The 57,671-nt window shown below is 62.5% G+C and carries 54 protein-coding genes (2 of these 54 cut by a window edge); 35 read left to right on the top strand and 19 right to left on the bottom strand.

Features of this window, described 5'->3' with window-relative positions:
* Together hpf and secA are read left to right on the top strand one after the other, a co-directional pair.
* Positions 1 to 280, top strand: the final stretch of a protein-coding gene (gene hpf / locus MTX36_RS09050) for a ribosome hibernation-promoting factor, HPF/YfiA family (protein ID WP_243619382.1). The gene continues 401 nt to the left of window position 1, outside the view; the window shows 280 of its 681 coding nt (coding positions 402-681); the start codon falls outside the window, past its left edge; the stop codon is at positions 278 to 280.
* Positions 281 to 411: 131 nt separating this feature from the next.
* Positions 412 to 3,252, top strand: coding sequence for a preprotein translocase subunit SecA (gene secA, locus MTX36_RS09045; protein WP_243619381.1), 2,841 nt, complete (start codon positions 412 to 414; stop codon positions 3,250 to 3,252).
* Positions 3,253 to 3,299: 47 nt separating this feature from the next.
* Here the strand turns inward: secA and MTX36_RS09040 are convergent, their stop codons facing one another.
* Positions 3,300 to 3,839, bottom strand: a complete 540-nt coding sequence (locus MTX36_RS09040) for an Rv3235 family protein (protein ID WP_243619380.1) — start codon at positions 3,837 to 3,839, stop codon at positions 3,300 to 3,302.
* A 109-nt stretch (positions 3,840 to 3,948) separates the two neighbouring features.
* Here MTX36_RS09040 and MTX36_RS09035 point away from each other — a divergent pair, with 109 nt between their 5' ends.
* The 6 genes from MTX36_RS09035 to MTX36_RS09010 all read left to right on the top strand — a co-directional run bounded on the left by MTX36_RS09035 (position 3,949) and on the right by MTX36_RS09010 (position 10,170).
* Positions 3,949 to 4,359 (top strand): HAD-IA family hydrolase, encoded by a 411-nt coding sequence (locus tag MTX36_RS09035; protein WP_243619379.1) that lies wholly within the window; start codon positions 3,949 to 3,951, stop codon positions 4,357 to 4,359.
* On the top strand, positions 4,353 to 5,762 hold the full coding sequence (locus MTX36_RS09030) for a wax ester/triacylglycerol synthase family O-acyltransferase (RefSeq protein WP_243619378.1): 1,410 nt from the start codon (positions 4,353 to 4,355) through the stop codon (positions 5,760 to 5,762). The genes MTX36_RS09035 and MTX36_RS09030 overlap by 7 nt, the downstream gene beginning before the upstream one ends.
* Before the next feature lie 40 nt (positions 5,763 to 5,802).
* Entirely contained in the window at positions 5,803 to 6,297 is a 495-nt protein-coding gene (locus tag MTX36_RS09025) for a hypothetical protein (protein WP_243619377.1), read from the top strand.
* A 102-nt stretch (positions 6,298 to 6,399) separates the two neighbouring features.
* Positions 6,400 to 7,518 (top strand): ferredoxin reductase, encoded by a 1,119-nt coding sequence (locus MTX36_RS09020; RefSeq protein WP_243619376.1) that lies wholly within the window; start codon positions 6,400 to 6,402, stop codon positions 7,516 to 7,518.
* Positions 7,519 to 7,542: 24 nt separating this feature from the next.
* Entirely contained in the window at positions 7,543 to 8,805 is a 1,263-nt protein-coding gene (locus MTX36_RS09015) for an acyl-CoA desaturase (RefSeq protein WP_243619375.1), read from the top strand.
* 123 nt (positions 8,806 to 8,928) lie between these two features.
* Complete coding sequence (locus MTX36_RS09010; RefSeq protein WP_243619374.1) at positions 8,929 to 10,170, top strand: fatty acid desaturase; 1,242 nt, start codon at positions 8,929 to 8,931, stop codon at positions 10,168 to 10,170.
* Positions 10,171 to 10,229: 59 nt separating this feature from the next.
* Here MTX36_RS09010 and rsgA read toward each other — a convergent pair whose 3' ends face one another.
* Positions 10,230 to 11,219 carry a ribosome small subunit-dependent GTPase A gene (rsgA, locus tag MTX36_RS09005; RefSeq protein WP_243619466.1) on the bottom strand — a complete coding sequence of 330 codons (990 nt, stop codon included), beginning with the start codon at positions 11,217 to 11,219 and terminating at the stop codon, positions 10,230 to 10,232.
* Entirely contained in the window at positions 11,216 to 12,523 is a 1,308-nt protein-coding gene (aroA, locus tag MTX36_RS09000; protein ID WP_243619373.1) for a 3-phosphoshikimate 1-carboxyvinyltransferase, read from the bottom strand. Before aroA ends, rsgA begins: the two co-directional genes overlap by 4 nt.
* A gap of 49 nt (positions 12,524 to 12,572) precedes the next feature.
* Here aroA and MTX36_RS08995 point away from each other — a divergent pair, with 49 nt between their 5' ends.
* On the top strand, positions 12,573 to 13,325 hold the full coding sequence (locus MTX36_RS08995; RefSeq protein WP_243619372.1) for an SOS response-associated peptidase: 753 nt from the start codon (positions 12,573 to 12,575) through the stop codon (positions 13,323 to 13,325).
* Positions 13,326 to 13,346: 21 nt separating this feature from the next.
* Here the strand turns inward: MTX36_RS08995 and MTX36_RS08990 are convergent, their stop codons facing one another.
* Both MTX36_RS08990 and ybaK read right to left on the bottom strand, forming a co-directional pair.
* The gene (locus MTX36_RS08990; protein WP_243619371.1) at positions 13,347 to 14,060 is read right to left on the bottom strand and encodes an SIMPL domain-containing protein; all 714 of its coding nucleotides are present in this window, start codon (positions 14,058 to 14,060) and stop codon (positions 13,347 to 13,349) included.
* A 59-nt stretch (positions 14,061 to 14,119) separates the two neighbouring features.
* Complete coding sequence (gene ybaK / locus MTX36_RS08985; RefSeq protein WP_243619370.1) at positions 14,120 to 14,614, bottom strand: Cys-tRNA(Pro) deacylase; 495 nt, start codon at positions 14,612 to 14,614, stop codon at positions 14,120 to 14,122.
* A 187-nt stretch (positions 14,615 to 14,801) separates the two neighbouring features.
* Between ybaK and MTX36_RS08980 the strand changes: the two genes are divergently transcribed.
* Together MTX36_RS08980 and rsrA are read left to right on the top strand one after the other, a co-directional pair.
* On the top strand, positions 14,802 to 15,500 hold the full coding sequence (locus tag MTX36_RS08980) for a sigma-70 family RNA polymerase sigma factor (protein WP_243619369.1): 699 nt from the start codon (positions 14,802 to 14,804) through the stop codon (positions 15,498 to 15,500).
* The gene (gene rsrA / locus MTX36_RS08975; protein ID WP_094272120.1) at positions 15,497 to 15,778 is read left to right on the top strand and encodes a mycothiol system anti-sigma-R factor; all 282 of its coding nucleotides are present in this window, start codon (positions 15,497 to 15,499) and stop codon (positions 15,776 to 15,778) included. The genes MTX36_RS08980 and rsrA overlap by 4 nt, the downstream gene beginning before the upstream one ends.
* A gap of 90 nt (positions 15,779 to 15,868) precedes the next feature.
* On the opposite strand, the gene MTX36_RS30535 is transcribed toward rsrA, so the two are convergent.
* A complete protein-coding gene (locus MTX36_RS30535) occupies positions 15,869 to 15,943 on the bottom strand; it encodes a 50S ribosomal protein bL37 (protein ID WP_374230456.1) in 75 nt (24 codons plus the stop codon).
* A gap of 127 nt (positions 15,944 to 16,070) precedes the next feature.
* Here MTX36_RS30535 and MTX36_RS08970 point away from each other — a divergent pair, with 127 nt between their 5' ends.
* Both MTX36_RS08970 and MTX36_RS08965 read left to right on the top strand, forming a co-directional pair.
* A complete protein-coding gene (locus MTX36_RS08970) occupies positions 16,071 to 16,286 on the top strand; it encodes a biotin/lipoyl-binding carrier protein (RefSeq protein WP_007731208.1) in 216 nt (71 codons plus the stop codon).
* 8 nt (positions 16,287 to 16,294) lie between these two features.
* The gene (locus MTX36_RS08965; RefSeq protein ID WP_243619368.1) at positions 16,295 to 17,797 is read left to right on the top strand and encodes a sensor histidine kinase; all 1,503 of its coding nucleotides are present in this window, start codon (positions 16,295 to 16,297) and stop codon (positions 17,795 to 17,797) included.
* Between the two features lie 116 nt (positions 17,798 to 17,913).
* On the opposite strand, the gene MTX36_RS08960 is transcribed toward MTX36_RS08965, so the two are convergent.
* Together MTX36_RS08960 and MTX36_RS08955 are read right to left on the bottom strand one after the other, a co-directional pair.
* Entirely contained in the window at positions 17,914 to 18,168 is a 255-nt protein-coding gene (locus MTX36_RS08960) for a WhiB family transcriptional regulator (protein ID WP_003940950.1), read from the bottom strand.
* Between the two features lie 253 nt (positions 18,169 to 18,421).
* Complete coding sequence (locus MTX36_RS08955; protein ID WP_243619367.1) at positions 18,422 to 19,378, bottom strand: diacylglycerol kinase family protein; 957 nt, start codon at positions 19,376 to 19,378, stop codon at positions 18,422 to 18,424.
* Between the two features lie 41 nt (positions 19,379 to 19,419).
* On the opposite strand from MTX36_RS08955, the gene MTX36_RS08950 reads away from it, so the two are divergent.
* A complete protein-coding gene (locus MTX36_RS08950) occupies positions 19,420 to 19,893 on the top strand; it encodes a hypothetical protein (protein ID WP_243619366.1) in 474 nt (157 codons plus the stop codon).
* A gap of 25 nt (positions 19,894 to 19,918) precedes the next feature.
* On the opposite strand, the gene MTX36_RS08945 is transcribed toward MTX36_RS08950, so the two are convergent.
* A complete protein-coding gene (locus MTX36_RS08945) occupies positions 19,919 to 20,398 on the bottom strand; it encodes a GNAT family N-acetyltransferase (protein ID WP_243619365.1) in 480 nt (159 codons plus the stop codon).
* A gap of 28 nt (positions 20,399 to 20,426) precedes the next feature.
* On the bottom strand, positions 20,427 to 21,023 hold the full coding sequence (locus tag MTX36_RS08940; RefSeq protein ID WP_374230453.1) for an acid phosphatase: 597 nt from the start codon (positions 21,021 to 21,023) through the stop codon (positions 20,427 to 20,429).
* 71 nt (positions 21,024 to 21,094) lie between these two features.
* Here MTX36_RS08940 and MTX36_RS08935 point away from each other — a divergent pair, with 71 nt between their 5' ends.
* Complete coding sequence (locus tag MTX36_RS08935; RefSeq protein WP_243619364.1) at positions 21,095 to 21,892, top strand: ParA family protein; 798 nt, start codon at positions 21,095 to 21,097, stop codon at positions 21,890 to 21,892.
* 3 nt (positions 21,893 to 21,895) lie between these two features.
* Here MTX36_RS08935 and MTX36_RS08930 read toward each other — a convergent pair whose 3' ends face one another.
* Positions 21,896 to 23,098, bottom strand: a complete 1,203-nt coding sequence (locus MTX36_RS08930; RefSeq protein ID WP_243619363.1) for a hypothetical protein — start codon at positions 23,096 to 23,098, stop codon at positions 21,896 to 21,898.
* A 9-nt stretch (positions 23,099 to 23,107) separates the two neighbouring features.
* On the bottom strand, positions 23,108 to 24,697 hold the full coding sequence (locus MTX36_RS08925; protein WP_243619464.1) for a DEAD/DEAH box helicase: 1,590 nt from the start codon (positions 24,695 to 24,697) through the stop codon (positions 23,108 to 23,110).
* 451 nt (positions 24,698 to 25,148) lie between these two features.
* On the opposite strand from MTX36_RS08925, the gene MTX36_RS08920 reads away from it, so the two are divergent.
* Complete coding sequence (locus tag MTX36_RS08920) at positions 25,149 to 25,844, top strand: ferritin-like fold-containing protein (protein ID WP_243619362.1); 696 nt, start codon at positions 25,149 to 25,151, stop codon at positions 25,842 to 25,844.
* Positions 25,845 to 25,961: 117 nt separating this feature from the next.
* On the top strand, positions 25,962 to 26,192 hold the full coding sequence (locus tag MTX36_RS08915) for a DUF3107 domain-containing protein (RefSeq protein ID WP_094272130.1): 231 nt from the start codon (positions 25,962 to 25,964) through the stop codon (positions 26,190 to 26,192).
* A 69-nt stretch (positions 26,193 to 26,261) separates the two neighbouring features.
* On the opposite strand, the gene MTX36_RS08910 is transcribed toward MTX36_RS08915, so the two are convergent.
* On the bottom strand, positions 26,262 to 26,924 hold the full coding sequence (locus MTX36_RS08910; protein WP_094272131.1) for a TetR/AcrR family transcriptional regulator: 663 nt from the start codon (positions 26,922 to 26,924) through the stop codon (positions 26,262 to 26,264).
* Between the two features lie 284 nt (positions 26,925 to 27,208).
* Here MTX36_RS08910 and MTX36_RS08905 point away from each other — a divergent pair, with 284 nt between their 5' ends.
* From MTX36_RS08905 to MTX36_RS08890, 4 genes are read left to right on the top strand one after another with little or no spacing between them, the layout of a single operon-like run.
* The gene (locus tag MTX36_RS08905) at positions 27,209 to 28,249 is read left to right on the top strand and encodes a DUF3152 domain-containing protein (RefSeq protein ID WP_243619463.1); all 1,041 of its coding nucleotides are present in this window, start codon (positions 27,209 to 27,211) and stop codon (positions 28,247 to 28,249) included.
* A 19-nt stretch (positions 28,250 to 28,268) separates the two neighbouring features.
* A complete protein-coding gene (gene moeZ, locus MTX36_RS08900) occupies positions 28,269 to 29,456 on the top strand; it encodes an adenylyltransferase/sulfurtransferase MoeZ (RefSeq protein ID WP_243619361.1) in 1,188 nt (395 codons plus the stop codon).
* 47 nt (positions 29,457 to 29,503) lie between these two features.
* Entirely contained in the window at positions 29,504 to 30,355 is an 852-nt protein-coding gene (locus MTX36_RS08895; RefSeq protein ID WP_217902124.1) for a TIGR02569 family protein, read from the top strand.
* Positions 30,356 to 30,409: 54 nt separating this feature from the next.
* Entirely contained in the window at positions 30,410 to 30,748 is a 339-nt protein-coding gene (locus tag MTX36_RS08890; RefSeq protein WP_243619360.1) for a YciI family protein, read from the top strand.
* Positions 30,749 to 30,750: 2 nt separating this feature from the next.
* Here MTX36_RS08890 and MTX36_RS08885 read toward each other — a convergent pair whose 3' ends face one another.
* Positions 30,751 to 31,440 (bottom strand): FadR/GntR family transcriptional regulator, encoded by a 690-nt coding sequence (locus MTX36_RS08885; RefSeq protein ID WP_243619359.1) that lies wholly within the window; start codon positions 31,438 to 31,440, stop codon positions 30,751 to 30,753.
* 95 nt (positions 31,441 to 31,535) lie between these two features.
* Here MTX36_RS08885 and MTX36_RS08880 point away from each other — a divergent pair, with 95 nt between their 5' ends.
* The 9 genes from MTX36_RS08880 (at position 31,536) to MTX36_RS08840 (ending at position 43,309) form a co-directional block, all read left to right on the top strand.
* Positions 31,536 to 32,768 (top strand): CynX/NimT family MFS transporter, encoded by a 1,233-nt coding sequence (locus tag MTX36_RS08880; RefSeq protein WP_243619358.1) that lies wholly within the window; start codon positions 31,536 to 31,538, stop codon positions 32,766 to 32,768.
* 131 nt (positions 32,769 to 32,899) lie between these two features.
* Positions 32,900 to 34,300: a NarK/NasA family nitrate transporter gene (locus tag MTX36_RS08875; protein WP_243619462.1), complete on the top strand. Its 1,401-nt coding sequence runs from the start codon at positions 32,900 to 32,902 to the stop codon at positions 34,298 to 34,300.
* Positions 34,297 to 36,435 (top strand): molybdopterin oxidoreductase family protein, encoded by a 2,139-nt coding sequence (locus MTX36_RS08870; RefSeq protein ID WP_243619357.1) that lies wholly within the window; start codon positions 34,297 to 34,299, stop codon positions 36,433 to 36,435. Before MTX36_RS08875 ends, MTX36_RS08870 begins: the two co-directional genes overlap by 4 nt.
* A complete protein-coding gene (locus MTX36_RS08865) occupies positions 36,432 to 37,898 on the top strand; it encodes an FAD-dependent oxidoreductase (protein ID WP_243619356.1) in 1,467 nt (488 codons plus the stop codon). Before MTX36_RS08870 ends, MTX36_RS08865 begins: the two co-directional genes overlap by 4 nt.
* Positions 37,895 to 40,396, top strand: a complete 2,502-nt coding sequence (gene nirB / locus MTX36_RS08860) for a nitrite reductase large subunit NirB (RefSeq protein ID WP_243619355.1) — start codon at positions 37,895 to 37,897, stop codon at positions 40,394 to 40,396. The genes MTX36_RS08865 and nirB overlap by 4 nt, the downstream gene beginning before the upstream one ends.
* Positions 40,397 to 40,461: 65 nt before the next feature.
* Positions 40,462 to 40,839, top strand: coding sequence for a nitrite reductase small subunit NirD (gene nirD / locus MTX36_RS08855; RefSeq protein ID WP_243619354.1), 378 nt, complete (start codon positions 40,462 to 40,464; stop codon positions 40,837 to 40,839).
* Positions 40,836 to 41,972, top strand: a complete 1,137-nt coding sequence (locus MTX36_RS08850; RefSeq protein ID WP_243619353.1) for a uroporphyrinogen-III synthase — start codon at positions 40,836 to 40,838, stop codon at positions 41,970 to 41,972. Before nirD ends, MTX36_RS08850 begins: the two co-directional genes overlap by 4 nt.
* Positions 41,941 to 42,717, top strand: a complete 777-nt coding sequence (locus MTX36_RS08845; protein WP_279394361.1) for a sirohydrochlorin chelatase — start codon at positions 41,941 to 41,943, stop codon at positions 42,715 to 42,717. The genes MTX36_RS08850 and MTX36_RS08845 overlap by 32 nt, the downstream gene beginning before the upstream one ends.
* A complete protein-coding gene (locus tag MTX36_RS08840; RefSeq protein WP_243619352.1) occupies positions 42,677 to 43,309 on the top strand; it encodes a maleylpyruvate isomerase family mycothiol-dependent enzyme in 633 nt (210 codons plus the stop codon). Before MTX36_RS08845 ends, MTX36_RS08840 begins: the two co-directional genes overlap by 41 nt.
* Before the next feature lie 13 nt (positions 43,310 to 43,322).
* Here the strand turns inward: MTX36_RS08840 and MTX36_RS08835 are convergent, their stop codons facing one another.
* Genes MTX36_RS08835 through MTX36_RS08825 form a run of 3 tightly spaced genes read right to left on the bottom strand, consistent with a single transcriptional unit; the run spans position 43,323 to position 46,167 of the window.
* Complete coding sequence (locus MTX36_RS08835; RefSeq protein WP_243619351.1) at positions 43,323 to 45,056, bottom strand: NTP transferase domain-containing protein; 1,734 nt, start codon at positions 45,054 to 45,056, stop codon at positions 43,323 to 43,325.
* A gap of 14 nt (positions 45,057 to 45,070) precedes the next feature.
* Entirely contained in the window at positions 45,071 to 45,370 is a 300-nt protein-coding gene (locus MTX36_RS08830) for an MGMT family protein (RefSeq protein WP_243619350.1), read from the bottom strand.
* An 11-nt stretch (positions 45,371 to 45,381) separates the two neighbouring features.
* Positions 45,382 to 46,167 carry an alpha/beta fold hydrolase gene (locus MTX36_RS08825; protein ID WP_243619460.1) on the bottom strand — a complete coding sequence of 262 codons (786 nt, stop codon included), beginning with the start codon at positions 46,165 to 46,167 and terminating at the stop codon, positions 45,382 to 45,384.
* 55 nt (positions 46,168 to 46,222) lie between these two features.
* On the opposite strand from MTX36_RS08825, the gene MTX36_RS08820 reads away from it, so the two are divergent.
* Both MTX36_RS08820 and MTX36_RS08815 read left to right on the top strand, forming a co-directional pair.
* Positions 46,223 to 49,564 (top strand): ATP-dependent DNA helicase, encoded by a 3,342-nt coding sequence (locus MTX36_RS08820; RefSeq protein WP_243619349.1) that lies wholly within the window; start codon positions 46,223 to 46,225, stop codon positions 49,562 to 49,564.
* The gene (locus MTX36_RS08815) at positions 49,565 to 52,945 is read left to right on the top strand and encodes an ATP-dependent DNA helicase (RefSeq protein ID WP_243619348.1); all 3,381 of its coding nucleotides are present in this window, start codon (positions 49,565 to 49,567) and stop codon (positions 52,943 to 52,945) included. It begins immediately after the preceding gene.
* On the opposite strand, the gene MTX36_RS08810 is transcribed toward MTX36_RS08815, so the two are convergent.
* Positions 52,942 to 53,343, bottom strand: coding sequence for a hypothetical protein (locus MTX36_RS08810; protein ID WP_243619347.1), 402 nt, complete (start codon positions 53,341 to 53,343; stop codon positions 52,942 to 52,944). The genes MTX36_RS08815 and MTX36_RS08810 overlap by 4 nt on opposite strands.
* A 94-nt stretch (positions 53,344 to 53,437) precedes the next feature.
* Between MTX36_RS08810 and MTX36_RS08805 the strand changes: the two genes are divergently transcribed.
* Positions 53,438 to 54,505, top strand: a complete 1,068-nt coding sequence (locus MTX36_RS08805; protein WP_243619346.1) for a TrkA family potassium uptake protein — start codon at positions 53,438 to 53,440, stop codon at positions 54,503 to 54,505.
* 27 nt (positions 54,506 to 54,532) lie between these two features.
* Complete coding sequence (gene nudC / locus MTX36_RS08800) at positions 54,533 to 55,429, top strand: NAD(+) diphosphatase (protein WP_243619345.1); 897 nt, start codon at positions 54,533 to 54,535, stop codon at positions 55,427 to 55,429.
* A 3-nt stretch (positions 55,430 to 55,432) separates the two neighbouring features.
* Here nudC and MTX36_RS08795 read toward each other — a convergent pair whose 3' ends face one another.
* Positions 55,433 to 55,690, bottom strand: coding sequence for a mycoredoxin (locus MTX36_RS08795; protein ID WP_243619344.1), 258 nt, complete (start codon positions 55,688 to 55,690; stop codon positions 55,433 to 55,435).
* Between the two features lie 103 nt (positions 55,691 to 55,793).
* Between MTX36_RS08795 and MTX36_RS08790 the strand changes: the two genes are divergently transcribed.
* Positions 55,794 to 57,671, top strand: partial view of an ATP-dependent DNA helicase UvrD2 gene (locus tag MTX36_RS08790; RefSeq protein WP_243619459.1) — the 5' portion only. It continues 240 nt past the right edge of the window; the window shows 1,878 of its 2,118 coding nt (coding positions 1-1,878); the start codon lies at positions 55,794 to 55,796; its stop codon lies beyond the right edge, outside the window.

Here is a 57,671-nt window from a genome sequence, read left to right as displayed (position 1 = left end):
TTCGGTTTCCGAAGCGACAGCGCCGCTCGCACTCGAAAACGCGCCGACGATGGAGACGGATATCTCGCTCAACGGCCAGGAACTCGAGGCCTACGACGGTCCCGGCCAGGTAGTGCGAGTGAAGGAACACCCGGCTGAACCGATGCTGATCGACGATGCGTTGTACGAAATGGAATTGGTCGGACACGACTTCTTCCTCTTCCACGACAAGGAGTCGGATAAACCGTCCGTCGTCTACCGTCGGCATGCGTTCGACTACGGGTTGATACGCCTGACATGACCGATCTATAGGTGGGTTGCCTCGCAACTCGGCCTTAGCGCCTACCATGGAATCCGGCCGGGGTTTTCGGACTTCGGCCGGATTTCACTGTGTCGCCCATTTGTTGCCGAAGATTGAGGACGAACAAGACTGTGCCGTCGCTGTCGCTATCGAAGCTGCTCCGTGTTGGTGAAGGTCGCATGGTCAAGCGACTCAAGCACATTGCTGACCATGTCGAATCGCTGTCGCCCGAGGTAGAGGGCCTGACAGATGATCAACTCAAGGCCAAGACCGTCGAATTCCGCGAGCGCTATGCCGCTGGCGAGACCCTCGACGAGTTGCTCCCCGAGGCATTCGCCGTGGCGCGTGAAGCGTCGTGGCGCGTGATCGATCAGAAGCACTTCCATGTGCAGATCATGGGTGGTGCGGCCCTGCACTTCGGCAACGTCGCGGAAATGAAGACCGGTGAGGGCAAGACCCTGACCTGTGTGCTGCCCGCGTACCTCAATGCGATCGCCGGTGACGGCGTCCACGTCGTCACGGTCAACGATTACCTGGCCAAGCGTGACTCCGAGTGGATGGGCCGTGTCCACCGCTCACTCGGACTCGAGACCAGTGTGATCCTGTCCGGTATGACGCCGGCGGAGCGTCGGGTCGCGTACGCCTGCGACATCACCTACGGCACCAACAACGAGTTCGGTTTCGACTACCTCCGCGACAACATGACGCACTCGCTGGACGATCTGGTCCAGCGTGGCCACGCGTTTGCCATCGTCGATGAGGTCGACTCGATTCTCATCGACGAGGCCCGTACCCCGCTGATCATCTCCGGCCCCGCTGACGGTTCGAGCAAGTGGTACAGCGAGTTCGCGCGTATCGCGCCGCTGTTGAAGAAGGACGTCCACTACGAGGTGGACATCCGCAAGCGCACGATCGGTGTGCACGAAGCCGGCGTCGAACTGGTCGAGGATCAGCTCGGCATCGACAATCTGTACGAGGCTGCCAACTCGCCGCTGGTGAGTTACCTCAACAACGCCATCAAGGCAAAAGAGCTCTACAGCAAGGACAAGGACTACATCGTCCGCGACGGTGAGGTCATCATCGTCGACGAGTTCACCGGTCGCGTGTTGGTCGGTCGTCGATACAACGAGGGTATGCACCAGGCCATCGAGGCCAAGGAAAAGGTCGAGATCAAGGCCGAGAACCAGACTCTCGCCACGATCACCCTGCAGAACTACTTCCGTCTCTACGAAAAATTGTCCGGCATGACCGGTACCGCCGAGACCGAGGCAGCTGAGCTGCATCAGACGTACACCCTCGGCGTTATCCCCATTCCGACCAACCGTCCGATGATTCGTGTCGACAACGGCGACCTCATCTACAAGACCGAGGAAGCCAAGTTCGACGCAGTCGTCGACGACGTCGTGGAACGGCACGAGAACGGTCAGCCGGTTCTGATCGGTACCACCAGCGTCGAGCGCTCGGAGTACCTGTCCAAGCAGTTCACCAAGCGCGGTGTGGCGCACAACGTTCTCAACGCCAAGTTCCACGAGAAGGAAGCGACCATCATCGCCGAAGCCGGTCGATCCGGCGCGGTGACGGTTGCCACCAACATGGCTGGTCGCGGTACGGACGTTGTGCTGGGCGGTAACCCGGACATCATCGCCGACATCGCGCTCCGCAGTCAGGGCCTCGACCCGGTAACCACACCGGAGGAATACGAGGCGGCGTGGGACGAGATCTTGATCAAGGTCAAGACCGACGTCAAGGAAGACGCGGAGAAGGTGCGCGCTGCCGGCGGTCTCTACGTTCTGGGCACCGAGCGTCATGAATCGCGTCGTATCGACAACCAGCTTCGCGGTCGTTCCGGTCGCCAGGGTGACCCGGGCGAATCGCGGTTCTACCTCTCCCTCGGTGACGAACTCATGCGCCGCTTCAACGGTTCTGCGCTCGAGTCGATCATGACGCGTCTCAACCTGCCCGACGACGTTCCGATCGAAGCCAAGATGGTCTCCAAGGCGATCAAGAGCGCGCAGACGCAGGTCGAGCAGCAGAACTTCGAGATCCGCAAGAATGTCCTCAAGTACGACGAGGTCATGAACCAGCAGCGCACCGTCATCTACAAGGAACGTCGCCAGATCCTCGAAGGTGAGGACATGGAGGGCCAGGTCGAGCAGATGATCACCGACGTGATCACTGCGTACGTCGACGGTGCCACGGCAGAGGGTTACGTCGAGGACTGGGATCTCGAGCAGTTGTGGACCGCCCTCAAGACGCTGTACCCGGTCGGGATCGACCACAAGAAGCTGGCCGGAGAGGACGGCGCCGGGATCAACAGTGATCTCAGCCGTGACGACCTGCGAACCGCCTTGCTCGACGACGCTCACGCGGCGTACAAGAAGCGTGAAGCCGAAATCGACGCGATCGCCGGCGAGAACGGTATGCGCGAGCTCGAGCGTCGGGTCTTCCTGTCCGTATTGGACCGTAAGTGGCGTGAGCATCTCTACGAGATGGATTACCTGAAGGAAGGCATCGGCCTGCGTGCGATGGCGCAGCGTGACCCGTTGGTCGAGTACCAGCGTGAGGGTTACGACATGTTCATCGGCATGCTCGACGGCTTGAAGGAAGAGTCCGTGGGATTCCTCTTCAACCTGCAGGTCGAAGCTGCTCCGGCGCAGCCGTCCACCGGTATTTCGGTCACGGCCGGCAGTGCTGCAGCGGCATCGACGACTGCACCGAAGCCCTTGCCGACGCAGGAGAATGCGGCGGGTTCCAATGGCACGGCAGCGCCGTCGGCGTTGCGCGCAAAGGGACTCGACGACACGGGTCCGTCGCGGCTGACGTACTCGGGTCCCGACGAGGACGGTAAGGCGAAGGCCACGCGGGACGCGGCCGATGATTCCGGTGATTCAGTTTCGCGCCGTGAGCGTCGCGAGGCCGCACGCACAGAGTCGAAGAGCACCAAGGCACCGAAGTCCAAGCGGAAGCGCTGATTTCCGGAGACTGATTGCTGGAAACTGATTTTCAGAAGGCTGGATAGTCACACCACGTGTAGCGCGGTGACTATCCAGCCTTCTGCGTTTGTGTTCTCGATTCTGGCTGCGATGGCAAAGGTTCGGTTGCCGCGTTGATAGGTGGCGCATACTTCTGCTGCGCTCGGTGATGCTGCGTGCACGTGTGTCCGGTGGGTTCGGGCAACGCCGAGGTCGCGGGTCGGATTATCTGAAATGGCGAGGCGCCGTACGAGTTCCAGGACGGTGGGAGATAGTAGTGCTTTGAGGTGCCCGGGGTTTCGTCGTTGATCGAGCACTTCGAGTACGAGGCGCAGCGACGTGTTCCAGAAGATGTCGGCGCCGGGTGCAACGGGATCCGCAGTGATTGCGTCGGCACGTGCGGGTCGAGACGGTGAAGTGCTGGAAGTGCCGGAAGTGCCGTTGTGCGGCGTCTTGCGTGGGCTGCCCAGTAACCGTTCGGTTCGTACCGACGGACGCCTGATCGTGACGGAATCGGCGGCTGGTTCGCTGCGCGGTGCAGGCCGAAGGAATCCGTGCGGGCTGTAGTTCGTCTCGTTGCTGTTCACCTGTTTGTCCCCCCAGACATGGATCGCTCCCCCGAGCGATGGTGAGAAGTATGACACTAATCGGCCGGTGTTGTCGCAGGGATCACCCTGGCCACCTAATGTGAATCGCGTGCGGGGACTTCTGTTGGACGTGGGTGGAGTGCTGTTCGGTCCGGGGTCGGATTTGGACGGCTTGAGTGCGCTGGTGCGCCGTGCCCGGAGCGCGGGTATCGCGACGGGAATTGTGAGCAACGATCCCGGGGGATCGGGTGCTGCGTGGTTGCGGGATCTCGGCGACGGAGTGCTCGTCGACGATGTCGTGTTGTCCGGCGATGTAGAGATGGCCAAGCCCGATGCCGCGATCTATCGTCTGGCCGCACAGCGGTTGGGTCTTCCGCCCGAAGTGTGTGTGTTCGTCGACGACCTGGCCGTGAACGTCCGGGGCGCTGTGGCCGTCGGAATGGTCGGGGTACACCACGTCGATCCCGAGACGACGATCGAAGAATTGTCGATATTGCTCGGGTTGGAGCAGCCATGGTGAACCGTTTGACGACGCAGGATGCGGCGTTCTACTTTCTCGAAGCCGGGAGCACACCCATGCACGTGGGTTCTCTGGGCGTCTTCCGTCAGTCGGGGACCGGGATCGATCATTCCGAGTTGTTGCGACTGGTTGAGGAGCGACTGAGCCTGGTGCCGCGGTACCGGCAGAAGGTACATGAGGTAGTGCTGGGATTGGCGCGCCCCGTGTGGGTCGACGATCGCGATTTCGATATCACCTATCACGTACGCCGGTCAGCGCTACCCAAGCCCGGCAGTGCAGAACAGTTGAACGATCTGATTGCCCGGCTGATTTCCAGGCCGCTGGACAACACTCGGCCGCTGTGGGAGATGTACCTGGTAGAGGGCTTGTCCGACGATAGATTTGCGATTTTCACGAAGTCGCATTCCGCCCTGGTCGACGGAGAATCCGCGCTCGAGATCAGCCAGGTTCTCTTCGATCAACAAGAGGTCCGGCTGCCCGGCGCCGAGGAATTATGGATGCCTGCTCTGCCTCCGAGTGATGTGAAGTTGCTTGTCGGTGCGCTCGCTGATCTGGTGACCAGTCCGGGCGAAGGGGTGGCCCGGGCGCGGGCGGCGTTGGGTGACATGACGACGTCGATGACGGAGGCGGTCAGTGCCTTGGGGAAGGTCGCGGCAGTGGTGCGTACGGCTGCCCAGGTGGCCCCCAGCAGTCCACTGAATGCACCGATTTCTCGCAACCGTCGACTGGCTGTGGCCAAGACGTCGCTCGACGACTATCGCCGGATCCGGGCGAAGTACGGGTGCGAGATCAACGACGTGATCCTGACGGTTATCGCTGGCGCGCTTCGGAATTGGCTGCTCTCTCGCGGCGAGCCGGTTACCGAGGCAAGCATCGTTCGCGCAATGGTGCCGATGTCGGTGTACACCGACGGACCGAACAATCCCGACGCGCCGGATCCGCAGGCGCCGGGTCATGTGTCGTCGTTCTTGGTCGACTTGCCGGTCGGTGAACCCAATGCGGTGGTCCGGTTGTCGCACGTTGCTCATGCGACCGAGGCGTTTGCTCGTCAGGGTCGGGGGGTGACGGCCCAGACTTTGGTCCGGATGTCCGGGTTTGCGCCGGCAACTCTGCACGCGATGAGTTCGCGCGCGGCCGGCAATCTGTCGCAGCGAATGTTCAACCTCATGATCACGAATGCGCCGGGTCCGCAGTTTCCTCTTTACCTCGGTGGAGCGCGGATGGAGGACATGTATCCGGTGTCGCCGTTGCTGAAAAATCAGACACTCAGCATTGCCCTGACGTCCTATGACGGCAACGTCTACTACGGTTTGAATGCCGACCGTGACGCGATGTCGGACGTCGACGTGGTGCGTTCGTTGATCTTCGAGTCTCTCGAGGAGTTGACTGACGCCAGTCGGTGAGTGGTATTTCTCGGCGTCGTCTTTCGATGAAGGTGGTCTCATGAGGGTGTACGTACCGGCAACCGTGGAAATCTTGCAGCGGTTGGTGGCCGATCAGGAGTTCGACCCGATGAGTCGAACTGCGTTTGCTGTCACTCCGGCGCTGCGTGAGGCCTATGCGGCGGGTGACGACGACGAGTTGGCCGAGGTTGCGATGGGTGAGGCGGCGCGAGCGTCGTTGCGTTTGATCGCCGGCACCGAGGGGGACGTGACGTTCCGCCGAGCGGTGGTTGCGGCTGACGTCGATGATGTGAAGTTGCGTCCGGATCTCGACGACGCGGTGGTGCGGTTGGCTGGTCCGGTCACGATGGCGCAGGTGGCATCGGTTCACGTGGACCTCGCCCAGGCCGAACCGGACATCGAGCGCGCTGCCGGGATCGTCGATGCGGCGGATCTCGGCGACGCCGATGCCGAGTTCACTCTCGGCGACGCGGAGGACCACGAATTAGCGTGGTATGCGGTGCAGGAACTGCCGTTCTTGCTCGACCTGCTCTGAAATTTACTACTTTGGAGTAACCTACGGTACCGTAACTTGGTAACCTACGGTACCGTAGGCAGTGATTTCGGTGGGATCTCTAAGTGAGAGGTGGCAGGTCTGATGGGTCTGAAGGACTGGATCGAGGCACCGGCAGCGTCGGTAGTTCCGGCAGCGCGGTCGAAGCTCAATCTGCTGCGTGGTGCAGCGGCGCGGTTGACGACGCCTCTCCTGCCTGATGATTACCTTCACCTGGCAAATCCGCTGTGGTCGGCCCGAGAATTGCGCGGCCGCATCGTCGAGGTGCGCCCGGAAACCCAGGATTCGGCAACCATCGTGATCAAGCCGGGTTGGGGATTCGACTTCAATTACCAGCCGGGCCAGTACATCGGTATCGGCTTGCATGTCGACGGCCGCTGGCACTGGCGTTCGTACTCTCTGACGTCCCCGCCCAACTGGGAAAACAAGAAGATCTCCATCGCGGTCAAGGCGATGCCCGAGGGATTCCTGTCGAGTCACCTCGTCGGCGGCGCTGTCCCGTCGGGCACGATCGTCCGTCTCGCAACGCCGTCGGGCAACTTCGCGTTGCCGGACCCGCCGCCGGAGAAGATTCTGTTCATCACCGCCGGCAGTGGAATTACGCCGGTCATGGGCATGCTTCGCACTATGAATCGTCGTGGGCAGTTGCCTGACGTCATGCACATTCACTCCGCTCCGACAGAGTCCGATGTCATGTTCGCGGATGAACTGACGGCGCTCCATGCCGAGCACGAGGATTTTGTCAGCCACGTTCAGCTCACTCGCCGCGACGGAAAGTTCAAGCTGAGTTCGCTCGATCAAGTGTGCCCGGACTGGCGTGAACGCCACACGTGGGCGTGCGGTCCGTTGCCGTTGCTCGACGAGATCGATGATGTCTGGAAAGCGGCGGGAATCGAAGAACGCCTGCATATGGAGCGATTTGCAGTCTCACGCATCGACGCGGAAGCCGACGGTGGAACGGTCACGTTCGAGAAGTCGGGCAAGACGATCACAGTCGACGGTGCGACGACCCTGCTGGAGGCCGGTGAGAAGTCCGGTGCGTTGATGCCTTTCGGTTGCAGAATGGGCATCTGCCAAACGTGCGTCGTACCGCTCGTTTCGGGCCATGCGATCGATCTGCGTTCGGGAAAACAGCACGTCGAAGGTGAACGAATCCAAACGTGCATCTCAGCCGCCGCGGGCGACTGTACGCTTGACGCATAGCTTCTAGGCACCCGGAGGACAACGGTGGCAATCACCGACATCAAAGAGTTTTCGCACCTCACTGCAGCTGACGTCGAAGCGCTCGGGCGTGAACTTGACCAGATTCGACTCGATATCGAAGATTCCCGAGGAATTCGGGACGCTCGCTATATTCGTCGGGTCATCCGGGTCCAGCGAGCGTTGGAGCTCGGTGGCCGGATGGCGCTCTTCGGGAGCCGGTACCGACCGGCGTGGTTGGCCGGCACAGCCTTGCTGAGCTTGTCAAAGATCATCGAAAACATGGAACTCGGGCATAACGTGATGCACGGGCAGTGGGACTGGATGAACGATCCGGAGATCCACTCGTGCTCGTGGGAGTGGGATCAGACGGGGCCGTCGGAGCACTGGAAGCGTGCCCACAACTATCAGCACCACACGTACACCAACGTTGTCGGTATGGACGACGATCTGGGTTTCGGAATCTTGCGTATGACGCGCGACGAGCCGTGGAAGCCGATCAACCTTCTGCAACCTATTGCCAACGTGGTTCTGGCGGCGACGTTCGAATGGGGCATCGCCCTTCATGACCTCACGGCGGCGTCCAAGTTGGAAGGCTCCGCGAAGGGGCAGTTGAACTCGCAGGCGAACAAAGACTTCGCGCGCAAGATCTTCCACCAGGTCGGCAAGGACTTCATACTGTTTCCGGCGCTGACGGGGCCGGCATGGAAGTCGACTCTTACGGCTAACGCGACTGCCAACCTGGTCCGCAATCTGTGGGCGTATGTCGTGATCTTCTGCGGCCATTTCCCCGACGGTGCAGAAAAGTTCACGGTTGCCGAGTTCGAACAGGAAACCCGTCACGAGTGGTACCTGCGTCAGATGCTCGGCAGTGCGAACTTCAACTCCGGCAAGCTCATGGGATTGATGAGTGGCAATCTGAGTTACCAGATCGAGCACCACGTCTTCCCTGATTTGCCGAGCAATCGCTATCCGGAGATTGCCGTGAAGATGCGGGCACTGTGCGAGAAGTTCGATCTCCCGTACACAACCGGTTCGTTGTTCAAGCAGTACGTGTTGGCTTTGCGCACCATTCACAAGCTGGCGCTGCCGGACAAGTGGTTGATCGCGACGTCGGATCATGCACCCGAGACGTCGTCGGAGCTCCGCTTTCGGGAGTCGGGTTTCAAGGATGCGGCAATGGCAATGGTCGAAGATCTACGCACGGATCCGGTGACGGGAAAGCGTGTCGGACTGCTGACCGCTCTGAAGTCGCAGGCGCGTTCTCGCATGCCCAAGCGCAAAAAGTGATATAGATTACATCGGGAAAAACCTAACCTACGGTGCCGTAAGTTACGCTACAGTAGGTCGTGTCGATTTCGATCGATATGAACTTGCTCGTTGTAGCCGAACTTACTGCCAGGAGGCCTTCCGATGGCGATTGCCGATGTCAAGGAATATGCGCATCTCACCGAAGCTGATGTCGAAGCGCTCGGTCGTGAACTCGATGCGATCCGCCGCGACATAGAAGATTCGCGCGGCGAGAAGGATGCGCGGTACGTGCGCAACGTGATTCGGTTGCAGCGTTCCCTCGAGATCAGCGGTCGCGCGATCCTCTTCGCCAGTCGCAAGCGACCGGCCTGGTTGCTGGGTGCCGGCGTTCTCGGCGTCGCCAAGATCATCGAGAACATGGAACTCGGCCACAACGTGATGCACGGTCAGTGGGACTGGATGAATGATCCGGAGATCCACTCCAGCTCGTGGGAATGGGACGTCAACGGCCCGTCCGCGCACTGGAAGCAGACGCACAACTTCCTGCACCACAAGTACACCAACGTGTTGGGCATGGACGACGACGTCGGATACGGACTGCTCCGCGTCACGCGTGATCAGCGGTGGAAGCCTTTCAATGCCGGCAACATCGCCTACAACACGCTCCTGGCACTTTTCTTCGAGTGGGGTATCGCGGCTCAGCACCTCGAGCTCGGCAAGGCGGCCAAGGGTCGCACCGACATGGAGGACACGCGTCGTAAGTTGCGTGAGGTGGGCGAGAAGATCGGCAAGCAGCTGGTCAAGGACTACGTCGTCTACCCGGCGCTGACCGGCCCGGCGTGGAAGAGCACTCTCAGTGCCAACTTCACCGCCAACATCATTCGTAACCTGTGGACCAACGCGATCATCTTCTGCGGACACTTCCCGGACGGTGCCGAAAAGTTCACCAAGGCAGACATCGACGGCGAGTCGAAGGCGCAGTGGTACCTGCGTCAGATGCTCGGCAGCGCAAACATCGAGGGCGGCAAGGTCATGGACTTCATGTCCGGCAACCTCAGCTACCAGATCGAGCATCACCTGTTCCCGGACCTGCCGAGTAATCGCTACAAGGACATCGCGGTCAAGGTTCGTGAGCTCACCGACAAGTACGACCTGCCGTACACCACCGGTCCGTTCCTGGTGCAGTACGGCAAGTCATGGCGCACCATCGCCAAGCTCTCGCTGCCCAACAAGTACCTCAAGGACACCGTCGACAATGCGCCGGAAACGGCGTCGGAGTTGATGTTCGAGGGCAACGCCACGTTGACGGTCGATCCGGTCACCGGCCGCGCCAGTGGCCTCAAGAGTGCCATCGCCCGCAAGCGTAAGGGCGGAAAGCTGCGGAGCCTGCTCGGCCTGCGCTGATCCGCTTCAGAGTCCGAAGAAAACAGCCCGACACCGCACAAGGCGGTGTCGGGCTGTTTTCAGTATTGGTCGTTGGACTTGATCGCCTCGAGGAGTTGGCGTACGGCGATAACTCGCCGGGCGGATTTTCCTTCGAGTAGATCGAGCTTGCACTCGGGGTCGGCCGGGGGGCCGAGGTGCGTGCAGCCACGGGGGCAGTCTTCGATCTGCGCGGCAAGGTCGGAGAACGCTGCCACCACATTCTCGGGGGAGATGTGGGCGAGACCGAACGAGCGGATGCCCGGTGTGTCGATCACCCAACCGCCACCGGCCAGGGGGAGTGCCACCGACTGAGTCGACGTGTGACGGCCCTTGCCGACGCCGGAGACGATGCCGACTGCGCGATTCGCGTCGGGGACAAGACGATTCACGAGCGTCGATTTGCCGACGCCTGAGTGGCCGATCAGTGCCGTCAGCTTGTTGTTCAAGATTGTGGTGAGCTCGTCGAGCGGATCGTCGCGGCCGGCAACAACAACCTGGATGTCGAGATCGGCAAACGTACTGGCAAATTCTTCCGGTGGTTCGAGGTCGCTCTTGGTCAGACACACGATGGGCGTCAGGCCGCCGACGTACGCCGCGACCAGTGCGCGCTCGACGAAGCCGGTGCGCGGCGGCGGATCAGCCAGGGCCACCACGATCAGCAACTGCTGGGCGTTGGCGACCACGATGCGTTCGAAGGGGTCGGTGTCGTCGGCGGTGCGTCGGAGCACAGTGGAGCGCTCGGAGACCCGGATGATTCGAGCGAGAGTGTCGGTTTTGCCGGACAGATCGCCGACGATGTCAACCTGATCGCCGACGACGATCGGTGTGCGGCCCAGTTCGCGGGCGCGCATCGTCACGATCAGTCGGTTGGGATCGCCTCCCAGGACGCAACCCCAGCGTCCGCGGTCCTTGGAGACCACCATCCCCGATTCGGCGGACAGGTGCTCAGGGCGAGTCTTGGTACGGGGGCGTGATCCGCGGCCGGGGCGGACCCGGACGTCGGACTCGTCGTACTGCCGCTTACTCAGAAGCTTGCCTTACGTGCGGAATGATCGAGCATGTCGGTCCACATGCCCTCGAAGCCCGGCAGCGTTTTTGCTGTTGTCGCGACGTCATCCACTTCGACGCCCTCGACCACCAGGCCGATGATGGCGCCGGCCGTCGCCATGCGGTGGTCTGCATACGAGAGCCATTGTCCACCATGAAGTTTCGCGGGAACGATGGTCAGTCCGTCTTCGGTTTCGGTGACGGAACCGCCCAACTTGTTGATCTCGTCGGCGAGCGCAGCCAGGCGATCCGTCTCGTGGCCACGCAGGTGAGCGATGCCGCGGAGGTGGGAAGTTCCTTCGGCCAGGGCCGCGAGCGCCGCGACGGTCGGGGTGAGTTCTCCGACGTCGTGCAGATCGATGTCGATGCCGCGCAACGTTTCCGGTCCTTGCACGGTCAGGATACCGTCGGCAAGAGTGACTTCGGCTCCCATCGAGACGAGGATCTCGCGGATCGCGTCGCCGGGCTGAGTGGTCGACGACGGCCACAGCGGCACGCTGACGGTTCCGCCGGTGACGGCTGCGGCCGCCAGGAATGGTGTGGCATTGGACAAGTCGGGTTCGATGGCCCAGTCGACTGCGCGCACGGGTCCGGGCTCGACACGCCAGGTGTCGGCGTCGCCGCCGGTAGCCGGGGTCGTGACAGACACACCCGCTTCGCGGAGCATCGAGGTGGTCATGTCGATGTGCGGCATGGACGGGACAGGCTTGCCGCTGTGCTGAACGGTGACACCTTCCTCGAATGCGGCAGCCGAGAGCAGTAGTCCGGAGACGAACTGTGAGGAACCGGAAGCGTCGATCGTGACGGTTCCGCCGCGCAGAGAACCGGTGCCTGTCACGGTGAAGGGGAGGGCGTCGCCCTCGATCTGTGCGCCCAGCCCGCGAAGTGCCTCGAGGATGGTGTCGAGCGGCCGCGTGCGGGCCTGCTCGTCGCCGTCGAAGCGAACGACGCCGTCGGCCATTGCGGCCAGGGGCGGGAGGAAACGCATGACGGTACCGGCAAGCCCACAGTCGACGTCTCCGCCGCGGAGGGGTCCGGGAGTGATGCGCAGAGTGCTGGGGTTGCCGGCTTCTTCGATGCCGATACCGAGATCACGCAGCGCTGCGATCATGAGGTCTGCATCGCGGCTGCGGAGAGCACCGGTGAGCGTGGACGGACCGTCCGCCAGAGCTGCCAGAATCAGGGCTCGATTGGTGATGGACTTCGATCCCGGCAGCGTTACCACTGCGTCGATCGGTGTTTGGGCTAGAGGGGCGCTCCACAGACTCAGACTCACAGGGTCCATCTTCTCTTATCAGTGGGGGAATGGTCGAAACCGTGCCACTCTGGGTGTCATGTGCGGAAGGTATGCGACCACAGCGGACCCGGCGAGCTTGGCGATCGAACTCGATGCGCTCGACGAGACGGACCATTTGTCGGAGGCGTCGGCGGACTTCAATGTCGCCCCCACAACCAAGGTACTGACCGTCGTCGAGCGTCATGACCGGGATAATCCCGACAGTGATGCGGTCAAGCGGATCCGGCAGATGCGGTGGGGATTGGTGCCGTCCTGGACCAAGGAACTCGGCAAGGGGCCGGTGCTGTTCAACGCTCGGGCGGATTCACTGGCCGAGAAGCCGGCTTTTCGGACGGCATTCACATACAAACGATGCCTCGTTCCGATGGACGGTTGGTACGAGTGGCAGACCGAACCGCAGGGCGGCAAGAAGGTCTCGAAGATTCCGTACTACATGCATCCGGGTGACGGATCGAGGCTGTTCATGGCCGGTGTGTGGTCGGCGTGGCGGAATCCGGCCGCCGAGAATGCGGATCCGGTCCTGAGCTGCTCGATTGTCACCGTCGATTCGCTCGGCCACCTCGAACAGGTCCACGACCGGATGCCGCTGGCACTGCCGCGTGATCGCTGGGAAGCGTGGCTCGACCCGGATCACGGCGCAGACCCGGCGCTACTCGAACCGATTCCCGATCTGTTTTCCGGAATCGAGATCGATCGAGTCCGGCCCCTGGTCAACAGCGTCAAGAACAACGGACGCGCGTTGATCGAGCCGGACGTCGACCGTGCCGGAGAGCAAATCAGCCTGCTTTAGCTCAGTGACCACGTCACAGTTCTATCGGAGTGACCACGTCACAGTGACCTCGAAGGACACCTGCTGGGTGCCCGGAGCGATAGCCATGTCCGACATCGAGGCGTTCGGGGAACGCATGATGTCCTGGTTGCCCGTGGTGTTGTGAGCTTCCGTGATTGTGATGACGTTCGACAACGACGTCCCGGAGAGATCCGCGTACTGCTCGGCTCGGGTCTTCGCGTCCTCGAAAGCGCGGGTGCGAGCATCGGCGAGGAGCTTGGAATCGTCGTCGATGTCGAAAGCCACGGTGTTCAGACGTGCTGCATTTCCGCCGGCCGCGATACCCGCATCGAGAACCCCCGACGCCTTATCCAGATCACGGACGATGATGCGCACCGAGTTTGTGGCGCGGTATCCCGTCACGTTGCCGCCGCCGTACGGGTTGCCGTCGTACTGCGGTTGAACCGACAGGTCGCTCGTCTGGACGTCGTCGGCAGCTACTCCCGCAGCGACCATGGCGTCGATCATCGCGCGCGCTTTCTCGTTCGATTGTGACACTGCGCCGGTGACGTCGGGCGCAACAACTTCGACGCCGATGCCGGCGGTCAGGATGTCGGGTGCTCCGCGTACTTCGCCGGTTCCGACGACAGTCACTTCTTTGGTCGCGGACTCGGAACTTCCGCACGCGGTGAGTGAAACGGTCAGTGCAGCAGTCGCTGTCAGGAGGGCAAACGCTGTTCGTCGTGTTGTCCGCATGATTTCAGACCGTACCGCCCGTTTAGTGGGGATGGGGCAAAACGAGTGGATCCGGAGTGTCAGCCGGCCGTGATCTCGGCGAACACTGCTTCGCTGAGATTGCCGAGATCGTGTGGAGCAAGCTCGATTTCGAGTCCGCGTCGTCCGGCGCTGCACAGGACGCGATCCCAGTTCAGGGCGGACGAGTCGATGACGGTCGGCAGTTTCTTGCGTTGGCCCACGGGGGAGATGCCGCCGAAGACGTAGCCACTCGAGCGTTCGGCGTCGGCGCGTCCTGCCATGACGGCTTTGCTCGCGCCGAGTGCGCCGGCAGCGGCTTTCAGGGACAGCTTGGCCGGGACCGGCAGCACCGCGACTGCAAGTTTGCCCGTATCGAGTTTGATCACCAGGGTCTTGAAGATCTGCGCGGCTTCGGCACCGGTTGACGACGCGAGCGCTGTCACGGCTTCGTCGCCGAAGGATTCGGCGCGAGGATCGTGGTCGTAGCTGTGGATGTGGTGTGGTGTCTTCGTCTTCTCGAGGAGTGTGGTCGCAGGGGTCGCGGTTCCGGCCATTCGGTCACTCTATGTGGGCGCTGACTCAGGCGGGAACAGAGTCGGGACGTGCTGTGTTGGTACTGGTTGATCACCCTTGACTATCGAAGGAGCGACCGTGCTGGCTGTGCGCGAGCCACTACCGGCCCATAGGTCGGAACTTGTGTTGGCGGTAACCTTGATCCCTACGGCGAGCGAAGGGATCAGAGTGCTGGAACACGACCGGCCCAAGGATGAACAGCCAGAGGTCAGCGAACCTTCTGACGCTGCGGTATCCGAAACGCCCGAAAGCCAGGACGAGTTGATCGCGCGTTTCGAGCGCGACGCGTTGCCTCTGCTCGACCAGTTGTACGGTGCTGCGCTGCGCATGACGCGCAATCCTGCTGATGCCGAGGATCTGGTTCAGGAGACATACGTCAAGGCGTACACCGCTTTTCGTTCGTTCCGTGACGGAACCAACCTGAAGGCGTGGCTGTACCGGATTCTCACCAATACCTACATCAACTCGTACCGGAAGAAGCAGCGTCAGCCGGCGCAGTATCCGACCGACGAAATCACCGACTGGCAGTTGGCTGCCACGGCGGAGCACACCTCGGCAGGTCTGCGTTCGGCTGAGGTCGAGGCTCTCGACGGGCTTCCCGACGACGACATCAAAGCGGCTCTGCAGTCACTTCCCGAAGAATTCCGCATGGCGGTGTACTACGCCGATGTCGAAGGATTCCCCTACAAGGAGATCGCAGAGATCATGGGCACACCGATCGGAACGGTGATGTCACGGCTGCATCGTGGGCGGAAGCAGTTGCGCGGATTGCTCGCAGATGTCGCGAAGGAACGCGGATTCAACCGCGGCGGCACCAGTGTCTCGAGCACGGATGCTGCTGCCGAGGCGGAAGGTGTCACTCGATGAGCACGCAGGACGAATTCGAACGGCTCGACTGCTCGGCGGTCATTGCTGACGTGTGGTTGATGCTCGACGGTGAGTGCGACGACGCCAGCCGGGCGCGTCTGCAGCGGCACATCGATGATTGCGGATCCTGCCTCGCGGCCTACGGGATCGAGGAGAAGGTCAAGAGCTTGATCAGCCGCAAGTGCGGCGGTGACCACGCACCGGAAAGCCTGCGTCAGCGGCTCACTATCGAGTTGCGGCGCACCATCGTCATAACGACTACCGAAACAGACAATTAGTCGGCCAGCGGGCGTCTGAGTAGGGCGCAACGACAAAGGGTGGGGAAGCGTAATTGCGTCCCCACCCTTTGCCGTTTGCTGCATTACATGTCAGGCGTTTGGACGCTTGCCATGGTTTGCTTTGCTGCCCTTACGGCTACGCTTCTTACGACCGCGCTTACCCATGATTGGTCTCCCTTCTGTTTCTTTCGCATCATTCTTTCACGCCCTCGCGGGTGTGGTTCCATTGGCAGGTCGATCGGGTGTTCCGACGACGCGATACCACTGGTTTTAAGACGAAGTGAGGTTCACGATGGCAGAAGACGTGCGCGCCGAGATGGTTTCGACGGTCTACCAGGTAGTCGTGAGCGAAGGAGACGTGGTGGCCGACGGTGACACCTTGGTCATCCTCGAGTCCATGAAGATGGAGATCCCGGTCTTGGCAGAAGTTCCGGGGACGGTCACCACCGTGGGCGTCAAGGTAGGCGACGTCATTCAGCAGGGTGACCTGATCGCAGTGATCTCCTAAGCGCAGCGATGTCCACACTCAGTGACCTGCTGGCCGAACATACCGACCTGCCCGGTGCGGCAGTCGATCATCTTCAACGCGTAGTCGGCGAATGGCAACTTCTTGCGGATCTGTCCTTCGCGGACGTTCTGTTGTGGGTCGCCACCGAATCCGAGGAATCCGAGTCCGCCGGTTCGATTATCTGTGTTGCGCATTGTCGCCCGACGACGGCATCGACGGCTTTCCCGGAGGATGCCGTCGGGACTGTGGTGTCGGAGTCGGAGCACCCTCAGGTGTTGCGCGCGCTCATCGAAGGGCGTGTTGTCCGGGCCGAAGACGTCGACTGGCGTGAGGGCATGCCGCCGCGCCGTGAAGCAGTGCCGGTGCGGTTGGACGGTCGCGTCATCGCCGCGCTCAGTCGCGATACCAACCTGTCGAATCAGCGGGCGCAGAGTCCGCTGGAAGTGGCGTATCTCGATTGCGCTGCGGACCTGTGCCAGATGATCAGCGACGGTACGTTTCCGATTCGCGAGTCTCGCTCGGACACCAACTCCAGTCCACGTGCCGGCGACGGTTTCATCAGGCTCGACACCGAGGGCACGGTTGTGTACGCGAGCCCGAATGCGTTGTCCGCGTATCACCGGATGGGGTTGAGTTCGGACCTGGTGGGTCAGGATCTCGCCGCCGTGACGCGAGTGTTGGTGACAGACCCGTTCGAATCTCAGGAAGTAGCCGGATACATTCGAGATACGTTGGCGGACAAGCCTGGTCGACGGATGGAGATCGAAGCGCGCGGCGCCACGGTGCTGCTGCGTGCCTTGGTTCTCAAGCCGGGCGGTCAGCATGTGGGTGCCGCCGTCGTCGTTCGCGATGTCACCGAGGTGAAGCGTCGTGATCGGGCGTTGCTCAGCAAGGACGCAACAATTCGTGAGATTCACCATCGGGTGAAGAACAACCTGCAGACCGTCGCGGCGCTCTTGCGTTTGCAGGCTCGTCGCACCAGTAACGACGAAGCGCGACAGGCGTTGACCGAATCGGTCCGACGTGTCAGTTCTATTGCATTGGTACATGACACGTTGTCGATGTCGGTGGACGAAGAAGTCAACCTCGACGAGGTGATCGACCGGTTGGTTCCGATGCTCTCCGACGTGGCGGGAGTCGGTGCGCCCGTGACGATTCGGCGAGAGGGAAGCTTCGGGGTCTTCTCTGCCGAACGTGCGACACCACTGGTGATGGTGTTGACGGAGTTGGTGCAGAACGCAATCGAGCACGCTTTCGATCCGGGTATCGAGGGCACGGTGACGCTCAGTGCCGAGCGATCGGCTCGGTGGCTCGACGTGATCATTCACGACAACGGCCGGGGTTTACCGGCGGGATTCAATCTCGAGAAGTCCGACCGCCTTGGCCTGCAGATCGTGCGAACTTTGCTGGGAGCGGAGTTGGGTGGTTCTCTGGGATTGCATCCGGGCAGTGGCGGCGGTACCGACGCGGTATTGCGTGTGCCACTCGGACGGCGAAGCGCGCGTTACTGATTCGGGCAGACAAAAAGCCCGGCACCATGGTGTGCCGGGCTGTCGTCTTCGACCGGTGGCAGGAGTTGCCTACTCACCGCGTCGAACGTCGGGGTGAAGAACGTTTCGGTTCTTACCTAGACGGAAGTGCGTGCACGAGTCCGTGCGTTGCGACGCTTGAGTGCGCGACGCTCGTCTTCGCTCATTCCGCCCCACACGCCTGCATCTTGACCGGACTCGAGAGCCCAGGACAAGCATTCAGCGGTGACGGGGCAGCGGTTGCAGACAACCTTGGCATCGGCAATCTGGGCGAGGGCCGGTCCGCTGTTTCCCACGGGGAAAAACAGTTCGGGATCCTCGTCGCGACAGATTGCGTTGTGGCGCCAGTCCATCCTTTTCGCTCCTTAAGCTGGGTGTGAATACACCGTTTGGTACCAATGAGTTTGTGTGTGCGTATTCAATGTTTCCGCACTGTTACTTGTGAATGCTTTCACGAACTCACGGTATGTCAATAGATTTGGACAGGTTCGTGTGCCAACTCACTAATTGTTGACGTACCGCCTGGCTACCTTGTCGCCATCCGGATTTTACCTACGCCCGCCGACAAAATTTGACTGTTCTTGCAGGTCAGTAGGATTTTGTGAATTACTCCGGGAGTGGTGCGTACACCTCGAGTGCGTCCGGCACGGAGGTAAATTCGACCGTTTTGCGAAGTCCGATGAAATCGCCGTCCATCTGTAAACCGATCGGCCGCGACGATTCGATGGTGATGTGGGGGACGTTGTCGGTGCGGACGAGGACTTTCGATTTCGGCTCGGCGCCACGAGCCAGCAGTTGCCGGACAACCCGTAGGGACGGAAGGACTTTGGTGCTCGTCATAGCGAAGAGGCCGAGTCCGGAGTCGAAAGTTGTTCCGGGATTGGTGTGTACAGGACGAGCATCGAGATAGGTCCACGGACTCGAGTTGGAGACAAATGCATAGTGGACGCCCGCAATCGGATCCTGATCCGGAAGCCGGACGGTCAGTGCGGGTTCCGCTCGCTTCGAGCGAAAGAAGGAGGCAATTGCAGTTCGCACGTATCGAGCCGGGGTTGCCGGATCACCATTCTTCCGACTCGCGTCGACTGCCTCGCAGACGTCGGCGTCGAGACCCATTCCGGCATTGAACGTGAACCAGCGGTTGTCGGCATGGGCGAGTCCGATGCGCCGATGCGTCCGTTCGGAGAGTAGGTCGATGAGCTGGTTGGTGGCATCGACGGGGTCGGCGGCGATTCCGAGCGAGCGCGCGAAAACATTGGCGGATCCGCCCGGAACAACTGCGACGGTCGGGATGGGTCCGATGGGCACAGCTTTCATGGACGCCGGGTTCGGTGCACCGAGAAGCCCGTTGACCACTTCGTTGACGGTGCCGTCGCCGCCGTGCACGATCACGCATCCGAAGCCGTCTTCATGCGCTTGCCGAGCCAGTTCGGCGGCATGTCCACGGTGAGTGGTGTGCTCCACGGTGAGGCGCACCCGGCTTTCGAGGGCATGAGCCAGAAGGTCTCGACCGGCAGCAGTAGTCGAGGTGGCATTGGGATTGACGATCAGCAGTGCGCGCACGGGGCATGAGCCTATCCGGTGTCGTGTTCTAGGCTGGTCTCGTGCCGAATACTGCCAGCCCCGAGACCCTTCCCAACACAGTCAAGTGGGCGGGTGCCCTCGTGACGCTGCAAGGACTGGTTGCCGTCGGCTTCGCTGTCGTCGCTGTGATTCGTGGCTTGATGGGACATGACCAGAGCGTGACCAACGGCTACGGGTTTGCTGCGTGGGTCGCCATTCTCGGTGGCGCCGTGCTTGCTGCCGGCATTGCCTTGCTGGCCGGTCGACGATGGGGGCGCTCCATCAGCGTCGTCGCTCAGCTTCTGCTTCTTCCCGTGGCCTGGTCGCTGCTGACCGATTCGCATCAGGTGTTTCTCGGTGTTGTCCTCGGCACCGTCGTTCTGGCCACGCTGGTATTCCTGTTCTCTGCGCCCACCTCCCAGTGGATGGCGGCGGAGTACGGAGATTTCGCGGACGAGACAGCAACCGAGACCGTCGACGACGCCGCTGAGCGCGAGAACAAGACCGAGGACTGACGCTGCAGCGCCTTACCGCGCTTCTTTACTGCGCGTCGTCTGCCAGCGCACCCAGGTGCTCGCCGGTCAGGCGATACGTGGTCCACTCGGTCTTCGCGTCGGCGCCGAGTGATTCGTAAAACTTGATCGACGGCGTGTTCCAGTTGAGAACCGACCACGACAAGCGTGTGTAGTTGTTGTCCGTGCATTCTTTTGCCAATGCGGCGAGCAACGCTTTCCCATGCCCGGATCCGCGATGACTCGGCTTGACGTACAGGTCTTCGAGGTAGATGCCGTGCGCCCCGTCCCACGTGGAGAAATTTCGGAACCACAGCGCCATGCCGACGACGTTGCCGTCGTCGGAGACCGCTACGTGTGCAAAAGCTGACGCTGCATCACCGAACAGGGCTTCGCCGATCTGTTCGGGCTTGACGGTGCACTCGTCGAGCGCCTTCTGGTAGTCGGCCAACTCGTAGATCATGTCCGTGATCGGTTGGACATCGGAGGGCGTGGCGCGTCGAATCATGGAACGGATCCTATTACGCGGGAGATCTTCAGCCTTCGGCTAGCGGTGGAACATTGTGATGCAGTAGGTGGGTCGCACCATGTTCGTATCCGAGCACCGAGTAGGCGCCGGGGGAGAGCGCGAATCGCCGCCCTTCGCTGACCGGAAGTTCGAGCCAGCGTGCGATCAGGGCCCGCGAGAAGTGTCCGTGCCCGATCAGGATGACATCACGCTCGGCCAACTGTGATTGCGCGAGAGAAAGAACCATGTCAGTGCGAGCATGGATCTCATCGGCGTGCTCACCGCCGGGGCAGGGATGCGTCCACACGGTCCAGTCAGGAACGCTTCGCCGAATTTCGGGTGTGGTGAGTCCTTCGTAATCGCCGTAGTTCCACTCCGACAACGCATCCCACGTCCGGTCTTCCGGAAGGCCGGCGAGATCGCCGGTGCGTTGGGCACGTAGGCGGGGGCTGGTCAGGATCATCGGATCACGAAGATCGAGCCTGCGAATGCGGTTGCCCGTCGCAGTGGCCTGGATCTCGCCGAGCGCGGTGAGCGGAACTTCGGTGCGGCCGGTGTGCTTGCCGGTGCGTGCCCATTCCGTCTCGCCATGGCGCATCAGAACGACTCGTGCATTCAAGTCCATGTAGACCATCATTGCAGGACGACCGCGTGTACTGTTCGCCTCTCCGCTCGAAATACGTAAGGATCTTCTTTGTGACGACGGTTCTCGCAGTGGCGAATCAAAAGGGCGGCGTGGCAAAGACCACGACCGTCGCCTCCTTGGGCGCGGCTTTGTCCGCGCTCGGTCAACGGGTGCTCGTGGTGGATCTTGATCCCCAGGGGTGTCTGACGTTCTCTCTCGGGCACAATCCTGATCGGCTCGAGCGTTCGGTCAACGAAGTTCTGGCCGGCGACATCGAGGCTGCTGACGCAGTCTTGACCACGGCCGACGGTATGGACCTGCTGCCCGCGACCATCGATCTGGCGGGGGCAGAAGCGCTGCTGCTGATGCGGCCCGGCCGAGAATTTGCACTCAAGCGTGCGCTGTCGCCGTTGCTCGGAAACTACGACGTCGTGATCATCGACTGTCCGCCGTCGCTGGGGGTGCTGACACTGAACGGTTTGACGGCCGCGCAGTCGGTTCTTGTTCCGCTGCAATGCGAGACGCTCGCACATCGAGGCGTCGGGCAACTGCTGCGCACGGTTCGTGAAGTGCAGGCCATCACCAATCCGGATCTGGTTCTGCTCGGCGCATTGCCGACGCTCTACGACGCCCGAACCACGCACAGTCGTGATGTTCTCGCCGATGTCAGCGACCGCTACTCGTTGCCGGTTCTTGCGCCGCCGATTCCGCGGACCGTAAAGTTCGCGGAGGCGTCGGCGTCCGGTGTGACGGTGCTGGCGGGTCGTAAGAACAAGGGTGCCGACGCGTATCGCGATCTTGCCGCCAACCTTGTGAAGCATTGGGCAGGAAGCGAAGTCGAGACCTTTGTCCCGGAGCTGACGCTCTAGTCGTTAACGCAGTGCGACGAGGGTTCCGCCGCGCTGTTCGAGGATGGTGGCGCCGGCGCCGGCGATAACGATGGGCGTGGTGACCTCACCGCGGTCGACGCCGATCATGCGGGAGACGGTGCCGTCGGCGGGATTGATCATCGCGATCCCATTCGGCACCGGGACGAGTAGTTGCCCGGACACCATTGTTCCGGGGCCTGCGGTGCCCGCGACAATCCAGGTGGGGGTCAGGTCACTCGTGCGGAGATTGATCGTCTGGGTGCCGGTCCACCACGTGATGGCGTTCTTGTCGGCGTTCACGGTGGATTTTTCCGGGACGACGCCGTCGATCGGATAGTCGACCACGCCCGCGCCGCTGCCGTCGAAAATGCTTATCCGAGAAGGGTTTCCGTTGGCAGCGGGTAGGTACACCGCAGTTTTTTCGCCGGAAACGGCCAGGATACGGGCGCCGATGGAATCAGGAAGGACTACAGACCCGTATTCTTCGGGTTCTTGGGCATCCTTGGGGGCGGGATTCATCACTGTCAGGCGGTTCGACGCGTCATCCGGGCATTTTTCGAGAACGGACAGGCGGCTGGAACTCGAAGCGGCGCCGAGCAATTCGCACCCGCTACGTGGTTGCTTCGTGGGGTTGACGGGGGCGTCGACGCGGCCGTATTCCAGTGTCCGGACCAGGTCTGAGCGCCAGAGTTCCAGACGCGTGGAACCGCGTGAGATGAGGTAGGTGCCGTCGGCGGACAGCGTCACTGCCGCATCGGCGTCGCTGTTGCGTTGATCTTTGCGTGCGCCGGTGTCGGCGACCAGTGAGGTGACCTGTGAGCATCCGCGATTGTCTTGATACACAGCGACAACGCGATCCCAGGTCTCGATGGCACCGCACAGCGGGATGTTGCGCGAGTAGCGCCACACTTCGTCGCCGGTTGCGGGGTCGCGCCCCACAACATCGCTGCCGTCGGCCGTGACGGCAGCGTTCCCAGCGGCGATGGGGGAGGACGAATCGGCACTCGGAAATTCCCAGACCGCGCTGAGCACGTCGGGTAAGACCACCGACGTTGCCAGCGGGGGAAGAGTTGTGTCAGCGGTGACCGAGGTGGTTCCGCGCGCATCACTGCGCAACCACACCACGGTCACCGCCACGATCACGGCCAGCGCGATACCGAGAGCAACGATTACATCTGAGCGAGTTCGCCGTTCCGGTGCCAGCACATGGGGAGCTTACTCTGCGGCGGTTGCCGCGCCGGCTGCCACGGGGCGACGGCGGCGACGGCGACGCGGCTTGGAAGCGTCGTCGGCGGCTGCGTCACCGGTAGCGGCGGGAGCAGTTGCACTGGCACTGGCCGTTGCGGTCACTCCGGACTGCGTTGCTCCGGTACCTTCGTCGCCGGAGCGGGTACGCCGACGAGTGCGGGTCCGTTTCGGAGCAGTGCTTTCCTCGGTGCTGTCGGAGTCGGAGCTTGCTGCCGCAGCGGGCTTGCTCTTCTTCTCGGCGGCAGGCTCGGCAGCCTTGGGCTTGCGGACGGTGCCCTTGGCGTCAGCCGGGATAGCCATCTCTTCGTACAGGTGCGGTGAGCTGGAGTACGTCTCGACCGGATCCGGGATGCCCAGGCTCAGGGCCTTGTCGATGAGCTGCCAACGGGGGATGTCATCCCAGTCGACCAGCGTCACGGCGATACCGGTGCGGCCGGCGCGGCCGGTACGACCGATGCGGTGCACGTAGGTCTTCTCGTCTTCGGGGCACTGGTAATTGATGACGTGGGTGACGTCGTCGATGTCGATACCGCGAGCGGCGACATCGGTGGCGACCAACACGTCGACCTTGCCGTTGCGGAAGGACTTCAAGGCCTTCTCGCGGGCGACCTGACCGAGATCACCGTGAACGGCTCCGACCGAGAAGCCGCGCTCCGCAAGATCGTCGGCGACTTTCTGGGCGGTGCGCTTGGTGCGCGTGAAGATCATGGTGGCGCCGCGGCCTTCGGCCTGCAGTACTCGCGCAACCATTTCGGCCTTGTCCAGGGCGTGAGCACGGTAGATGTGCTGGCTGGTGCGGTCGTGGACGGCCGAAGATTCGGCTTCCTCGGCGCGGATGTGCGTCGGTTGCGTCAGGAAGGTGCGAGCGAGCGTGATGATCGGGCCCGGCATGGTTGCTGAGAACAGCAACGTCTGACGCTTGTCGGGGACCATTCCCATGAGGCGTTCGATGTCGGGCAGGAAGCCGAGATCGAGCATTTCGTCGGCTTCGTCGAGAACGAGTACGCCGACCTTGCCCAGGATCAGGTGCGACTGATTGGCGAGATCGAGCAGGCGTCCGGGTGTGCCGACAACGACGTCGACACCCTTCTGGAGAGCCGCGATCTGAGTTTCGTAGGGGCGACCACCGTAGATCGGCAGAACCTGAAGGCCGCGATCACCGACGCGGAGGTACTTGCTGGCGTTCTCGAGGTCGCGGGCGACCTGGATGCACAGCTCACGGGTCGGGACGATGATGAGGGCGCGCGGCGTGCCGTCGAGAGCAGCCGTGCCGTTGGCGGCAGTGACGATGCGATGCAGCAGCGGAACGCCGAAACCGAAGGTCTTGCCCATTCCGGTGCGGGCCTGACCGATGAGGTCATCGCCGGCCATAGCCAGCGGAAGAGTGAGTTCCTGGATGGCGAAGGTGCGTTCGATACCGATCTCGTTCAGGGCGCGGACGATTTCGTCTCGCACACCGAGTTCGGCGAAGGTCGGGGGTACATGGGTGTCGTCGAGCTGGACCGAAACTGTGTTCTCGGTTGCTTCGTCTTCGTGGTCGATCGTGATCTTGCTCAGCGGACTGGCCTTTCCTTGTGGCGGTACGCACGCACAAGGTAAGGGGCCCGGCCGTAAATCGGCCGAAGTCGATGCCCTCTTGTTCGTCGGCCATGCCTACGCCTCAGCTCGAAGAGTTCGCGGACTTGTTTTTTTCTGATGCCGTCCGTGAAGTCTCGGCGAAGCGGGCAACAACCTTCGATGCAGGTGCGCGCACATTATCTGGTTGGTTTACGTGGAACCATGTGGTTTACGTGAAACCGTGGGGGTCGCGTGAAAAAGGTCATCCCGGCCGACGTCAGAGCGTCAGAGCGGGGGAAACTAGCGAACTCCCGAAACCCATTGTAACTGGCGCCCGGCACACTCTCGGTAAAGCATGGCCTAGATCACGGCAAGGCATGGCCTAGATCACGCTGCAGTCCCGGGTAGCTTGCCCAGCCGGGCGGGCGCAGTGGCATTAGAGTTCGTAACCATGGGCGCACACGATCTTGATGCTTCGGCAGACACCGGTACGGAAGCCCGCGTGGCTTCCGATCATCCGGGTGTCATCGACTTGTTCGCGGTACTCGCCTACGGCGAGATATCTGCATTCTACCGGCTGTCGGAAGATGCTCAGATGGCACCTGAGCTGCACGGGAAGGTCGCAATTGCCAGTATGGCTGCGGCCGAGATGGCTCACTTCGAAACGTTGTCGACTGCCCTGACCGAGCGTGGTCACGACATTTTCGAGGTAATGGACCCGTTTGTCCGGGCGTTGGACAACTACCACGCATCGACGACGCCTTCGACGTGGCTGGAATCGTTGGTGAAGGCCTATGTCGGCGACGGAATTGCCGCGGATTTCTATCGTGAGATCGGCCATTCACTTCCGACCGATGTGGCGGCGATCGTCGAGGACGTGCTGTCGCAGACGGGTCATTCCGAATTCGTGGTCCTCGAAGTGCGGGCAGCGGTGGAGGGGAGCACGCGGGTCAAGGACCGCCTCATGTTGTGGGGGCGCAGGTTGCTCGGCGAGGCGATCACGCAGGCGCAGTTCGTTCTCGCGCAGCGTGAGGACCTCACCGACCTGGTGATCTCGGCCTCCGGGGACCTCAACGGCGTGGTGGCACTGTTCGACGGTATGCAGGCCAAGCATGCGGAGCGCATGGCCACACTCGGCCTGGTCTGACACGGCGTCTGCGCCTGTTCGCTCTGGGCACAGCGCGGCAGCGAGCGTGTCGGTGTGATGCTGCACTAGCCTGGCCAGGACAGCTGATGTATTTCACGAACAGTTCGGAGGTTGACCGTGGAGGTCAAGATCGGTGTAATCGACAGCCCGCGTGAGCTCATCGTCAACAGCGAACAGACCCCTGACGAGGTCGAGGCACTGGTCTCGAGCGTCCTCGGTGGCAGCGAGCCGGTTCTCTCACTCGTCGACGACAAGGGCCGCAAGTTCCTCGTGCAGGCGAGCCGTGTTGCGTATGTGGAGATCGGTCCTTCCGATATCCGCAAGGTCGGGTTCGCACCTACCGTCTGACACGCAAAGCAAGACAAGAATGGCGGGCAGTCACGAAGACTGCCCGCCATTCTTGTGTCGCAGAAGTGATCAGGAGTGCAGCGGCACCCGTGACAGGCCGCCCCAGGCCAAGGAAACCGTGATTTCGACGGCTTCTTCCTTGGGGATCGGGCGGGCGGCTTCGAGCCAGTAGCGTGCGGTGAACTGGCTGGCGCCGACCAGGCCGACGGCCAGGATTCGCGCTCGGTAGGGGTCGAGACCGGAATCATGGCTGACCAGGTCGAATACTGCGTCGACACATGCTTCGGTGGCCTGCTCGACGCGGGTCTGTACCTGCGGCTCGCCCATGATGTCGGACTCGAAGACCAGGCGGAAGCCCTGGGAGTCGTTGTCGACAAAATCGAAGAAGGCCTGCACAGCTGCCCGCACACGCTGCTTGTTGTCCGTGGTGGATCGCAAGGCCTGACGGACGCCGGAGATGAGGCTGTCGACGTAGCTTTGCAGAACTGCTACATACAGTTCGAGCTTGCCGGGGAAATGCTGGTACAGGACGGGCTTGCTGACGCCGGCGCATTCCGCGATTTCGTCCATACCGGCCGAGTGGTAGCCGCTCGCCACAAAAACTTCGCTGGCTGCAGCGAGGAGTTGAAGGCGGCGTGCATCTCGCGGAAGGCGGGTGCTGCGGCGTGTACCAGCCGGCTTACCGGCCGTTGTACCGCGATCGGAGTCGGTCCGATCCGCGAGTTCTGTCATGTCGCTTCCAATCTGAGCAAAAGTAAAATTCGGCTGCCGCACGGACCTTCGCGCCGCATATGCGTACTCGTCAGTATCCTCCGTCACACCGGCCGTAGCTGCATGAACGATACCGTGTGTCGCACGCAAGCGTTTTTTTCTGTCTCGACCAGCGATACTTGCGTCGCCGCGCTGTGGTCGAGGGCACATCTGACACGCCCCTGCCTGCACGTTTCGGTCGGTCTGGGACTGCCGCTCGTGGAATGTGAGATTCTGGAGGCGTGACTGACCCAGGGGGACCGCGCATGCGTGGACAAACTACGCAGAACCCTGAACATTCCGATTCAGGCGACGGCCGTATGTACGGCCAACGTGACTACCGCGGCATCGCTTCGCATCAACCACTCCGTGCCCAATGGGATCCCACCAAACGTGATGTGGGCCGGACCCCGCGCAATCCGCGACCGGATCGAGGCGCTCGGAAACAGAGCCGACTCGGTAAGTTCGTCGCGACGTACGGATGGCGCGCGTATGCGATCCCGGTGCTCGCGATTCTGACGATCTTCGTGACCGTCGACGCTTTGCGTACGGATGTCGATGATTCCTCGTCGAATACCTCGGCGACGGCTGACCTCGCGCACAGTACCGATGGGACCAACGTTATCGGCGCACCGCCGGCCGCTGACGGAAAGTTTGCGGCGTCGGTCCCGTCGGGTGCGCTTCCGGACGGTGGACCGTTTGCGGTTACCGGTGGTGGCACCTGGCACTTGGTTCCGGGGATTACCGGCAAGGTCGGGCAGGGCACCGAGCGTGAATTCACGTACACCGTCGAGATCGAGGACGGAGTCGACACCGCGGGCTTCGGTGGTGACGAGTCCTATGGTCGGATGGTCGATCAGACTTTGGCCAATCCGAAGAGTTGGACCAACGATCCGAAGATTGCTTTCCGCCGTATCGATTCGGGATCACCTGATTTCCGCATCTCGTTGACGTCGCAGATGACCATTCGGGAGGGTTGCGGTTACGAGATCGAACTCGAAGGCTCCTGCTACAACCCGAGCATGGATCGTGTCCTGCTCAACGAACCTCGATGGGTCCGCGGCGCGATTTCCTTCCAGGGAGACATCGGTTCGTACCGCCAGTATCAGATCAACCACGAGGTCGGCCATGCCATCGGTTACGCAGCGCATCAGCCCTGTGAGACCGAAGGTGGTTTGGCGCCGATCATGATGCAGCAGTCTTTCGGGACGGCCAATAACGACATTGCGAAGTTGGATCCTGAGGGCGTGGTGCCGATGAACGGTCTGACGTGCAGGTTCAACCCGTGGCCGTATCCCCGAGCGTAAATAGATCCAGGAGTTTTCGGTGTCTGCAACACCCGTCGTATTGCCACCTTTGGTGGAACCTGCCGCCGCGTTGAGCCGGGAAGAAGTTGCTCGGTACAGCCGGCACCTGATCATTCCGAATGTGGGCGTGACCGGTCAGAAGCGACTCAAGAACGCACGTGTGTTGTTCATCGGCGCCGGTGGTCTGGGCTCGCCGGCACTGCTGTATCTGGCGGCAGCGGGTGTCGGCACGATCGGGATCGTGGATTTCGACGAGGTCGACCTGTCGAACCTGCAGCGTCAGGTCATTCACGGGCGGTCGGATGTGGGTCGTCCCAAGGCCGTCAGCGCACGCGAGTCGATCCTCGAGATCAACGAGCACATCGATGTGCGGCTGCACGAGTTCCGACTCGACAACACCAATGCCGTCGAATTGTTTGCGCACTACGACCTGATCCTCGACGGCACCGACAACTTTGCGACGCGTTACCTGGTCAACGACGCGGCTGTGCTTGCCGGCAAGCCGTATGTGTGGGGATCGATCTATCGCTTCGAAGGCCAGGTCTCGGTGTTCTGGGAAGACGCACCCGACGGTCTCGGGCTCAATTACCGGGATCTGTATCCCGAAGCTCCGCCGCCGGGCATGGTGCCGTCGTGTGCGGAGGGCGGCGTGCTCGGTGTTCTGCCCGCAACGGTCGGGTCGATCATGGCCACGGAGGCCGTGAAGCTGATCACGGGTATCGGTCAACCGTTGCTCGGACGCCTGATGATTTACGACGCTCTGGCCATGACGTTCCGCACGATTCGACTACAGCGCGATCCGAAACGGATCCCGGTCACGGAACTCATCGATTACGACGAGTTCTGCGGCGTCGTGTCGGAGGAGGCGAGTGACGCGGCCGCCGGATCCACGATCACCGCCAAGGAACTCGAGCAGCTGATCAGCAGTGGTCAGGAGTTGGAACTCGTCGACGTGCGGGAACCTGTCGAGTGGGACATCATGCACCTGCCCGGTGCGGTTCTGATTCCCAAGGATCGGATTGTCTCCGGCGAGGCGCTGGCGTCGTTGCCGCAGAACAAGCAGATCGTTGTGTATTGCAAAACCGGCATTCGATCGGCCGAGGCGCTCGCTGTTCTCAAGAGTGCCGGTTTCGCGGATGCCGTCCATCTTCAGGGTGGTGCCATTGCCTGGGCAAATCAGGTCGATACTTCTCTGCCGGTGTATTAGGCGTGCCTTGCAGGATCTGACGGACTTGCACCGGTAGCGTTGGAGCGGTGACAGGCCAACCTCCCCAGCACGTGTGCTCCACCTTCGGCCTCCGCGAAGTAGAGCCCATCCCACTCGGTGCGGATTGGGACGGCGGTTGGCTGTGTGGAGACGTCGTTCTCTCCGCCGTTGCGGACCATGCGCGCGCCGCCTGGTCGGCAAAAGTGCGTGAGAACCTCGAAGTCGACGGTGTGCGCTTGGCTCGCCCCGTGCGATCCACTGACGGCCGCTACGTTGTATCAGGTTGGCGCGCAGACACTTTCATCGTCGGAACACCCGAACCTCGCCACGACGAGGTTGTGTCCATGTCTTGTCGGTTACACGCTGCGACAGCTTCGCTCGAGCGCCCCAGATTCCTCGCTCAGCCACCGGTCCCGCCGTGGGCCGAGGTTGACGTCTTTGTCGCTGCGGATCGTGCGGCGTGGGAAACCGTTCCGTTGCGTATCGCGAAGGGCGTCGAGCAACTCGAGTCGCCGTCGCCCGACGGACGCAAGAGCCTCGAACTGATCGCGGGCCTGGCGACGCTCCGCAAGCCCGTTCACAGCCCCGATCAATTGGTGCACGGCGATTTGTTCGGCACGGTTCTCTTCTCGGGCAGCATGGCTCCCGGCATTACGGACATCACGCCGTATTGGCGACCGGCGGCCTGGGCGGCCGCTGTTGCTGTTGTCGACGCAATCTCCTGGGGCGGAGCGGACGAGGCCCTGGTCGGACGCTGGGAAGACCTGCCGGAGTGGCCGCAAATGCTCCTGCGTGCGGTTATGTTCCGCCTGGCTGTCCACGTATTGCATCCGCGTTCCACATCGGATGCCTTTCCCGGCTTGGCCCGAACCTCCGACATCGTGCGTCTGTTGCTCTAGAGCGCACTGTTCGGACTGTTGCTGTTCGGACTGACTGCGGGGCACCATCGAGGTATGACGAAATACCTCATTTCCTTTCCGAGCAAAGCATTGGTGCTGACCGACGAGGAGTTCTCGATCGTCTCGGCCGAATCCCGCGCTGTGATCGAGGAGGCGAAGGTTGCCGGCGTCTATGTGTTCGGCGGTGGGATCAACGAGGGAGTCGATCCCGTGCTGGTTTCCGCCGACGGTGCGGTAAGTGCCGAGCTCTATCCGGGCAGTGAACTCGATGGAGGGTTCACGGTGCTGGAGTTGCCGACCCGTGAAGACGCGGTCGAGTGGGCGAGAAAGATTGCGGTCGCCTGCCGTTGCTCGCAGGAGCTCCGCGAGTTCATGTATGACCCGGCCAGCTAGTTCTACTCGGTTGGCGACGGCTCGGGTCTTGTGAAATCGGCGACCAGGCCTTCGAAGAGATCACGAGCAGCATCGGAGGCGGCACTCGCATCGCCGGCGATGACGGCGGCAACGAGGTTTTCGTGACGCGAGTGGAAGCCCTCGCCCGTGGCGTCGATGTGCTGATGAATCGTGGATTCGATGATCGGCAGCAGCGAGTCGTAGAACTCCAGGTACACGGTGTTGTGGCTGGCTGCGACGATGGCGCGGTGCAATGCTACATCGGCCACCGTGGCTGCCGCGATGTCGTTTCCTTCCCAGGTCGCCGCGCGGGCGCGAAGAAGGCTGGTGAGTGAGGCAATGTCGTCGTCGTTGCGACGTACTGCTGCCAGCGTTGCGGCCGTGATGTCGAGGGCGCGTCGTAGTTCGAGAACGTCACGCTCGTGGGCACCCGCAAAGTAATTGCCGAGTGTGCCGCCCAGATCCGATGTCGCGACGACGTACGTGCCCGATCCCTGGCGGCGTTCCAGCATTCCGGCGTGAACCAGGGCTTGAACCGCTTCGCGGACTGTGTTCCGGCCAGTGCCCGTCAGCTCGGACAGCGCGGGTTCGGTGGGAATCTTTGATCCGACCGGCCAGGTTCCGCTTCTGATTTCGGTGCGGAGTTGTTCGGTGACCTGCGAGATGAGGCTTGCGCGGCGAACGGGTTGCACGTGTTGGTTCCTCGGATTATCGGTGCGTCTGATGTGGACTGTGGTCTACATTACCTCCCTTGTGCGAGTTCATCCGGTCATCCTATGATTTGTCGGTGACTGCTCAACTTTCGAGAACCGAACCCCGCTCCCTGGTACATGGCCGTCTGCTCGTATTTGCGGCCATTGCGATGTCAGCGCTGGTCCTGCGACTCGCAGTTACCTCCTTCTCGCCGCTCGCGGAGCAGATCCGCGCGGAGATCGGGTTCTCGGCTTCCGTCGTCGGAGTATTCGGCATGGTGCCGACATTGATGTTCGCTATCTTCGGGCTGATTACTCCGGCCATCGCGAAACGAATCGGGCTCGAACGTACCGCGCTGCTGGCCATGTTGATGGCCGGCGTCGGAATGCTGTTGCGCGCCATGATGAATCAGACGTGGTCGTTGCTGGCACTGTCCGCACTTGCACTGGCGGGTATGGGAATCGGCAACGTCGTGATTCCGCCGTTGGTGAAGCGGTATTTCTCGGATCGCCTCGCGACGATGAGTTCGGTGTACATCGTGGCCGTGCAGATCGGCACCATCGTGCCGGCATTCGTAGCGGTTCCGGTGGCCGAAGCATTCGGTTGGCGATTCTCGATCGGTTGGTGGGCGGCCTTCGGATTTGCCGCTGCCGTTCCGTGGCTTATCACCCTGGCACGCTCGCGTCGGGAATCGGCAGATTCTGCCGTCGCTCCGGCCGCCGTTGCGCTGGCTCGCGGGCAGGCCTGGCGTTCACCCGTCGCGTGGGGCATGGCCGGCATGTTCGGCATGACGTCGCTGATCACGTACTCGATGTTCACCTGGATTCCGTCGATCCTTGGCGACGCCGGAGCCAGTGACGCCTTCGGTGGAACGATGGTCGGAGTCTTCTCGGTGATGGGTCTGATCGCGGCCTTCGGTGCCCCGACGCTGTGTGCACGGATGTCGAACCCGTTCCCCGTCGTCGTCGCTTGCGCCGTTTGTTATCTGATCGGTTTTGCCGGACTGTACTTCGCGCCGATGAGCGCGCCCGTCATCTGGATCGTCATCCTGGGGCTCGGGCCGAGCACCTTCCCGATGGCACTTACCCTCATCAACCTTCGTACCCGCTCACACATCGGATCCGCCGCACTGTCCGGATTCACCCAGGGTGTCGGTTACACCGTGGCATGCCTCGGTCCCCTGTTGTTCGGGATTCTCCACGACGCGACGGACGGATACGCAGCGCCGTTCGGACTACTTCTGATTGCAGTTGTTGTTGTGTTGATCGGCGCTTACCAGGCCTGCAAGCCGCGGATGCTCGAAGATTCGTGGCACGCTACCGGCTAATTCTCGTGCCAATTTGTTCTCACAACCCGTCATGTTGCCGGGTGAGGATCAATTGACGTTGCGGTGACGCTGCGCAGCACCGGCGCAATAACAGTTTTCTACCTTTGGGTCTCCCACATATTCAGGAGGCCCTGGTGAGTCATTACATCGAGCATTGGGATGCCGAGGACGTCGAAGCCTGGGAATCCGGTGGCAAGGACATTGCGAAGCGGAACCTGATCTGGTCGGTTGTCGCCGAGCACGTCGGCTTCTCGATCTGGTCCATCTGGTCCGTAATGGTGCTGTTCATGCCGACCGAGATCTACGGCATCGACGCGGCCGGAAAATTCTTCCTGGTCGCAGTTCCCACCTTGGTGGGTTCGATCCTCCGCATTCCGTACACGGTCGCCACCGCACGTTTCGGTGGGCGCAACTGGACCGTCATGAGCGCGTTGTTCCTTTTCATACCAACACTTCTCACCCTCTACTTGATGATGAATCCGGGTGCGTCGTACACCACCTTCATGTTGGTGGCGGCTACGGCGGGCATCGGCGGCGGAAACTTCGCGTCGTCGATGACAAACATCAACGCGTTCTATCCGCAGCGGCTCAAAGGCTGGGCGCTGGGTCTCAACGCGGGCGGCGGCAACATCGGGGTTCCGATGATCCAGTTGATCGGCCTGCTGGTGATCGCGACTGTCGGAAACCGCGCTCCGTGGATCGTGTGTGCTGTCTACCTCGTGTTCATCGCGGCTGCCGCAGTCGGCGCCGCCCTGTTCATGGACAACCTGGGTAATCAGAAATCCGATTTGCGCTCGATGGGCAAGGCGCTGAAGTTCTCCGAGTCATGGGTCATCAGCTTCCTGTACATTGGCACGTTCGGTTCCTTCATCGGTTTCAGCTTCGCATTCGGTCAGGTGTTGCAGATCAACTTCCTCGCCGGCGGGGCTACCCCGGCGCAGGCAGCGCTGCACGCAGCACAGATCGCGTTCATCGGACCGCTTCTCGGATCGATTGCCCGTCCGATCGGAGGCAAACTAGCCGACCGAATCGGTGGCGGCAAGATCACGATGTGGACGTTTGTCGGCATGGCTTTCGCGGCATCGATCCTGGTGACGGCCGGAACGATGGACGACAACACCGCCGGCGTCGCCAGTGCCGGGATTATGGTGACGTTTGTTCTCGGATTCATCGCGCTGTTCCTGCTCTCCGGCCTCGGCAACGGATCTGTCTACAAGATGATCCCGGCAATCTTCGAGGCAAAAGCTCAGAGCTTCGACGACATGGATCGTGCTGAGAAGGCGATGTGGTCGCGCAGCATATCCGGCGCTCTCATCGGATTTGCCGGTGCCGTAGGCGGTTTGGGCGGAGTGGGAATCAACCTGGTACTCCGTGCGTCGTACAGCAGTCCCGCGAAGTCGGCCACCATGGCGTTCTGGGTATTCCTGGCCTTCTACATTGCGTGCATCGCCGTGACGTGGTTCGTCTTCCTGCGTAAGCCGTCCAGCCTGACCACCGACGTGGACGAGCAGAAAGTTTCGGTCACAGCATGAGTACCACCATCTCCGGAGATCTACTCGTCGCGACGTCGACGCACTGTCCGTACTGCGGACTCCAGTGCGCGATGACGCTCACGCGTGATGATTCGGCGCCCGTTCCGGCTCGATCGACCACGGTCGACGGGCGCTCCTTCCCGACCAATCGTGGGGGACTGTGCCAAAAGGGCTGGACCAGTGCGGAATTGCTGCGCACTCCGGATCGACTGACCAGTCCCTTGATTCGCACGGACGGGGAACTTCGCCCGGCCAGTTGGGCGGAGGCGTTTGATCGCGTCGTATCGGGCGTGCAGGCAGCGCAGGCACGCAGTGGCCTTGATGCGATCGGAATCTTCGGAGGTGGCGGTCTGACCAACGAAAAGGCTTACATGCTCGGTAAATTCGCCCGAGTAGCGGTGAAGACCGCGAATATCGATTACAACGGCCGATTCTGTATGTCCTCAGCAGCGGCGGCGGGAATCAAGAGTTTCGGCTTGGACCGGGGATTGCCGTTCCCAGTGAGTGACCTGACCTCGGCAAAGGCGATACTTCTTCTCGGCGCCAACGTGGCTGAGACGATGCCACCGCTGGTCGGACATCTGAATTCGGCTATTGCTGCCGGTGGATTGATCGTCGCAGATCCTCGCCGAACGGCAACAGTGGAGCGAGCCTTGAGTGGGGGAGGCTTGCACCTACAGCTCAGCCCGGGAACGGATTTGGCACTGGCATTGGGCTTGATGCACCTGGCCGTGATCGACGGCCGCGTCGACCGCGAGTACATCGATGCTCGTACTTCCGGGTTCGACGACGCGTGGCTTGCAGCAGCGCAGTGGTGGCCCGAACGTACCGAGCGGGTTACCGGAGTGCCAGTGAGTCAGATGCGGCGCGCCGTCGAATTGCTGTGGAAAGCAAAACAATCCGATGCAGGGTCCTACATTCTTACTGCCCGCGGCACGGAACAGCATGCCAGCGGCACGGACACCGTGTCGGCCGTCATCGGGCTGGCTTTGACGCTTGGGCTTCCCGGCCGACGCGGCAGTGGCTACGGATGCATCACGGGCCAGGGCAACGGGCAGGGCGGCCGCGAGCATGGCCAGAAGGCAGATCAGCTGCCCGGCTACCGCAAGATCGCGGATCCCGCTGCCCGCGAACATATTGCGAAGGTGTGGGGGATCGAGGCGGATGATCTTCCGGGACCGGGTCGCAGTGCCTACGAACTGCTTGATTCCTTGGGTCAACCAGGCAGTCCGGAAGTACTTTTTGTGCACGGCGCGAACTTGGCGGTATCGGCGCCGCGGGCTGGGCACGTCGTAGATCGGTTGAAGGCCCTGGACATGCTGGTGGTCTCGGACTTCATTCTGTCGGAGACAGCAGCAATGGCTGATGTTGTTCTGCCCGTGCTGCAGTGGGCCGAGGAGGAGGGAACCACTACCAGCCTCGAAGGTCGCGTGTTGCGGCGTCGGCGCGCGGTGGACGCTCCCGAGGGGCCCCGCAGTGAATTGCACGTCTGGTCCGAGATTGCCCAGCGATTGGGTCAGCCGGCGGAGCGGTTCCCGACCTCACCGGCGACAGTCTTCGAGGAACTGCGCCGCGCGTCGGCCGGCGGCATCGCCGATTACTCCGGTATCAGTTACAGCCGACTCGACGCCGGTGAAGCTCTGCATTGGCCGTGCCCGAGCGAGGATCACCCGGGCACTCCGCGCTTGTTCCTGGATTCCTTCGCGACGCCGGACGGTCGGGCGCAGTACATCTCGGTTGAGCACCGTGGCCCGGCGGAAACGGCGGATGCGGAATATCCGCTGGTCGCCACAACGGGACGAGTTCTGGCGCACTATCAGTCGGGTGCTCAGACCCGTCGGATCCCGGAACTGGTCAAGGCTGCGGGAGACATGTTCGTAGAGATCCATCCGGATACCGCTCGGCGGGTGGGACTTTCGGACGGAGATCAGGCCGGCGTGGTCAGTCGGCGTGGACGGATGGAAGCAACAGTTCGGTGCATCGACAGTATGCGCCTGGACACCGTGTTCTTGCCATTCCATTTCGCCGGTGATTCGCGTGCAAATCTGCTGACCAACCCCGCGCTCGATCCCACGAGTCGGATGCCGGAGTTCAAGGTCTGTGCTGTTCGTCTCGAACCGGTCGGTGAACCATGAAGCGCGTTGTGATCGTCGGCAACGGCATGGCCGGGTCGCGGGTGGCCGAGGAGTTGCGCCGCCGGATGGATGCCGAGGTTCTCGACATCGTCTTGATCGGTGCAGAAGCTCACGCCCCCTACAACCGCATTCTGCTCTCGAATGTCTTGGCGGGCAGTATCACTGCCAGGGACACGCGGTTGAAGACCGATGAATGGTGGGCGCGCGCAGGCATCGACGTTCGCGCCGGTACTTCGGTAACGGCAATCGATCCCGACCTACGGACGGTAACCTGCAGCGACGGCGCCGAAATCGGCTACGACGAGCTGATTTTGGCCACCGGCAGTAGTCCCTATATTCCGCCGGTGATCGGTCTTGCCGAATATGCTTCCCGGGTTGCAACTTTCCGGACCCTGGACGACTGTGCTCGCATCACCGAAGCCGCGACACCAGGAAGTCGGGCAGTGGTACTGGGCGCCGGACTGTTGGGAATCGAAGCCGCACGTGGGCTTCGGATGCGCGGAGTTGACGTAACAGTGTTGCACCCCAAGGACTTCCCAATGGAGCGCCAGATGGATTCCGACGGCGGCGCAGTACTCACCCGGACCCTCGAAGGCGTGGGTATCGAGGTGGTACTTGGTCGGCGAGTCTCCGAGTTCTCCGGTGACAGCGTGGTTCTGGACGACGGAAGTCGGCTTCGCGCAGATCTTCTGGTGTTGTCGGCGGGAATTCGGCCGTGCGTCGAATTGGCGCAACAGGTCGGTGCGGCAGTAGGTTACGGAGTGTTGGTTGACGACGAACTCCGCACCGATATCGACGGAATTCGCGCGATCGGTGAGTGTGCCGAACATCGCGGTGAGGTGTACGGCCTGGTCCAGCCCGGCTGGGAGCAGGCTGCGGTAGTGGCTGATCTGCTGACGGGTGCCGACCCGAAAGCAAGCTACTGCGGTACCCCGACATTGACCCGGTTGAAGGCACACGATATCGACCTCGCGTCGATGGGTGACGTCAGTGCAACGATGCACAGTCTCGACGTCGAAGTCACCATCCTCGCGGATGCAGGCCGGGGGAGCTACGCCAAGATCGTGGTCAAAGGTGAGCGCATCGTCGGAGCGCTGCTGCTTGGTGTCCCCGATGTGGTGGGCACTCTCACACAGCTTTTCGACGCTCAACTTCCGGTCCCGCCGGACCGGATCGCGCTCCTCACCGGGCGCGGTGCCGGTGGTCCGACCGAACTGGCCAGCCCTTCGGGTATGCCGGGCACGGCTGTGATTTGCCGATGCAATTCGGTCACCAAAACGGATCTGACACGAGCTTGGAAGGCCGGTGCTCGATCCGAAGCCGCACTTGCTTCGGTCACCCGGGCGACCACCGGTTGTGGTGGTTGCAGTTCCTCCGTTGCCGGAATCTGCGAATGGTTGAGCGCCGCAGACCCAGTAGGCCCAGATAACTCTCGCGAAACACAGGAAGAAGGTGCGGCATGAGCAAATCCGTCATTGTCATCGGACACGGAATGGTCGGACACCGCTTTGTCGAAGCTCTGCGTTCACGCGACGACGCCGACACCTGGTCGGTGACCGTCCTCTGCGACGAGAAGTATGCAGCCTACGACCGCGTCGGTTTGTCGTCGTACGTCGGAGTGTGGGATTCCAAGGAATTGGCCTTGGCAGGAAACGATTACGAGGGTGACGCTCTGGTCGATCTCCGGATCGGTGAAGGCGCCGTGTCGATCGACAAGGATGCGCGCACAGTCACGACGTCGGCCGGCAACGTGCTCGCGTACGACGCCCTCGTCATGGCCACGGGTTCCTACCCGTTTGTCCCACCGGTTCCGGGGCATGACGGCGAGGGATGCTTTGTCTACCGCACTCTTGACGACCTCGACGGTATTCGCGCAGCATCCGAGCGAGCCGGCCAGGGTGCGGTGGGCGTGGTGGTCGGTGGTGGTCTGCTCGGTCTCGAAGCGGCACACGCACTTTCGCTTATGGGAATGACGGCGCACGTCGTCGAACACAATCCTCGGCTGATGCCGATGCAAGTGGACGAGGGCGGCGGCGCACTGCTCGCTCGGCTCGTTACGCGACTCGGGCTGAATGTGCACACGGGAGTCGGAACCGCGGGAATTACGCAGACCGACAACGGGATAGTTGTCGAACTGTCCGACGGAACAACCATCGACGCGTCCTTGCTCGTGTTCTCGGCCGGCGTGCGCCCTCGTGATCAGCTTGCCCGGGCCGCGGGTATCGGCGTCGGTGAGCGCGGCGGCATCCTGACCGATCTGGGCTGCAAGACGTCCGATGATCACATCTTTGCGGTCGGCGAATGCGCTGCCGTGGAAGGGCGTTGCTACGGTCTGGTTGCCCCCGGCTACACGACGGCCGAAATCGTGGCAGACCGGTTGCTCGGCGGCGCAGCAGATTTCCCCGGTGCCGACATGTCCACGAAGCTCAAGCTCATGGGCGTCGACGTCGCCAGTTTCGGTGACGCGATGGCAACGTCGCCCGGCGCTCTCGAAGTTGTTCTGAGCGACGCAGCCAAGGGTACCTACGCAAAGCTTGTGGTCTCGGATGACGCGAAGATCTTGCTCGGCGGAATCCTGGTGGGCGACGCGTCGGCGTATGCGTCTTTGCGCCCGTTGGTCGGTCGGGAACTGCCGGGCGATCCGGCAACTTTGATTTCGCCGGCCGGCGAGAAGCTCGGTGCGGGTTCATTGCCGGACGATGCCGAGGTGTGCTCGTGCAACGGGGTGACAAAGGGCGCGATCTGCAGCGCAATTGCGGACGGCGCCTGCGACATCGCGTCGGTGAAGGCGTGCACAACCGCGGGAACAACTTGTGGCGGTTGCCTTCCCACGGTGAAGCAGTTGCTGGCAGATTCCGGCGTCGTAATGTCGAAGGCACTGTGCGAGCACTTCGGACAGTCGCGGGCTGAGCTTTTCCAGATTGTGCAGTCGACGCAGACGCGGACGTTCTCGGCCCTGATAACCAAGTACGGTAAGGGCGCCGGCTGTGACATCTGCAAGCCCGTCGTGGCGTCGATTCTGGCGTCCACGGATTCCGACCACATCCTGCACCGTCAGCAGGCGTCGTTGCAGGACACCAACGATCACTTCCTCGCCAACATTCAGAAGAACGGTACCTATTCGGTGGTGCCGCGCATGCCCGGCGGCGAGGTGACTCCCGAACAGCTCATCGTGATCGGTGAGGTGGCCCGTGATTTCGGCTTGTACACCAAGGTGACCGGCGGTCAGCGCATCGATCTGTTCGGTGCCCGCGTCGAGCAGTTGCCGGCAATCTGGAAGCGGTTGGTCGATGCCGGGATGGAATCCGGTCAGGCTTACGGAAAGTCGCTGCGCACGGTTAAGAGTTGTGTCGGTTCGAGCTGGTGCCGCTACGGCGTCCAAGACTCCGTCGGAATGGCCGTTGATCTGGAGAACCGCTATCGCGGCCTCCGTTCGCCGCACAAGATCAAGTTCGGAGTGTCCGGGTGTGCACGGGAATGCGCTGAGGCTCGGGGCAAAGACGTGGGCATCATCGCGACGGAGAACGGCTGGAACCTCTACGTGGGTGGCAACGGGGGACAGTCACCGAAACACGCTCAGCTTCTCGCTGGTGGCCTCGACGACGTCACTCTGGTCAAGTACATCGACCGCTACCTCATGTTCTACATCCGCACGGCGGACCGCCTGCAGCGCACCGCGCCGTGGGTGGAGTCACTCGACGGCGGCCTGGACCATCTCAAGGCGGTTGTCTGCGAGGACAGTCTGGGGATCGGTGAGGAACTCGAAGCATTGATGGCCAAGCACGTCGAGGGTTATCAGGACGAATGGGCTGGTGTGCTCGGTGATCCGGAGAAGTTGTCGCGGTTCGTGTCGTTTGTCAATGCACCCGATGAAGCAGACCCGACGGTTGTGTTCGACGAGACCGGAGTTCGCAAGGTTCCCGTGCTGATGGGCATGCCGAGTATCCCCACGCGCCGGTAATAACTGCGTAACCCGCGGGAAACACGGAACCCGTAGAAAGAAATCAGAACACGAGGAGGGGTTTGATGAGTGTCATCGATGTGCAGATCGCCAAGCTGGATTCAGAGCGACTCGAATGGACGTCGGCGTGCCCGCTGAGTCACCTGATTCCGGGGCGTGGAGTTGCCGTGTTGCTTCGCGGTGGTGAGCAGGTGGCACTGTTCCGACTCGAAGACGGCACCTTGCGCGCCGTGAGCAACTTCGATCCGTACGGCCGCGCCGCAGTGATGTCGCGCGGACTGGTCGGTGACCGCGACGGTGAGCCAATTGTGGTGTCGCCCTTACTCAAGCAAGCCTTTTCGCTGATCGACGGACGCTCGTTGGACGACGTTTCGGTGTCGTTGCCGGTCTACGAAATTCGTGTCTGGGCCGGGGTAGTGCAAGTGCACAGTGTTCACGCGTGAGTGACGACATGCCGTTGGCGGGATTCACCGTCGGAATCACGGCCTCGCGTCGCGCCGAGGAGTTCGCGTCCCTGCTCACGCGGCGCGGCGCAGATGTGATGTTTGCGCCGGCTATTCGAATCATTCCGCTCGCGGACGATCGGGAACTGGAACGGGTTACGCAGCAGATCATCTCGAACCCGCCCGAGATTGTTGTCGCTACCACCGGAATTGGATTTCGGGGCTGGCTCGAGGCTGCTGACGGCTGGGGCGAGGCCGAGAATCTCAGCGCGGCACTGCGTTCGGCACGTCTGCTGGCTCGAGGTCCGAAAGCGACCGGCGCTATACGTGCTGCCGATCTGCGTGAAGAATGGTCACCGGCATCCGAGTCTTCGGCTGAGGTCCTCGAACATCTTCTGGCCGAGAGTGTCTCGGGAAAGACAGTGGCGGTTCAACTTCACGGCGCTACCACCGAGTGGGAGCCCGTTCCCGATTTCTGTCAGGCGTTACGGGACGCCGGGGCAGACGTCATCGCGGTACCGGTGTATCGCTGGGAACCGCCGGAGGATTCGACTCTCCTGGACCGGATGATCGACGCAATTGTGGTCGGCGGGATCGACGCCGTGACCTTTACCAGCGCGCCGGCGGTCGCATCGTTGCTGATGCGGGCTGACAACACCGGTCGGCGAGGCGAGGTCCTCGAGGCATTGCGCGGCCGGGTAAGTGCTATGTGCGTGGGACCGGTGACGTCGGCGCCGTTGGATGCACTGAACGTTCCGACCACGGCGCCGGTGCGAGCTCGGCTGGGCGCCCTCGCTCGACACATCGTCGACGAACTTCCTCAGCGAGCCAACCGAATTCAAGCTGGTGAGCATGAACTCAGCATCCGCGGCAATTGTGTTGTCGTAGACGGTGAGATTCGAGCGCTGTCGCCGGCCGCGATGTCACTGATGCGTTCTCTCGGCGCCAAGCCCGGTCATGTGGTCTCACGGGACGACCTTCTGGCGGCTCTTCCGCGGAGTCGTGGAGATACCCACGCTGTCGAAACTGCTGTCGCTCGCCTTCGCGTCTGTCTCGGAGCTCCCAAAGCTGTTCAAACTGTTGTGAAACGAGGTTATCGACTTGCACTCGATCCAGCGCACTACGGCACGTAGTAACGACGTACTGGTACTGGTTGCTCACGGCACGCGCAGTGCGCGGGGAGTGGATATGGTTGCCGCGCTTGCCGACGCAGTGAGCGCACAGGTAGGTCTCACCCGTGTGGCATTCGTGGATGTTCTCGGGCCGTCACCGGCCGAGGTGCTGCGAGACATTGCGGGGCATGCCATCCTGGTTCCGGCATTCCTGGCATCGGGTTACCACGTCCACACCGATGTACGACGCGAAGTCGAGGCCAGTGGACACCAGTCCGTGACGGTGACGCCCGCGCTGGGGCCGGATCCCGCGCTTGCGCGCGTCATGTTGCGTCGGTTGCACGAAGCCGGCTGGCAGAGCGGTGATGCGATAGTCCTTGCGGCTGCCGGCTCTTCCGATTCGCGTGCACTACGCGATGTCGAGCGAGCCGCGCTGATGCTGGCCGAGGCAGCTGGATCGCGGGTAGACATCGGGTACATCGCGACGGGTACACCCAAAGTTGTCGATGTTGTTGCAGAAGCACGGGTTCGCGGTGCGCGGCGCGTGTTCATCGCGTCGTATCTGCTGGCGGACGGGCTCTTTCACGAGCGATTGTCCACGGCGGGTGCCGACGGGGTCACACAGCCGCTCGGAGTGGACCCCGGAGTCGTGGACCTTGTCGTGAGCCGGTACGCCGCGGCGCGAGAACCGGCATTGCAGAACACTTCGCGCTACGATCGCGGATATGACGAAGACGTATGCAGACCTGGTCGCAGCGGTTCGTGAGTCCGACGCGAAGGCGCAAGTTCTCATCGGTGAACTGACCGATTCGCGGGCCCGAGAGCCCTCGGCGCTGCCGGGCTGGAGCCGGGGGCATGTGGTCACTCATCTGTCGCGGAATGCGGACGCGCTCAACAGGTTTGTGATCGGCGTCAACAGCGGTGAGCCGGCGGAGATGTATCCCGGCGGACCGCCGGCGCGGACTGCAGCAATCGAAGAGGGCGCAGATCGTCCGGCGTCACTTTTAGCCGCCGACTACCGATTTTCCGGTTCGCGGCTGGTCCAGGCACTCGCTGAAGTGCCGGCAGATCGATTGGACACGCCCGTCAATTGGCGCAAGCCTGTAACGGCCCACGATCTACCGATTCTGCGCTGGAACGAGATCGAAATCCATTTGACCGATCTCGATGTCGGCTACACCTGCCATGACTGGCCGCCAGAGTACGTCGAGTTTACGTTGGCCAGGCAATTGGGAGCACTCGAGGCAGCGGCTCCGAACGTGGCGGTGCCCTCGCTCTCGGATGCCGAGACCCTCGCGTGGTTGATCGGGCGGCCGCCGCGGCCCGGGCTGCCGAAACTGCCGGCCTGGCCGTATTGATGCTGGAGCGTCATCAGCCCAGCAGTACAAGTTCAGTTAGTGCGTTGTCGGTCGCGGACGCGGGCACAAGCGCAAACGCGCGCTTACCGATCAGTGCTGCTAGATGCGCGGTGCGCACCGACGGGTCGGCAAACCACCGGCCGTCGGCGGATTGGGTAACCGGAAGGATCCGAACAGCATCGGAACTCACCGCCGACGCATTCGCGACGGCTCCCAGCAGCGGTGGCAGCGGTGACCGCCCGGTCAGTGCACTCACGACAGTGGGCAGCATCGTCAACAGGGTTGTCACCGCGGCATAGGGATTACCGGGGAGGCCGAGCACTACCTTCCCGTTGGGGAGGACGGCGGTCACCTGGGAACCACCGGGACGCGAGGCAACTCTGCCCACCACGATCCGAGCACCCAGGCGATCCAGAGCGGAGCGCATTTCGTCGGCAGCGCCGCCGCCGGTCGCGCCGACGAGCACAATGAGATCGGCATTGTCTTCTGCCGTCAGGATTGTTTCGAAACCGTCTGCCGTGTCACGTAAATGAGTGTCGGAGAGGCACTGCACCCCACACCGAGACAGTAGTTCCGGCATTATTCCGCCGATGGAATCGCGGGTCTGGCCTTCGCGGAGCGGACCAGTTCTTCGGATTTCGTCCCCGGTGGTGACGACACAGGCCCGCACCGGGCCACGAACTAATGCTTCGGACACTTCGCCGCTGGTGGCGGACGAGACGAGAACCGGGGTCACCGGGGTGCCGGTCGGTGCGATGGTGAATCCGACGCTCCAATCCTCGCCACGGGTACGAGCGTCGTTGCGCAGTGGCACATTAGGCAGGCGCTTCAGTAGGGGTGGATTGTCCTCGGAGGCAACATGTTCGTCGCGAATGACCGTGCTGGCGCCGACGGGAAGGTGTGCCCCCGTCGCGATGCGGATTGCTTCGCCGTCGGCGAGTTCGGGGGAGCCCTCCGCGCCGGCAATGTGAACTTCTTGGAGGATCCGCCAGGGGCCCTCACCGGCGACGGCGTATCCGTCCATCGCCGAGACTGCAGAACGCGGCAAATCGCTCTGGGCGACAAGCGGTTCGGCGAGAGTTGCGCCGAGGCTGGCGGCCAGTACTGCTCGGTGGGGGACTAGTGGGGTCAAGGAGTCCAGGATTGCGGTGCGGGCCTCGGCGATGGTCAAACGAGGCAACCTGCGTGCGCGCTCGAGATCTTCGGGAGTATCACAATCTGCGGTACCGGCTACCGATAGTGTCGAAAAGCTATCGGCAACAAGTCTTTTCATAGGTTGATTGTCCAGCCCGGCGGCGTTGCGGAGAGTGGAGATTCGCTGACGCAATTCGGAAAACATCCAGGCGGACAACAAGAATTGTGTCCGATTTCTCTCGTCCACTGCGCAGGTGACCGGGACCGAAGTCGACGGTGCGGCAATCAGGGCATCGATGGTGTCGCGACCGAGGTGCGGCAGATCGGCTGCCAGAACAAGAACAACAGCGTCTTCGGGTATATCCGCGGCAGTGATGCCCGCCCAGATTGCCGCGACCGGTCCGCTGCCGATCGGCGACTCCTGAGTTTGCACGATTGACGTGTCGAGGTCAGCGCGATTCGGTCCGACCACCACTCGGGTGTCGAGATGCGCTGTGGCAGCGAGAGCTATGTCGAGCAGTCTGCGACCGTGAATCACCAGTCCGGGTTTGTCGACACCGCCCATCCTGCTCGCCCGGCCGCCGGCCAGAACGATCGCACATGTTGGAGGCATGTACCTATGCTGCCTCATCGGAAGTTGTGCCGCGCCCGTGACATGTCGATCCGGCCGTCCTTGATCGGTACCCCTTCGAGTTCCAGCTTCGCGATCTGTCGGTGCGCCAGGTGCGCGGCGGGTTTACCCGATGCTCCCAGCACTCGATGCCACGGGAGGTCGGACGAGTCGGTCCGCATGATCCACCCGACCGTCCGCGGGCTGGAAAGGCCGACGGCGTCGGCAATGTCGCCGTACGTGGCGACGCGTCCGGCTGGTATCGAGGCGATGAGTCTGCGAACTTCCTCGATCTGTTCGTCGGTAGTGGCAGCCATGACGGAAGTCCTCAGAGCAACTTGCGGATCAACGCGGCAACTTCGTCGGCGCGCACGTGCGGGACCATGTGATCGCAGTCGAATGCGACGTCGGTCAGATTGGGTCCGAGATGGGCGGTCATGGCGCTGCGGAACTCGGCGGTGACATAGGGCGGTTGCACCTTCATGGCCTGGACGATGACTGTCGGCATCGAACTCGGCGGCAGCAGCAACGGCCGGGCGAGTTCTCCCCAGGCAGTGACGACGGCCGGTGTCGACAGCCGCCAGTTGACGCGTCCGTTGTCGAGGTGGACGAGATGCTCGATGAACTCCTCGTCCAAGACCGCGGTGGGAACCTCGCCCCACGAACCGTGGACCTTCTCCGATCGAGCCTCGGCGGCGTCGGTGTAATCGGGTGAGCCGATGGTGAGTTCGGCGATGCGACCCATGAATTCGGGGTCGAGGCCGATCGCCGGATCGAGCAGTACGAGTCCGCGGACCCGCTTGGGCGCCGTCGCTGCCAGATGCAACGCAAGGGCACTGCCGAACGAGTGTGCAACTACCAGCACCGGGCCCGTTGCGTGTTCGTCGAGTGTATCGACGAGGTCGGCCACGTGAGCTTCGATGTTCCACGGCGGCGCCCAGGTGGAACGGCCGTGACCGCGCAGATCCGGCGCGATCCAGCGAGCATCGGGAAGTTGATTCTCGGCCATCGACTGCCAGCGTCGGCCATGGCCGGTGAGACCGTGCAACGCGAAGATCTCCGGCGCACCGGACGGGCCGTAGAGATAGGTATGGAGAGCAGTCACACGATCAATCTTGCCCGACGCCGACGATGCATGACTTGTCGGTGCCTTCTGATGGAATGCCTGAGTGAGTGAGACGTCGGTGCGCAGCAAATCCACCATCCCGCGGGCGCGGTTGGTGCATCGAGCGGCGCCGACGCTACCGCCGCGCACCTGGGACAAAGGCACGGCACGTCTGTTTGTCGAACCTTCCGACGACCCGTTCATGCAGGCTTTCGGTGGCACTTCATGGAATCCGTGGCAGGTCCAGGGTGGACCGGGCACCGGCAAGTCTTCACTTCTCGTCGATCTGGCCGTCGCGAAGATCTCCGGCGGTGAGGATCCCGAGTCGGTGCTGGTCCTCACCCAGTCGCGTCGGGCGGCGACGGCAGTGCGGGAGCAGATCACCGCAGGGTTGTTCGGGTTCGAGCAGGAACGGGGTCCGCAGGCCACCCGCGAACCGCTCGTGCGCACTGTCCACTCCTATGCCTTTGCGGTGCTACGACTGCAGGCCGCGGCTCACGGCAACGCTCCGCCGCGCCTGATCACGGGAGCCGAACAGGATTCGGTGCTGCGCGAGATGCTGCGCGGCGATATCGAGGACGGAGCGCAGTACTGGCCCGAGCGGTTGCGTCCGGCGCTCGGCATGAACGGATTTGCGGTCGAACTGCGCGATTTGATGCTGCGCGCCAACGAACGTGGACTCGGTCCGGAAGATCTGATCAAACTGGGTAAGAAGCGGCACCGGCCGGAGTGGGTGGCGGCGGGTCAATTTGCCGAGGCCTACGAGCAGGGTGTCCTGCTTCGCGGTTCCGTGGGCGTCGAAGCGCCGGAAGCGACGGCACCGGCGTTGGATGCGGCCGAGCTGATCGGTGCGGCGCTCACGGCCTTTGCCACCGATCCGGAGCTGTTGCGGTCCGAGCGTGCCCGTATCCGTCACCTACTGGTCGACGACGCTCAGCATCTGGATCCGCAAGCAGCGCAACTGGTTCGGCTGATCGGAACGGGTACCGGCACTACGGTGATCGCCGGCGACCCCGACCAATCGGTGTTCGGATTCCGAGGAGCAGATTCGCGCTTCCTACTCGATCTGGCTGATCGGGGAGGCGAACGCGCGGTCATTCTGCCGACGACGTACCGCAACAACGCCGACGTCGCGTCGATCGTCGCAAAAATCGCAGCCCGGCTACCCGGCAACCTGGCCCACAGAATTGCAGTGCCGGCCGATCTGTCCGACGAGAACTCGGCGCACGCTTCCGTCCGGGTTCTGGGAACGACGGCAAAGGAAGCTGCGGTAGTCGCGGACACTCTTCGGCGCGCGCATCTCCTCGACGGGATCCCGTGGTCCGACATGGCCGTCATCGTGCGTTCGGTACCACGCACTTTGGCGCCGCTTCGACGCGCGCTGCTCGCGGCCGGTGTGCCTGTCACAACAGCAGCCACCGAACTGCCGCTGGCCCGTCAGCATGGCGTATCCGGACTCCTCTTGTTGCTGCGGGCACTGGGCCGAGACGGCTTCACCGGAGACGACGCCTTGGCGCTCATGTCCGGACCCATCGGTGGGGCCGAGCCCGTCACCCTGCGACGTTTGCGTCGAGGACTGCGCCGCGTCGAACTGGCAGCCGGAAACGATCGCGATTCTGCCGAACTGTTGCGGCTCATCCTTATCGACGAGGACCGCGCGCAGTCCAAGCGGTTGACGGCAAAGCTCACCGATGTCGAATCGGCTGCACTCAAACGAGTGATGTCCGTGCTCCGCAAAGCCCGTGTGCCCCTCGAACGCAATCTCGGCGTCGAGGAAATCCTGTGGGCGGCGTGGCAGGCCACCGGGCTCGAACGCCGGTGGGCAGCAGCGTCGGCGCGCGGTGGCCCGATCGGATCGCAAGCTGATCGTGACCTCGACGCCGTCGTTGCACTCTTCGATGCAGCGGCCAATTACGTGGATCGACTACCGCGTTCGCAACTGGCGGGGTTTGTCGACTATCTCACCAGCCAGGAGATTCCGACGGATTCACGAAGCCGTTCCGTAATAGCTCCCGACGCCGTCACCGTGGTCAGCGCCCATGCGGCGGCGGGACGTGAATGGGCTGTGGTCGCGGTAGCGGGTGTTCAGGAAGGTCTGTGGCCGAGCCTGCGGGCACGCGGGTCGCTCTTGCGGACTGAGGCGTTGATCGACCTGATAAACGGAGTCTCCGACGGCAGCGACTCGGCCGAAGAACGGTTGTCGAGAACCGCGCCGCTGCTGGCTGAAGAGCGTCGACTGTTTCTGGTGGCCTGCAGCCGCGCTCGTCGTCGGTTGCTGGTCACGGCTGTCGAATCCGCTTCGGGGGATACCGATCTGGTGCCGTCGCGCTTTGTCGACGAATTGCTGCGCGGTGATCAGTTCGATGACAGTCTCGGTGAGGTTGCCGTGGTGGCGCCCGAACCCGGCGATACCCGGGTGTTGTCCTTGCCGGCGCTGGTGGCGCAACTGCGCAGTGTGGTGTGCGACCTGGACCTCGCTGAGGGCGATCCCGAGAAGCACGCCCGCGCTGCGCGTCAATTGGCACGCCTCGCCGCGGCCGGAGTGCGCGGTGCGCACCCCGATCAGTGGTACGGAACTGCTCCGCCCAGCACGGTGGCACCGTTGTGGCAGCCCGAAGACGGACCCGTCGCGTTGTCGCCGTCGACCATCGAACTTCTCGAAACATGCCCTCTCCGCTGGGTATTCGAGCGTCACGGCGGCTCCGACGGAGACAACACGCATGCCATCGCGGGCACTCTGGTGCATACCCTGGTTCAGGCCCTCGCCGGTCGCATTCCGCCCGATCAGGTGGAGAAGGCTCTCGAAAATGCCTGGGAATCCATCGATCTCGGTTCGCAGTGGTACTCGCGCCGCGAATTGAACAGAACGCGCGAAATGTTGGCCACGTTCACGAACTGGATGAACGCCACGCGTGGTGAGCTCACCGAAGTCGGCGTCGAGGTAGCGGTCGAAGGAATTCTCGAACCTCGTGAAGAAGGTCAACCGGCCGTCAAACTTCGTGGCCGGATCGATCGCCTCGAGCGGGACACCGAGGGCCGTCCGGTGATTGTCGACGTCAAGACCGCACGAAATCCCGTCACCAACGAGGCCGCGCAGTCGCACGCGCAGTTGGCGGCGTATCAGGTGGCAGCGGCGGAAGGCGCGATCGACGGCGAACCCGCCGCTCAACCGGGCGGTGCTCGGCTGGTGTTCGTCGCCAAGTCCAACAAGAAGGACGGTGCGTCGCAGCGTGTCCAGCCCCCGCTCACTGCTGAAGCTGTCGAGATGTGGCGTGACGTCATCCACAACGCCGCCGCCGCAACGCAAGGACCGCAATATCTGGCCCGAGTCAACGACGGATGCCGACACTGCCCGGTCCGTTCCAGTTGCCCGGCGCACGACGAAGGACGACAGGTGAGTTCCTAAATGGCAGCGCAGAAGCCGCGTCGACCCAAGATCAATCCCGTCGACCTTGCGGTCGCCCTGGGGCAGCACCCACCCACCCCGGAGCAATCCGCGGTCATTGCCGCGCCGCTCGGCCCCACGCTGGTTGTTGCCGGTGCCGGTGCCGGCAAGACCGAAACGATGGCGGCTCGCGTTGTCTGGCTGGTCGCCAACGGTTTTGTCGATCCCGAAGCAGTCCTGGGTTTGACGTTCACCCGAAAAGCGGCGCAGCAGCTCACCACCCGTATCCGCAAGCGGTTGGCTCGACTCGCCGGGTCGGATGTTCTGCGGGCCCTCGACCCGGCCGGCGGAGTGCGCGCGCGAATCTTGGCCGGTGAACCGGAGGTCAGCACCTATCACGCTTATGCCGGCCGGTTGTTGTCCGAACATGGGCTTCTGCTTCCCATCGAACCTTCGGCGACGCTCCTCTCCGAAACCGAATTGTGGCAGGTTGCGCATCGCGTCGTCAGTGGCTGGGACGGCGATCTCGATACCGACAAGAATCCGGGATCGATCACGGAGACCGTTCTGGCCCTGGCCGGTCAGCTTGCCGAACATCTGGTGAATCCGGACCAACTGCGCGGAGCGCACGCAGAACTCGACAAGCTGATCCACACTTTGCCGGCCGGTCCGAAACAGCGCGGTGGCCCCAGCCAAGAGTTACTCGGATATCTGGAAGTGCAGCACAAGCGCATCGAACTCCTGCCGCTCGTCGCGCGGTTGTCCGAGACACTCCGGTGGGAGGGAGCGCTCGATTTCGGCAGCCAGATGTCGTTGTCGGCGCGTGTCGCGTCCGAGCACCGCGAAGTCGGAGAAGCTGAGCGAGGACGCTTTCGGGTGGTGCTGCTCGATGAGTATCAGGACACCGGACATGCTCAGCGCGTGCTGCTGTCGTCCCTGTTCGGCGGTGGAACCGACGCCGGTCTGGCCTTGACAGCCGTGGGCGATCCGATGCAGTCCATTTACGGTTGGCGCGGTGCGTCCGCGGCCAATCTGCCGCGCTTCGCCACGGATTTCCCACTCGCCAACGGAAAACCGGCGCCGACGCTTGAATTGTTGACGAGTTGGCGCAACCCACCCGAGGCACTTGACCTTGCAAATCGCTCGTCGGCGTCGTTGCGTCAACGTGGGGTTGCCGTGAGCACACTGCGCGCGAGGCCGGGGGCGGTCGCCGGCGATGTTCGACTCGCATTGCTCGACGACGTGGAGCAGGAACGATTGTGGGTGGCGCAGAAAATTGCGCAGCAGTACGAGGCCGCGCGCGCAGATAACAGGCCGCCGCCGACGGCTGCGGTTTTGATTCGCCGAAACGCCGACGCGGCGCCGTTGGCCGAGGCGTTGCGCGCCGCCGGGTTGCCGGTGGAGGTTGTCGGACTCGGCGGACTCCTGCACACTCCCGAAGTTGCCGATGTGATCGCCATGCTTCGGGTAGTCGCAGATCCATTGGCCGGCAGTGCCGCGGTCCGGTTGCTCACCGGAGCTCGCTGGCAGATCGGTGCCAAAGATGTAGCGGCACTGTCGAAGCGGTCTCGGGAACTTGCGATCTCGGCCGGTTACGGTACCGCAGGTGCCGTCACGGATTCGGCTGCACTGGCTGAGGCAGTGCAGGATTCGCTTCCCGGTGAGCAGGCTGAGCAGGCCGGCCTGGTGGATGCGATCTCCGATCCGGGTGCTGCAGAAAACTATTCGGCGCTCGGGTACGCGCGGATCAATGCCGTGGCCGGCGAGTTGGCGTCGTTGCGTGAGCGCATCGGGCAGCCGCTCACCGAGTTGGTGGCAGAAGTCGAGCGGGTACTGGGCATCGGAATCGAAGCGGGCGCTCGAACCAGGCTGGGGGTGCTGGGTACCGCGGGCCGCGAGCACCTCGACGCATTTGCCGACGTAGTCGCCAACTATGCCACCCGGACGACGGCCAACCTCACCGGAATGCTGTCTTTCTTTGCCGCCGCCGAACAGATCGAAAAAGGGCTCACACCAGGCGAAGTGGAGGTCGCGCCGGATCGTGTGCAGATTCTGACGGTGCACTCGGCCAAAGGCCTGGAATGGGAAGTGGTTGCTGTCCCGCACGTCAGCGACGGAGTATTCCCGTCGTCCACGGCTTCGGGATCTTGGCTCGGGGCGCTCGCCGAACTGCCGCCGTCATTGCGCGGTGACCGCGCCGTCGACGCCGATTCGGCTGACGGCGTGCCGGTGCTCGATCTCGAGAATGTGTACAACCGGAAGGACCTCCAGAATGCGATCGGTGCGCATAAGCAGGCACTCGGGGATCGCAGACTCGACGAGGATCGCCGACTGTTCTATGTCGCATTGACCAGAACTGAACGAGCACTGTTTATTTCGGCCCACCACTGGGCCGAGTCAGGATCCGACCCCAAGGGGCCGTCGGAATTTTTGGCGGAACTGCACCAGATGGTTACCGAGAACCCGGACATCGGTGTTGTGGAGACGTGGGCCGAAGATCCCGAGCCCGACACCGAGAACCCGTTGGCTTCGACCCCGAGAACAGCGCAGTGGCCACCGGATCCACTCGGTTCCCGGCGCGGCGCGGTCGAGGCCGGTGCGGCGGCAGTGTTGGCGGCACTCGAGGCACCAGCGGAGCCTGAGGCCGACCCCGACGGTGAGCCCGAGTACGACCCCGAGAACTGGGCGGCCGACGTCGAGGTCCTCCTCGCAGAGCGTGAGGCGCGAGCGAATGCGCGCGCCGAAGTCATTCTCCCCGCGCAGCTTTCGGTAACCCAGTTGGTCGATCTCAAAGCTGACCCCGATGAGCTTGCGGCGCGGTTGCGTCGACCGTTGCCGTATCCGCCCAACCCGCTGGCGCGGCGCGGTACAGCGTTTCACGCCTGGATCGAAAGACGTTTCGGTGCGACCAGACTGCTCGACCTGGACGAGTTGCCCGGTGCCGCCGACACCGGTGCCGGACCGGAGACGGATCTGATCAAGCTGCAAGACGCGTTCCTGCGGTCTCCGTGGGCGAATCGCAGTCCGGTCGAGGTGGAAGTTCCTTTCGAAACATCGATAGCCGGAACAGTTTTGCGCGGCCGAATCGATGCGGTGTTCGCAGACGCAGACGGCGGCTGGACAGTCATCGACTGGAAGACGGGCGCAGAACCCTCGGCCGCGAATGAAGATGCGGTGGTTATGCAGCTGGCCGCATATCGGGTGGCGTGGGGAGAACTGATGTCGGCACGCACCCGGGCCGCCGGACGGAAGGAAGCCTTCCCGCTGCACAAGGTGCGCGCAGCGTTCCACTACGTGCGTTCCGGACGCACCATTGCGCCCGAGAACCTGCCGGACGGCGAAGCGCTCGCACACCTCATCCGTACAGCAGGTGCCCGCGATGAAACCGGGGGAGATGACTAGCCGGCGTTGCGGCGTGCTTTCAGCGCCTCGGTCACCAGCGGGACCTGAAGCGGCAGGCGCGCAATCGAGCCAAGTTTCTGCAGTGTCGAGGTCTTGTTACTCCGGTTCCAGTCGACGGCCATCTGAACATTGGCGGGAAATACGGCTACAAAAAGTGCGGCCGCCAGGCCGGCTCCCAGTTTGCGGGTCTTCGGAATTGCCAGGGCCGCACCGATTGCGAGTTCCGCGACGCCCGATACCTGGGTGTACGTGCGAGCCTGTCCGGGCAGTTGCCGGGGAACGGTGCTGTCGAAGAACGAGGGGGAAACAAAATGCATTGTTCCTGCACCGAGGAGAAGTGCGGAGAGTCGAAGTGCAGCAGCTTGGCTGACTGAGGAGGTCGAACTCGGGGATGACATTTCTCCACCCTGCCTCACGGCAGCTTTCGGTGCCACTACTGTAAACCCGACGTTCGTATCGGTATTGAGTGAGCACTAGTGAGAGAGACGAAGAATGGCCGGTAAAATCCGGGCGCGTTTGACCAGATCGGAAGCATTGACCGATCAGCCTGATTTCGCCCTTGTCGGGGTGCTGCGGATTCCGCAGCTACAGACCAGCCCCTTCCGAGCCATCTACAAACGAGTGCTGATCGCGCTCGGCGCACTCGCTGCAGCTGTTGTGATCGTGTACATCGATCGCGCCGGTTATCGAGACGCGCAGGACAACGAACTGTCGCTCCTCGATTGCATCTACTACGCAACGGTCTCCCTCTCTACGACAGGGTATGGCGACATCACGCCGTTCACCCCGTCGGCGCGACTGGTCAACGTCCTGTTGATCACGCCGCTTCGTATCTTCTTCTTGATCGTGTTGGTCGGCACCACACTTTCAGCTCTGACCGAGAGTTCGCGTCAGGCGTTCAAAATTCAGCGTTGGAGGCATCAAGTGCGTAATCACACTGTCGTCGTCGGTTACGGCACCAAGGGCCGTACCGCTATCGAAGCAATGCTCGGCGACGGTGTTCGTGCGTCGGATATCGTCGTAGTCGACACGGACCAGGCTGTATTGGATACCGCTCAGGCAAAGGGATTGGTGACCGTGCTCGGTTCGGCAACCAAGTCCGACGTCCTGCGTTTGGCGGGTGCCCAGAATGCGTCGTCGATCATCATTGCCACCAACCGTGACGATACTGCAGTGCTCGTGACCCTCACCGCTCGCGAAATAGCACCGAAAGCCAAGATTGCGGCCGCGATTCGTGAAGCCGACAACGCACATCTCTTGCGTCAGTCAGGCGCAGATTCGGTGGTGGTGTCGTCGGAGACGGCGGGACGACTTCTCGGAATCGCTACGACCACACCTACCGTCGTCGAGATGATCGAGGATCTGCTCACCCCGGAGGCCGGCTTCGCCATTGCCGAGCGAGCTGTCGAACGTGACGAGGTCGGCGGATCACCGCGCCACCTTTCGGACATCGTGCTCGGAGTCGTGCGCGACGGGCGATTGGTCCGCGTGGGTACGCCCGAGGTCGACGCTATCGAAGCGGAAGATCGACTGCTCTACATCCGACGTGTCGCAAACTGATCAGAAGCGCGCAGTAATGTCGTGGGCGTGAACGACTTCCAGCTGACCGAAACGCCGTTGCTGTCCCGTTCGAGCGTCGGCCGCGCCGAAGAATTGCGGTCCGACGAAGCTGCCCTGACAGTCGGGTGGCGCGACGCGCTGCTCCTGCGGGTCACTCCGCGCGGACAGGTCAAGGCGTCGGACGGGCAGTTGGTGTTCGGCGAAGCCACCGAACTCGGCGCGGAACCGGTTCGCGGCGCAGTATTCCTCGGCATTCGGGACCACCGTCACGTCTGGGCGGTACGGGTGTCGTTGCTTGCCGGCGCATTGTCGGATCTGCGTGTGTTGGGCGGAACTCTCGACGACGCCGACGCAGGTTTGCTGACCGGCGCGATCGCCATTCTGAACTGGCACGACAGTGCCGGATTCAGTGCGATCGACGGGGCTCCGAGCGAGCCGACGATGTCGGGGTGGTCGCGCATTTCCACGACGACCGGACATGAAGAGTTTCCCCGCACCGACCCCGCGGTGATCTGTCTGGTCCATGACGGCGCGGACCGCGTGTTGCTGGCGCGGCAGCCGACGTGGCCGCCGCGAAGGTTTTCGATCTTGGCCGGCTTCGTCGAAGCGGGGGAGTCGCTCGAGACGTGTGTGGTCCGTGAGATCAAGGAAGAAGTGGGCGTCGACGTTCACAGCGTGCGCTACCTGGGCAGTCAGCCGTGGCCGTTCCCGCGCTCGGTGATGTTGGGGTTCACGGCAATCGGCGACCCCGCCGCTCCGCTGGTGTTCGCGGACGGCGAGATCGCCGAAGGAAACTGGTTCACCAAAGACGAGGTGCGCGCGGCTCTCGAGTTGGGCGATTGGGCGTCCGACGCTGATGCGCCGTTGCTCCTGCCCGGCTCAATCTCGATTGCGCGAGGCATGCTCGAGAGCTGGGTCAAATAACCATTACAAACCCAGTGCAGCCTTCACCTGATTGAGCGACGGGTTGGTTGCGACGCTTCCATCGGCGTACTTCACGGTCGGGACGATGTGATTGCCGTCGTTGACGCTGCCGACAAATTCGGCTGCAGCCGGATCGTTTTCGATGTCGATCTCGGTGTACTCGATGCCCGACGCGTTGAGCTGAGTCTTGAGGCGGCGGCAGTAGCCGCACCACGTGGTCGAGTAGACGGTCAGGGCCGGTGCATTTTCGGTAGTGGTCACGGCGCCTATAACACCATGACTGCGGATGTTGTTCCGCAATCGACGGTGTTCTCTTCCCCACATCGTGGTGGGCGGGCCGACGGACGTGTCGGTCCTTCCTGCCATGATGGTGCTCATGCCTGCGGACACCGGACTGGACCCTGAACAATCAGCCGCCGTGCTCGCTCCGCGCGGCCCGGTTTGTGTTCTTGCGGGCGCCGGAACAGGCAAGACCCGCACCATCACCCGGAGGATCGCACATCTGGTTGCCGACGGACATGTGTCGGCCGGGCAGGTGCTGGCCGTGACGTTCACGGCCCGTGCAGCCGGTGAGATGCGCGGTCGTCTGCGTGAACTCGGTGTCGGTGGCAGTGGCCCGCAAGTGCAGGCACGCACGTTCCACGCTGCGGCACTGCGGCAGCTCAAGTACTTCTGGCCACAGGTAGTCGGGGACTCGGAGTGGCGGCTCCTGGACCGAAAGTTCTCGGTTGTCAGCAGTGCCGCGGCTCGGGTGGGATTGCCGACCAGTTCCGAAAGTGTTCGCGACCTCGCGAGCGAGATCGAGTGGTCCAAGGCTTCGTTGATCGCGCCGGAGGACTATCCACGCGCCATCGCCAAGATTCGCCGTGAAGCTCCGGTTGATCCCGAGAAAGTCGCTCAGGTCTACCTGGCCTACGAGGAGCTGAAGGCGCGTGGCCAGGACGGCATGCTGCTCGACTTCGACGATCTGCTGCTGCACACGGCGGCGGCGCTCGAAGAGCATTCGTCGGTTGCCGACGAGTTTCGCGAGCGGTACCGATGCTTCGTGGTGGACGAGTACCAGGACGTCACCCCGTTGCAGCAGCGAGTTCTCGATGCGTGGCTCGGTGACCGCGACGATCTGACTGTGGTCGGTGACGCCAACCAGACCATCTACTCGTTCACCGGCGCCACCCCGAACTATCTTCTCGACTTCTCTCGTAAGTTTCCCGAGGCGACGGTGGTCCGGCTCGAGCGGGACTACCGATCGACTCCCGAAGTGGTCTCACTCGCCAACCGCGTCATCGGCGCTGCGAGTGGGCGTATCGCCGGTACCCGTTTGCAACTCATCGGTCAGCGGGCGCCGGGTCCGGAACCCGAGTTCGCGGAGTTCAACGACGAGCCGTCCGAGGCTCTCGGTATCGCGCGCGCGGTCAAACGTCTGATCGCGGCAGGTACGCCGGCAGCCGAGATCGCGATTCTGTACCGGATCAACGCGCAATCCGAAGTGCACGAGCAAGCACTGACCAAGTTGGGCATACCGTTTCAGGTGCGCGGCGGCGAGGGATTCTTCACTCGTACCGAGGTCCGCCAAGCGGTAACGGCGCTGCGGCAGGCCGGTAACCGTGACGATCTACCTGAAGGCGCAGACAGCGGCGCCGGTCTTCTCGCATTGGTCCGCGCTGTACTGGCGCCACTCGGTCTCACCAACGAGGAACCGTCGGGCACCCAGGCACGTGAACGCTGGGCGTCCCTGACGGCGCTGGTTGCACTCACCGAGGAACAGTTGGTCCACGAACCCGAACTCGCGTTGCCAGGTCTCTTGCAGGAGCTGACAGCGCGTGCCGAATCGCGGCACCCACCGACAGTGCAAGGTGTCACCCTGGCGTCACTGCACGCGGCCAAGGGCCTCGAATGGGACGCGGTGTTCCTGGTCGGTCTCAACGACGGAACCCTGCCGATCCAACATGTGCTCGGTGATTCCAATTCGGCCCCGGACGAGGTCGCTGTGGAAGAAGAGCGTCGACTCCTCTATGTCGGTGTGACTCGCGCTCGCGAGCATCTTCACTTGTCGTGGGCCTTGGCTCGAAACGAAGGTGGCCGCAAATCGCGTCGACGCTCCCGTTTCCTCAACGGCTTGATCCCCGAAGACTCACCGGCTTCGCGGGTTGCTGCTCCGGCAGCGTCGAACAAGAAGCGTCCGCGTTGCCGGATCTGCGGAAAACCGCTGATCGGAACCTCGTCGACAATGCTGGGCCGATGC

The sequence above is a fragment of the Rhodococcus sp. ARC_M6 genome, assembly GCF_022810305.1.
Taxonomy (GTDB): Bacteria; Actinomycetota; Actinomycetes; order Mycobacteriales; family Mycobacteriaceae; genus Rhodococcus_F.
Note: the sequence above shows the minus strand (reverse complement) of the source record. Positions and strands in the feature narration are given on the sequence as shown.

Coding starts and splice junctions, on each gene's coding strand:
- MTX36_RS08870 (WP_243619357.1), top strand. CDS start 34,297: ATGAGTACCACCATCTCCGGAGATCTACTCGTCGCGACGTCGACGCAC.
- MTX36_RS09020 (WP_243619376.1), top strand. CDS start 6,400: ATGGGTCTGAAGGACTGGATCGAGGCACCGGCAGCGTCGGTAGTTCCG.
- MTX36_RS08810 (WP_243619347.1), bottom strand. CDS start 53,343: ATGTCATCCCCGAGTTCGACCTCCTCAGTCAGCCAAGCTGCTGCACTT.
- MTX36_RS08970 (WP_007731208.1), top strand. CDS start 16,071: ATGGCAGAAGACGTGCGCGCCGAGATGGTTTCGACGGTCTACCAGGTA.
- MTX36_RS09025 (WP_243619377.1), top strand. CDS start 5,803: ATGAGGGTGTACGTACCGGCAACCGTGGAAATCTTGCAGCGGTTGGTG.
- MTX36_RS08965 (WP_243619368.1), top strand. CDS start 16,295: ATGTCCACACTCAGTGACCTGCTGGCCGAACATACCGACCTGCCCGGT.
- nirD (WP_243619354.1), top strand. CDS start 40,462: ATGAGTGTCATCGATGTGCAGATCGCCAAGCTGGATTCAGAGCGACTC.
- MTX36_RS08940 (WP_374230453.1), bottom strand. CDS start 21,023: ATGGACTTGAATGCACGAGTCGTTCTGATGCGCCATGGCGAGACGGAA.
- MTX36_RS08840 (WP_243619352.1), top strand. CDS start 42,677: ATGACGAAGACGTATGCAGACCTGGTCGCAGCGGTTCGTGAGTCCGAC.
- MTX36_RS08805 (WP_243619346.1), top strand. CDS start 53,438: ATGGCCGGTAAAATCCGGGCGCGTTTGACCAGATCGGAAGCATTGACC.
- MTX36_RS08865 (WP_243619356.1), top strand. CDS start 36,432: ATGAAGCGCGTTGTGATCGTCGGCAACGGCATGGCCGGGTCGCGGGTG.
- aroA (WP_243619373.1), bottom strand. CDS start 12,523: ATGGACCCTGTGAGTCTGAGTCTGTGGAGCGCCCCTCTAGCCCAAACA.
- nirB (WP_243619355.1), top strand. CDS start 37,895: ATGAGCAAATCCGTCATTGTCATCGGACACGGAATGGTCGGACACCGC.
- MTX36_RS08835 (WP_243619351.1), bottom strand. CDS start 45,056: ATGCCTCCAACATGTGCGATCGTTCTGGCCGGCGGCCGGGCGAGCAGG.
- rsrA (WP_094272120.1), top strand. CDS start 15,497: ATGAGCACGCAGGACGAATTCGAACGGCTCGACTGCTCGGCGGTCATT.
- MTX36_RS08960 (WP_003940950.1), bottom strand. CDS start 18,168: ATGGACTGGCGCCACAACGCAATCTGTCGCGACGAGGATCCCGAACTG.
- MTX36_RS08920 (WP_243619362.1), top strand. CDS start 25,149: ATGGGCGCACACGATCTTGATGCTTCGGCAGACACCGGTACGGAAGCC.
- MTX36_RS08995 (WP_243619372.1), top strand. CDS start 12,573: ATGTGCGGAAGGTATGCGACCACAGCGGACCCGGCGAGCTTGGCGATC.
- MTX36_RS09030 (WP_243619378.1), top strand. CDS start 4,353: ATGGTGAACCGTTTGACGACGCAGGATGCGGCGTTCTACTTTCTCGAA.
- MTX36_RS08830 (WP_243619350.1), bottom strand. CDS start 45,370: ATGGCTGCCACTACCGACGAACAGATCGAGGAAGTTCGCAGACTCATC.
- MTX36_RS08815 (WP_243619348.1), top strand. CDS start 49,565: ATGGCAGCGCAGAAGCCGCGTCGACCCAAGATCAATCCCGTCGACCTT.
- MTX36_RS08905 (WP_243619463.1), top strand. CDS start 27,209: ATGCGTGGACAAACTACGCAGAACCCTGAACATTCCGATTCAGGCGAC.
- MTX36_RS08890 (WP_243619360.1), top strand. CDS start 30,410: ATGACGAAATACCTCATTTCCTTTCCGAGCAAAGCATTGGTGCTGACC.
- ybaK (WP_243619370.1), bottom strand. CDS start 14,614: ATGGCCGGAACCGCGACCCCTGCGACCACACTCCTCGAGAAGACGAAG.
- MTX36_RS08945 (WP_243619365.1), bottom strand. CDS start 20,398: ATGATTCGACGCGCCACGCCCTCCGATGTCCAACCGATCACGGACATG.
- MTX36_RS09010 (WP_243619374.1), top strand. CDS start 8,929: ATGGCGATTGCCGATGTCAAGGAATATGCGCATCTCACCGAAGCTGAT.
- MTX36_RS08990 (WP_243619371.1), bottom strand. CDS start 14,060: ATGCGGACAACACGACGAACAGCGTTTGCCCTCCTGACAGCGACTGCT.
- MTX36_RS08910 (WP_094272131.1), bottom strand. CDS start 26,924: ATGACAGAACTCGCGGATCGGACCGACTCCGATCGCGGTACAACGGCC.